This window comes from Coriobacteriia bacterium (genome assembly GCA_018368455.1).
Taxonomy (GTDB): Bacteria; Actinomycetota; Coriobacteriia; order Coriobacteriales; family UMGS124; genus JAGZEG01.
Genome location: JAGZEG010000009.1, coordinates 115,343 through 160,779 on the forward strand (window position 1 = coordinate 115,343; position 45,437 = coordinate 160,779).

At 65.2% G+C, this 45,437-nt stretch carries 38 protein-coding genes and 1 tRNA gene (1 of these 39 cut by a window edge); 33 read left to right on the forward strand and 6 right to left on the reverse strand.

What is annotated here, in order from left to right; all coding sequences use genetic code 11:
• From KHZ24_07270 to KHZ24_07300, 7 genes are all read left to right on the forward strand, one after another.
• Positions 1-451 carry the final stretch of an FtsQ-type POTRA domain-containing protein gene (locus tag KHZ24_07270; GenBank protein MBS5450995.1) on the forward strand. 623 nt of this gene lie to the left of the window's left edge, so the window shows 451 of its 1,074 coding nt (coding positions 624-1,074); the start codon falls outside the window, past its left edge; it ends in the stop codon at positions 449-451.
• A 247-nt stretch (positions 452-698) separates the two neighbouring features.
• Positions 699-1,823 (forward strand): cell division protein FtsZ, encoded by a 1,125-nt coding sequence (ftsZ, locus tag KHZ24_07275; GenBank protein MBS5450996.1) that lies wholly within the window; start codon positions 699-701, stop codon positions 1,821-1,823.
• A 67-nt stretch (positions 1,824-1,890) separates the two neighbouring features.
• A complete protein-coding gene (locus tag KHZ24_07280) occupies positions 1,891-2,724 on the forward strand; it encodes a laccase domain-containing protein (GenBank protein ID MBS5450997.1) in 834 nt (277 codons plus the stop codon).
• A 6-nt stretch (positions 2,725-2,730) separates the two neighbouring features.
• Complete coding sequence (locus tag KHZ24_07285; protein MBS5450998.1) at positions 2,731-3,474, forward strand: YggS family pyridoxal phosphate-dependent enzyme; 744 nt, start codon at positions 2,731-2,733, stop codon at positions 3,472-3,474.
• 42 nt (positions 3,475-3,516) lie between these two features.
• A complete protein-coding gene (gene sepF, locus KHZ24_07290; protein ID MBS5450999.1) occupies positions 3,517-4,860 on the forward strand; it encodes a cell division protein SepF in 1,344 nt (447 codons plus the stop codon).
• Between the two features lie 3 nt (positions 4,861-4,863).
• Entirely contained in the window at positions 4,864-5,124 is a 261-nt protein-coding gene (locus KHZ24_07295) for a YggT family protein (GenBank protein MBS5451000.1), read from the forward strand.
• A gap of 96 nt (positions 5,125-5,220) precedes the next feature.
• Positions 5,221-5,919, forward strand: a complete 699-nt coding sequence (locus KHZ24_07300) for a DivIVA domain-containing protein (protein ID MBS5451001.1) — start codon at positions 5,221-5,223, stop codon at positions 5,917-5,919.
• A 269-nt stretch (positions 5,920-6,188) separates the two neighbouring features.
• Here KHZ24_07300 and KHZ24_07305 read toward each other — a convergent pair whose 3' ends face one another.
• The 3 genes from KHZ24_07305 to KHZ24_07315 form a co-directional block, all read right to left on the reverse strand.
• A complete protein-coding gene (locus KHZ24_07305; GenBank protein MBS5451002.1) occupies positions 6,189-6,758 on the reverse strand; it encodes a manganese efflux pump in 570 nt (189 codons plus the stop codon).
• A 340-nt stretch (positions 6,759-7,098) separates the two neighbouring features.
• The gene (locus tag KHZ24_07310) at positions 7,099-8,928 is read right to left on the reverse strand and encodes a flavocytochrome c (GenBank protein ID MBS5451003.1); all 1,830 of its coding nucleotides are present in this window, start codon (positions 8,926-8,928) and stop codon (positions 7,099-7,101) included.
• Between the two features lie 352 nt (positions 8,929-9,280).
• Positions 9,281-10,864 (reverse strand): LuxR family transcriptional regulator, encoded by a 1,584-nt coding sequence (locus KHZ24_07315; protein ID MBS5451004.1) that lies wholly within the window; start codon positions 10,862-10,864, stop codon positions 9,281-9,283.
• A gap of 166 nt (positions 10,865-11,030) precedes the next feature.
• Between KHZ24_07315 and KHZ24_07320 the strand changes: the two genes are divergently transcribed.
• The 15 genes from KHZ24_07320 to KHZ24_07390 all read left to right on the forward strand — a co-directional run bounded on the left by KHZ24_07320 (position 11,031) and on the right by KHZ24_07390 (position 27,686).
• Positions 11,031-12,041 (forward strand): PLP-dependent transferase, encoded by a 1,011-nt coding sequence (locus KHZ24_07320; GenBank protein ID MBS5451005.1) that lies wholly within the window; start codon positions 11,031-11,033, stop codon positions 12,039-12,041.
• A gap of 725 nt (positions 12,042-12,766) precedes the next feature.
• The gene (locus KHZ24_07325; GenBank protein MBS5451006.1) at positions 12,767-13,651 is read left to right on the forward strand and encodes a very short patch repair endonuclease; all 885 of its coding nucleotides are present in this window, start codon (positions 12,767-12,769) and stop codon (positions 13,649-13,651) included.
• On the forward strand, positions 13,641-14,183 hold the full coding sequence (locus KHZ24_07330) for a DNA-deoxyinosine glycosylase (protein ID MBS5451007.1): 543 nt from the start codon (positions 13,641-13,643) through the stop codon (positions 14,181-14,183). Before KHZ24_07325 ends, KHZ24_07330 begins: the two co-directional genes overlap by 11 nt.
• A gap of 74 nt (positions 14,184-14,257) precedes the next feature.
• A complete protein-coding gene (locus tag KHZ24_07335; protein ID MBS5451008.1) occupies positions 14,258-16,075 on the forward strand; it encodes a hypothetical protein in 1,818 nt (605 codons plus the stop codon).
• 147 nt (positions 16,076-16,222) lie between these two features.
• Positions 16,223-17,275 carry a UDP-glucose 4-epimerase GalE gene (galE, locus tag KHZ24_07340; GenBank protein MBS5451009.1) on the forward strand — a complete coding sequence of 351 codons (1,053 nt, stop codon included), beginning with the start codon at positions 16,223-16,225 and terminating at the stop codon, positions 17,273-17,275.
• A gap of 239 nt (positions 17,276-17,514) precedes the next feature.
• Positions 17,515-17,799, forward strand: a complete 285-nt coding sequence (locus KHZ24_07345; GenBank protein ID MBS5451010.1) for a Veg family protein — start codon at positions 17,515-17,517, stop codon at positions 17,797-17,799.
• Between the two features lie 82 nt (positions 17,800-17,881).
• Complete coding sequence (locus tag KHZ24_07350) at positions 17,882-18,811, forward strand: 4-(cytidine 5'-diphospho)-2-C-methyl-D-erythritol kinase (GenBank protein ID MBS5451011.1); 930 nt, start codon at positions 17,882-17,884, stop codon at positions 18,809-18,811.
• 104 nt (positions 18,812-18,915) lie between these two features.
• Positions 18,916-18,992, forward strand: a tRNA-Pro gene (locus KHZ24_07355).
• Positions 18,993-19,249: 257 nt separating this feature from the next.
• Positions 19,250-19,582 carry a twin-arginine translocase TatA/TatE family subunit gene (tatA, locus tag KHZ24_07360; GenBank protein MBS5451012.1) on the forward strand — a complete coding sequence of 111 codons (333 nt, stop codon included), beginning with the start codon at positions 19,250-19,252 and terminating at the stop codon, positions 19,580-19,582.
• 399 nt (positions 19,583-19,981) lie between these two features.
• Positions 19,982-20,458 (forward strand): transcription elongation factor GreA, encoded by a 477-nt coding sequence (greA, locus tag KHZ24_07365; GenBank protein ID MBS5451013.1) that lies wholly within the window; start codon positions 19,982-19,984, stop codon positions 20,456-20,458.
• Positions 20,459-20,569: 111 nt separating this feature from the next.
• Positions 20,570-22,567, forward strand: coding sequence for a lysine--tRNA ligase (gene lysS, locus KHZ24_07370; protein ID MBS5451014.1), 1,998 nt, complete (start codon positions 20,570-20,572; stop codon positions 22,565-22,567).
• Between the two features lie 51 nt (positions 22,568-22,618).
• A complete protein-coding gene (locus tag KHZ24_07375) occupies positions 22,619-23,986 on the forward strand; it encodes a 4Fe-4S binding protein (GenBank protein MBS5451015.1) in 1,368 nt (455 codons plus the stop codon).
• 156 nt (positions 23,987-24,142) lie between these two features.
• Positions 24,143-25,672 (forward strand): FMN-binding protein, encoded by a 1,530-nt coding sequence (locus KHZ24_07380; GenBank protein ID MBS5451016.1) that lies wholly within the window; start codon positions 24,143-24,145, stop codon positions 25,670-25,672.
• Positions 25,673-25,875: 203 nt separating this feature from the next.
• Positions 25,876-26,943, forward strand: coding sequence for a redox-regulated ATPase YchF (gene ychF / locus KHZ24_07385; GenBank protein MBS5451017.1), 1,068 nt, complete (start codon positions 25,876-25,878; stop codon positions 26,941-26,943).
• Positions 26,944-27,113: 170 nt separating this feature from the next.
• Positions 27,114-27,686, forward strand: a complete 573-nt coding sequence (locus KHZ24_07390; protein MBS5451018.1) for a DUF308 domain-containing protein — start codon at positions 27,114-27,116, stop codon at positions 27,684-27,686.
• Between the two features lie 160 nt (positions 27,687-27,846).
• On the opposite strand, the gene rhaM is transcribed toward KHZ24_07390, so the two are convergent.
• Both rhaM and KHZ24_07400 read right to left on the reverse strand, forming a co-directional pair.
• Complete coding sequence (gene rhaM / locus KHZ24_07395; GenBank protein MBS5451019.1) at positions 27,847-28,197, reverse strand: L-rhamnose mutarotase; 351 nt, start codon at positions 28,195-28,197, stop codon at positions 27,847-27,849.
• Between the two features lie 24 nt (positions 28,198-28,221).
• Positions 28,222-29,688, reverse strand: coding sequence for an MFS transporter (locus tag KHZ24_07400; protein ID MBS5451020.1), 1,467 nt, complete (start codon positions 29,686-29,688; stop codon positions 28,222-28,224).
• 166 nt (positions 29,689-29,854) lie between these two features.
• Here KHZ24_07400 and pyk point away from each other — a divergent pair, with 166 nt between their 5' ends.
• The 5 genes from pyk to KHZ24_07425 all read left to right on the forward strand — a co-directional run bounded on the left by pyk (position 29,855) and on the right by KHZ24_07425 (position 36,509).
• Positions 29,855-31,294 (forward strand): pyruvate kinase, encoded by a 1,440-nt coding sequence (gene pyk / locus KHZ24_07405; protein MBS5451021.1) that lies wholly within the window; start codon positions 29,855-29,857, stop codon positions 31,292-31,294.
• Between the two features lie 84 nt (positions 31,295-31,378).
• Entirely contained in the window at positions 31,379-32,869 is a 1,491-nt protein-coding gene (locus KHZ24_07410; protein ID MBS5451022.1) for a rhamnulokinase, read from the forward strand.
• Entirely contained in the window at positions 32,866-34,146 is a 1,281-nt protein-coding gene (locus tag KHZ24_07415) for an L-rhamnose isomerase (GenBank protein ID MBS5451023.1), read from the forward strand. Before KHZ24_07410 ends, KHZ24_07415 begins: the two co-directional genes overlap by 4 nt.
• A gap of 153 nt (positions 34,147-34,299) precedes the next feature.
• On the forward strand, positions 34,300-35,157 hold the full coding sequence (rhaD, locus tag KHZ24_07420; GenBank protein ID MBS5451024.1) for a rhamnulose-1-phosphate aldolase: 858 nt from the start codon (positions 34,300-34,302) through the stop codon (positions 35,155-35,157).
• 332 nt (positions 35,158-35,489) lie between these two features.
• Entirely contained in the window at positions 35,490-36,509 is a 1,020-nt protein-coding gene (locus KHZ24_07425) for a hypothetical protein (GenBank protein MBS5451025.1), read from the forward strand.
• On the opposite strand, the gene KHZ24_07430 is transcribed toward KHZ24_07425, so the two are convergent.
• Positions 36,499-36,972, reverse strand: coding sequence for a GNAT family N-acetyltransferase (locus KHZ24_07430; protein MBS5451026.1), 474 nt, complete (start codon positions 36,970-36,972; stop codon positions 36,499-36,501). The genes KHZ24_07425 and KHZ24_07430 overlap by 11 nt on opposite strands.
• Positions 36,973-37,308: 336 nt before the next feature.
• Here KHZ24_07430 and KHZ24_07435 point away from each other — a divergent pair, with 336 nt between their 5' ends.
• The 6 genes from KHZ24_07435 to KHZ24_07460 form a co-directional block, all read left to right on the forward strand.
• The gene (locus KHZ24_07435) at positions 37,309-38,640 is read left to right on the forward strand and encodes an MATE family efflux transporter (protein ID MBS5451027.1); all 1,332 of its coding nucleotides are present in this window, start codon (positions 37,309-37,311) and stop codon (positions 38,638-38,640) included.
• Positions 38,641-38,755: 115 nt separating this feature from the next.
• Positions 38,756-40,357 (forward strand): glutamine-hydrolyzing GMP synthase, encoded by a 1,602-nt coding sequence (gene guaA / locus KHZ24_07440; GenBank protein ID MBS5451028.1) that lies wholly within the window; start codon positions 38,756-38,758, stop codon positions 40,355-40,357.
• 98 nt (positions 40,358-40,455) lie between these two features.
• A complete protein-coding gene (locus tag KHZ24_07445; protein MBS5451029.1) occupies positions 40,456-41,757 on the forward strand; it encodes an ATP-binding protein in 1,302 nt (433 codons plus the stop codon).
• A gap of 43 nt (positions 41,758-41,800) precedes the next feature.
• On the forward strand, positions 41,801-42,331 hold the full coding sequence (locus KHZ24_07450) for a hypothetical protein (protein MBS5451030.1): 531 nt from the start codon (positions 41,801-41,803) through the stop codon (positions 42,329-42,331).
• Positions 42,332-42,395: 64 nt separating this feature from the next.
• Positions 42,396-43,289, forward strand: coding sequence for a hypothetical protein (locus tag KHZ24_07455; protein MBS5451031.1), 894 nt, complete (start codon positions 42,396-42,398; stop codon positions 43,287-43,289).
• A gap of 1,674 nt (positions 43,290-44,963) precedes the next feature.
• Positions 44,964-45,437 (forward strand): hypothetical protein (locus tag KHZ24_07460; GenBank protein MBS5451032.1); only part of this gene is annotated, 474 nt, incomplete at its 3' end.

A 45,437-nucleotide genomic window follows, 5' to 3' on the forward strand; every position in this document is an offset into this window, starting at 1 on the left:
CCTGGAGGCGTGGTGGATCTCGTCTGACGGCCACTGGCTCGAGCCGTACGCCATGCAAGAGGCCACGGCGGACAACGGTGTCGCGTCCCCTTCCGACCAGGCACGCCAGGCGGCCAGCGCCGCCGGGCTCGTGTTCGTGGGCGACGTTGCGGCGACGGTCGTCCCCCAGGCGGGCACCGTCTGCGCGGACGCCGCCGTGCAAGGCGTGCTGTCGTACTGCACGACGTTCTCCGACGACATGCGCTCGCGCATCGCCTCGGCCACGGCGGCGAGCACCCAGAGCATCTCGTTCGTCCTGACGGACGGCGTCGAAGTCTCTGTGGGCGCGCCGGTGGACATCGAGTCGAAGGAACGCGTCATACTCCAGCTGCTGAGCGAGCACGCTGGTCAGGTCACGTACATCAACGTCCGTACGCCGGCGACGCCGTCCTGGCGCGGACTCGACGGGTAGGGCGGCCGATGTGCCTCGCGTGGCGGGGCGGTGAAGTCTCCCACAACATGGGGCCTGCACCTGCAGATTCGTTGACAAGTCTCATCTCGCTGTGCAACCATAAGGCGTTTAGCAGGACATATAACGTTGAAGTGAACGGTTAGATAAACGCCCCAGTCTCGACGGCTCCCTCAGGGTTTTCGCCGGGCGGCGGGAGGTCCGGGTGCCCGGCGGGCACGGTCAGCGGCAGCAACGGAGGTCACAGACGATGTACGACGTGCAGGGCGACGGCTCCAACTACATGGCAGTCATCAAGGTCGTAGGCGTGGGCGGCGGTGGCGGCAACGCCGTGAACCGCATGATCGAGGCCGGTGTCCAGGGCGTCGAGTTTGTCGCCATCAACACCGACGCGCAGGCGCTCATCGTCTCCGACGCCGACACGAAGGTGCACATCGGCACCGACCTCACGAAGGGCCTGGGCGCTGGCGCCAACCCCGAGGTGGGCCAGTCGGCCGCCGAGGAGAGCCGCGACCAGATCAAGGCCGCACTCGAGGGCGCTGACATGGTGTTCATTACGGCGGGCGAGGGCGGCGGCACCGGCACGGGCGCCGCGCCGGTCGTGGCCGACATCGCAAAGAACGACGTGGGCGCGCTGACGGTCGGCGTCGTCACGAAGCCGTTCGTGTTCGAGGGCGCCGTGCGCCGTCGCAACGCGCTCGAGGGCATCAAGCACCTCACGGAGAACGTCGACACGCTCATCACGATCCCCAACGATCGCCTGCTCGACGTCGCCGACAAGAAGCTGTCGTTCATGGACGCGTTCACGATGGCTGACGAGGTTCTGCGTCAGGGTATCCAGGGCATCACGGACCTCATCACGGTGCCTGGCCTCATCAACCTCGACTTCGCTGACGTTCGCACGATCATGAGCGACGCGGGCACGGCCATGATGGGCATCGGCGTTGGCACGGGCGACAACCGCGCCACGGACGCCGCCAACGAGGCCATCTCCTCGCGTCTGCTCGAGTCCTCGCTCGACGGCGCCGACCGCGTGCTGCTCTCCATCGCCGGCGGCCCCGACCTGGGCCTGCACGAGGTGTCCGACGCCGCGAGCATCGTTGCCAACGCCGTGTCGCCCGACGTCAACCTCATCTTCGGCACCGTCATCGACGAGAACCTGGGCGACACCGTGCGCATCACGGTCATCGCCACGGGCTTCGGCGACGCCTCGGACCAGTCGAAGCTCGACCTGGACGGCGCTGGCCAGCAGCGCCCGTTCGGCGGCTTCGGCGCGCCGCGCCAGGGCTCTGCCGCCGCTCAGCCGAGCCGTCCTGCCGCCCCGGCGAACGACTCGTTCGACATCCCGGACTTCCTGAAGCGCAGCAAGTTCTAAGCGCGCCAGGAGGGGCCGCTCCGCGCGGCATCGCACGACAAAAAAGGAGCTTCTCGTGTCCAAGGTCATTCCCCAGACACCGGAGCGCCTCGTGAACAACGGCGTGGCCCTGGTAACCGATCGCAGCGCGGCGGGTACTGGGGTCACGTTCTGTTTCTCGGAGCGCCTCGGCGGCGTGTCGCCCGTGCCGTACGCCTCTCTCAACATGGGTGGAAGCACGCAGGACGACCCTGCCAACGTGCGCGAAAACCGCAGGCGCCTGCTAGCTGCCCTGGGCGCAGAAGACCTGCTCGATGCCATCGTACGGCCGGGGCAGGTGCACGGCTGCGACGTGGCGCGCATCACCGACGCTGCCGCACCTGTGCCCGACTGGGTGCGCACGAGCTGCGATGCCGTCGTGTGCACGGTGCCGAACGTCGTGCCGCTGCTCGTGTTTGCCGACTGCGTACCCGTCGTGCTCGTGGCACCCGGGGGCTTCGCCGTGGCGCATTCCGGCTGGCGTGGCACGTACGGGGAGATAGCGCGCGTCGCGGCACGGGCTCTCGTCGAGGAGGCGCGTTGCGCTCCGGAGGACGTGGCGGCCTACATCGGGCCGCACATCTCTGCGGCGTCCTACGAGGTGTCCGAGGAGCTTGCCACCCAGTTCGCGGATCGTTTCGGCTCGGGCGTCATCCCGACGCCGCGCCACCTCGACCTCACGGCGTGCATCCGTGCGTCGCTGAGGGGCGTCGGCGTGCCGGAGGAGCGCGTTGTCGACTGCAACCTGGACACGTACACGCTTACGGACCGGTTCTTCTCACATCGCGCCGAGCACGGTCTGACCGGGCGGCACGGCGCGCTGGCGTTCATGCGTCCTGGCGTCGCCCATGCGACGGCGCCTGCGGACGGGGAGAGGAGATAGACGACGATGGCTTCCATACCTTACGACGAGTCCTACTGCGAGCAGCTGCGCGAGCGCCGCGCGTGGATCATGGAGCACGTGGCGCATGCCGCGGAGGAGGCGGGCCGCGACCCGAAGAGCGTCACCGTCATGGCCGTCAGCAAGACGGTCGACGTGCCCGAGGTTGCGGCCGCCCGCGCGGCGGGCTGGACGTGCTTCGGCGAGAACCGCCCGCAGGAGCTCGAGCGCAAGCTGGCCCTGCTCGCCGACGACCCGTCGTTTGCCGACGTTTCGTTCCACATGATCGGCAACCTCCAGACGAACAAGATCAACCACGTGCTCGCCTGCTCGCCTGTGCTCGTGCACTCCATCGCTTCGCCCGAGCTCGCCCGCGCCGTGTCGCAGCGCGCCGTCGCGCGCGGCATGCGCCAGCCCGTGCTGCTCGAGGTCAACGTCTCGGGGGAGCAGAGCAAATCTGGCATGTCCGTTGCCGAGGTGCGTGCGAGCTTCGACGAGCTCGCCGCGCTGCCGGGCATCGAGGTGCGCGGCTTCATGACCATGGCGCCGCGCTCGGAGCCGGCCGTGGCGCGCGCGACGTTTGCGGGACTGCGCGAGCTGCGCGACGAACTGTGCCTCACCTGCGAAAACGCTACGAAGCCCTCTGAGCTTTCAATGGGTATGAGCGAGGATTTCGAGGAGGCCGTCGCCCAGGGTGCTACCATTGTTCGACTGGGTCGCATCGCGTTCGACCCATCGTTTCCCGTGGACTGATGCCCCTGCGCACGTCGCAGCCATATACGCAAGGCAGGAGTAGTGAGTGACGTGGGCTTTCTCAATTCAGTGAAGTCGCACTTCAAGAACAGTGACGAAGCGGAGGAAGAGGAGTTCGAGCGCGCGTTTCGCGAGGGACGCTTCCCCGACGACGTCGATTTTGAGCCGCTGAGCAATACGGGCAATTTCGTGGCTACGGGCGTTCAGCCCGAGGAACCGACGCTGCCCGATTCCGACGAGGGACTCGAGCGCATGGGCATGGGCACGGAGGTACTCCCGCCGGCTGCTCCTGCGTCCCAGGGCCAGTCCCAGCAGCACCCGCAGCAGGTGCCGCCCGAGCTGCAAGGCGCGACGTGGGCCCCGCAGGGCTACGGACAGCCCCGCGCTCCGCAGGCGGCCCCTGTCCCTGTCGGGCAGGCCGTGCGCCCCGCGCCCGTTACCGCTGCTCGTCCGGGCCAGCCCGGCCGTCCAGCCGGCGCCCCCCAGGGTCGCCCGCGGCCTGCGGCACCGAACCAGGGGAGGGCCCCGCAGGGCACGGGAGCCGTGGCCCCATACCTCTCGCAGAATGCTCCTGCGGGTTCCGCTGCGCCGCGCCCCCTGTCGAGCGAGGGCGGCGTGCAGGTGTTCGAGCGCGAGGGCGGGCGCAGTACGCGCACGACGCCGCCGCGCACGGAGCCGTTTGCCGACCGCTTGCGCGCTCGCGTCGCCGCGGCCAACGTCTCCGGTGTCATCGACGACGGCCTCGGGCGCTCCCATGCTGCAGTTGACGGCCCGTCCGTCACGGGCTCGGGCAAGGTCGTGCGCCCGTCCGGCCCAGCCCAGCCCCGGCGCGACATCGACGTGCGCAACGACGACCTCGAGGCCGAGCTCGCCGCGCGCCGTCGCGAGCGCCGCGCGTCCGCCTCGGCGCCCGCACGCTCCGACGCCCCCGCCCCGCGTCGCACGAGCGACTCGGCACGCTCGGCGGCGCCTGCATCGCGACGCCCGGCATCCGAACCGCTACCGCCGCGCGAGCGCCCCTCGTCGACGCCTGCTGCCGAGCATCGCCCTGCGCCTCAGCCTCGCCCCGCAGCTCCCGAGAGCGACGCTGTCGAGCCGTTCAAGCTGCCCACGACGCCCATCGTGCTGCGTCCGCGCGTCTACGACGACGTGTCCCAGGTCGCGGCGGGCGTCATCTCGCACCACCAGCCCGTCGTGCTCGTGCTGCGCGGCTCGTCGGCCGAGGTGGCCCGCCGCATCATGGATTTCTCGTTCGGGCTGTGCTGTGGCACGGGCGCGCAGATGGAGCAGCTCGACGACCGGGTATACGCCGTCATGCCCCGCGGCACCACCATCGGGGATCCCGACATCGCCGCCCTGCGACGCCAGGGCGTACTGAGAGGTTAACGCATGCCCATGCTCCAGAACGCCCTGCTCACCGTCATCCAGTTCTACTCTGTGCTCATCCTGGTCTACTGCATCATGAGCTGGCTGCCGCGTGGCACGTCGGGCATCATAGAGGATATCCGCAGCGTGCTCGCGTCGCTGTGCGAGCCCTACCTCGGGCTTTTTCGCCGAATCGTCCCGACTATCGGCATGATCGACATCTCGCCGATTATCGCGATTCTTGTGCTGCAAGTGCTCAGCTCCGTCATAGTAGCTATACTTTAGCAACCGACGCGCACCGCTCGTGCGCGAGCCGCCTGCGCGGATGTGCCGGGCAGTTCGGTGTGAGCCAGGCCTACAATTCGAGGAAGGTTACGTACCATGCCCATTACGCCCGCAGACATTCAGCAGAAGACGTTCCCCGAGGCCCGTCGCGGCTACGACCCTGCGAAGGTCGACGAGTTCCTCGAGGAGATCTCGGGTGACATCGACGCGATGCTGCGCAAGATTGCCGACCTCAAGACGCGCCTGAACAACGCCGAGGCCAAGAACGCCGAGCTCGTCAACCAGCTCGACGCTGCGAAGGCCGCCGCCGCCAACGCGCAGTCCCAGGCTGCCGCTGCCGCTGCCGCCGTGCCCGCTCAGCCCATCCAGACGGGCAAGTCCAGCGCGTACGCCGCCACGGAGGAGCAGCTTTCTGCCGCCCTTATCGCCGCCCAGCAGACGGCCGAGCGCATCGTCAACGACGCCAAGAACAACGCCGAGCGCGTGCGCAGCGAGGCCGAGGGCCAGGCACGCAAGGTCATCCGCCAGGCGCTCGACGAGAAGCAGGCCGAGCTCGACGAGATCGAGCGCCTCAAGAAGTCGCGCGAGCAGTTCCGCGCCGACTACATGGCGCTCATCCAGAAGTTCATGGACGCTGCCCAGACGAACTTCCCGAGCGCGATGCTCTCTTCGGCGCCCTCTGGCTCCGAGGCCACGGCTGCTACGGTCATCCCGCGCAGCATGATGGCCGGCGGCCACGCCGCGACGCCCTACGGCGCCCAGATCGACGCCAGCTCCGTCGACGACCTCGACTAGGAGCTCGGCTCGCCCGCATACGCAACGCCAGGGGCGCCGCTTCCAAGAGGAGGCGGCGCCCCTTTTGCGTACGCTTGCGTTTGCAAGCGCCCCTACTCGTTTCCGGAAGTGCGAGCTAAACCATTTCTCTTTATTGCACGCTATGCGCATTAAGCGACGGAAAGACGCCTGATTGTTGCCGAATGAGCGCCGTCCTCCGCAAAAGAGACTTTCCTCAGCTCGCACTTCCGGAAATGCGAGCTGACGGCGAGCCGGCGCGGGCGCGCCCCCTAGGAGAACAGAGCCTTCAGGCCGATGCACACAAGCACGACGCCGCCGACGATCTGGGCGCGGTCGCCGAGCAGGCTGCCGAAGCGCTTGCCCACGAACAGCGCGACGACGCAGCAGGCGAACGTCGTGACAGCGATGACGGGGGAGGCCACGGCGATGTTGGCGCCGGCGGCCAGCAGGCTCACGCCGACGGCGAACGCGTCGATGGACGTGGCGATTGCCTGCATGAAGACGGTGGGCAGCGTCAGGCGCTTCTGGGCGATGGCGTCGTGATCCTCGTCTGAGCCGCCGCGGATGGCTTTGATGCCCTCGAATATCATGTTGCCGCCGATGAAGCCCAGGATGACGAACGAGATGATGCCGGCGAAGCGCTCGATGAAGCCTGCGGCAAACGTGCCGAGGAAGAAGCCGAGCAGCGGCATGGCGCCCTGGAACACGCCGAAGAACAGGGGCATCAGCATGAGCCGCGCCCGCGACTCGTGCTGGTAGACGAACGAGTTCGAGATGGTGACGGCAAACGCGTCCATGCTGAGCGCCAGTCCCAGCAACAGAATCTCGGCAATACCCACGGCGCATCCTCTCCTCAGCGCGGCGCCCCGACGGCGTCCGCAGTCCACAAAAAAGCGAGGCTCGATGCATAGCCCGCACGCGCCGACCAGGCACGCGCCTCGCTATGCATGAGTCTCGCTTCGTACGTCGCCGCCAGGTCCTACGGGCCGCACCGAGTGCGGCAAGAGGCCACTATGTTGACAGGCGATCGCGCTGGGTTGCGCGCAAGCTACTCCCCCATGCCATCCATTAGGGGGCAAGTATGCCACAGCACCCCGCAAGTTACCCAAGGTATCCTTGCGGGGTGCTGATACGAGCGAAAGCGTTTAGGGGCGGGGAGCCCCCGTTACGAGCCTTACCTTACGCCAGGGCGTTGGCAGCGGCGCTCTGGCCGGCGATGCGGCCGAAGACAATGATGTCCGTGAAGGAGTTGCCGCCCAGACGGTTGGCGCCCTGGACGCCGCCCGTGCACTCGCCAGCTGCGAAGAAGTTGGCGATCGGCGTGCCGTCCTCCTTCGTCACCTGAGCCTCGGTGTTGATGGCCAGGCCGCCCATCGTGTAGTGAATCGTGGGGATGCGCTTGGAGGCATAGAACGGGCCGTCCTCGACCTTGTCGCCGAGCAGCTGTTTGCCGGGGTCGACCATCGTGTCCTGGCCAGCGTCGATGACGGCGTTGTAGCCGTCGATCGTCTCGACGAGCGTCGCGGGGTCAACCTCGATCTGGCTGGCGAGGTCCTCGATGGAGTCAGCCTGGAAGCTGTGGCCCGTCGCCACGAGGTCGGCGATCTGGTCGAGACGGTCCTCGGTGATGTCCGTCGAGTCGACGATGAGCCACATCTCGTCGTTCGTCTGCTCGAGGATGGCGTTGGCGATCTCGTCGCGGCGGCCGTCCTCAGCGGTGAAGCGCTTGGCCTCGTCGTTGACCATGACGTAGTCCTCGACGCCGAGCCAGTTGCCGACGAACGTGGCCACGCCGCCGTTCTGCGGGTCGCCGAGCGGGTGGATCTGGACGAGCTCCATGTTCTTGAGGCCAGCGCCGATGGCCTGGGCCATGGGGATGGCGTCGCCCGTGGCGCTGATGTTGCACGAGGAGGGCATCGTCTCGGTCACGCGCTTGTCGTACTCCATGGCGAGCTGCGGGTTGCGGGCATAGCCACCCGTCGTCATGACGACGGACTTCGCCGTGATCGTGATGGGGTTGCCGCTGGAGACGCGGCTGCCGGTGACGCCCGTCACGTTGCCGTCGGCGTCGGTCGTCAGAGCCTCGACCTTGGCGTCGGTGTAGTACTTGGCGCCGAGACGCGTGGCGTTGTCAAGCAGGCAGCTGACGTAGTAAGCGCCGCCCTGCTGGCCGTTCTTCTGGACCTTGACGGAGTGGCCGCGCTGCCACTTGCCGCCGATGGCCGTGAACACCTCGTCGTTGAAGACCAGGCCGTGGGCCTCCATCCAGTGGATGCCGTCGAGGGCGTTGTCGGCGAGGACGCGGACGAGCTCGGGATCGGCCGTCTCGTCGCCGCCCTCAAACGTGTCCGTGTAGAACTTGTCGGCGGAGTCCTCGATGCCCATGGGCTCCTGACGCTCGGGGTCGGGCGAGTTGAACGTGCCCTCGCCGCAGTTCGTGTTGCCGCCGTAGATGTCCATCTTGTCGAGCATGATGACGGAGGCACCGGCCTCGGCTGCGCTCACGGCAGCGGCCAGGCCCGCGCCGCCCATGCCGACGATGAGGACGTCGCACTCCTCCTCGATGGCGGGAGCGGGCTCAAGGCCGGTCTCGGCCTCGGAGAGGGCCTTCACGTCGGCGCCGGCCTGCGTGTAGATGTCCTCGAGGGCGCTCTTGAACGCGAAGGACGTCAGCGTGGCGCCGGTGATGGAGTCGAGGTTGAGGCACTGCGACTCGATTGCGCGCTGGGTGAGCAGCTCGATGGCGGCGTCGCCGATGTTCTTGGACTCGTCGCTCGTCGTCGTGATCGTGACGAGCTTGCCGCCCTTGAACGTGGCCGTCATGTCGACAGCGCCGTTGCGGCCCGTCGCGGACGCCTCGTACGTGCCGTCGGCGATGCTGGAGGCGCTGTCAGCGGCCGCGGACTCGGTGGCGCGGGCCACGGAGGCACCGGCGAAGGCGGTGGCCAGGCCGAGGGCGGCGGCACCGGCGACGAACTGACGACGGGAGGCGTTGATGGTGTCGAGCATGCGAGAGCTCCTTTCGTGGGTGCCCCGCGGTGTGCGGGTGCATCTCCTCGTGGGCCTGCGGCGTGCGCCGCGCTGGGCGGCGTGTGCCGCACGTGGCCTTGAACGACTCCCACTATGCCGCGGGCCGCTGAGAGCCGCACTCGCACGAACAATGCGAAAACCGCAGGTCAGAGCATCACACCCTTCGTGCTATTGAGGGTGCGGGGTGCTCCGGAACGGGGCAGAGCGCACGAGAAAATGCCGCGTTTCGGGCGGTATTTCGAGCCTCGCCCCACCCCGCGACGGGTCGTTTGGACGGCTTTTCTGCAAGGCGCGAGACGCCAGATTTTTGCGTGCCGGGAGAAAAAGTTTTTTACCCGCGCTCCTCGGCGTGCGCGAGCACGAGGTCGAGCAGCTCCTGCTTCGAGTGGACGTCCAGCTTGCTGTAGAGGTGGCGCGAGTGGCTGCGTACCGTGTTCTCGGAGATGGAGAGCGTCTCGGCGATGTAGCCCTTGCTGCGCCCCATGCAGATGAGGTACATGACCTCCGTCTCGCGCTCCGTCAGCTCGCTCTGCGCCCCGATGGCGTCGCAGGCGGTGCGCACGGCGTCGCCCATGGACGGGGGGATCGGCGGCTCGTCGAGGTCGCCGAACACGCGCTTCTGGGAGAAGTCGCGCTCACCCAGCAGAAAGACGGTTGCCAGCGCGAGCAGGTACACGATGAGCCCGACGTACTCTTCGCCCGAGCCGAGGTCGTTGAGCAGCCCGCCGACGAGCTGGCCGATCGGGAACGACAGGCAGTAGGCCGTCCAGCCCCCGCCGAATATGACAAGCGGGTTGAGCGTGCTGTGGTGTGCTACATCGGCGAGCATGGCCCACAGGAGCATGACGAGCAACGTCTGCCCCACGGCCACGGCGACGAGCGCCCAGCCCGACAGCATGGGCCCCACGATGGGCAGCGCCATGACGCCGGCGCCCGTAAACAGCAGGACGGCTCGCCACATGCCGGAGAAGTGCAGGCCGTGTCGCGTGCTGCCCAGCGCATACCACAGGACGGCGGCCGCAGCGGCGACCTCGAGCCCGTGGTGGACGAGGGACAGCAGCCACTGCGGCGTGTAGGCGGCCTCGACGCGCATGGACTGCATGATGCCGATAACGACGCCATACGCCGCGATACCGCACAGCGTGCGCAGCAGGGGCCGCAGGTCGCGAAGGCTCGCGTACGACGTGGCGGGGTTGTCCGTCGAGGGCTCGGCGCAGGCGGGCGCGTGGGCCGTCGCGACGCGCAGCAGGGCGGGGGAGGCCAGGCACAGCGCGACGCACGCGACGGTGCCCGCCACGGTTCCGAGCAGGTCGAGCGGGAACTTGACGATGCTACCGAACAGCATGGCGCCGAACACGCACAGGATGATGGTCTGCGTGTCGAGCCTGCCGTAGAAGAACGCCCACTGCAGGTACATCCAGGCCATGCCGACGCCACAGAGCGCCCCTCCGAGCCCCACCTGCATGCCGACGGGCAGGGGGAGCGGCACACACATCAGCACGGTGGCGGCCGCCATGAAGACGGCGAGCGGCCAGTCGAGCCTGCGGCACAGCGACTCGGTGAGACGCGGGCCCCAGGCGAGGGCAAGCCCGGCGATGACGAGGGCGACGAGCGAGAGCGCGCCGTAGAGCCACACGCCCGAGTTCTGGCCAGGGAAGCTCGCGCTGGCGATGTGCGCGGCGTTCCAGATCCAGACGTGGCCGGTGAGGATGCCGAAGGCTGCGGGGCTGACCGAGCGGAGCCGGGCGAGGGTGGCGCGGAGCTCGTCCGCGACGCTGACGCCTGAGCGTCGGGTGCTTGCCGGGGGGTCGACGGGAGCGGGCGAGAAGGGAGTGGACGGCTGCATGGTGCCTCCGGTGGGGATGGCGAGCGTGGTGGCGTGGGGGCGAGAGGCGTGCTCGGGCGGTGCGAGCATCTGCGCGATCGTGCGATGCCGGCGCCTGGCGAGGCTGGCGTGACGGCCTCCCTTTGCCGATGATGCCGCTAGTATAGATGCCTGAACTTACGAGATGTCCGAACATGTGGCGGTGCGGATGACGTCGGCAAACGGCGCGCCGCCAACGAGCCCGGAAGGCGGTTCCATGAGCAAGCTTAACGTGGGGGCCCTGCGTCCCGAGAACCACTTCGACACCATAGCGTGCGGGGCGGGCGTCGGTTTTGCCCCGCTGCCAGACGAGGGCGAGGCCGGGGTACCGATCGCCACTTCCGAGTGCGGCGAGGCGGCTCGGAGCGACGCGCGAGGCCTCGAGGAGATAATCGCCGCCCTCTGCGGGGGGAGGGCCTGCCACATCGACGGCGCCGAGGTTGCTCGCCGTCTTGTCGGCGCGTCGGAGGATGGAAGCACGGGCGTCGTTGTGGCGCGGCCGCTCGAGCTCGGCGCCGACGGCCGCCTGCGCGCGACACCGCTGCGCCAGCTCGCGAAGGAACGGCGCGCCGAACCGGGCGGCGCGGATGCCGTGCTGATCGCTGACGACGCGCTCGTGAACCCCTGGCTGTGCCGTCCCCTGCAGATGGGCTTCGACGTGGCGGTCGAGGACCTGCGCCCCTGGCTGGGCCTGGACGCCTGCGCCCTTGTGGGGCGGACGGACGAGATGCTCGCCCGCGCGTGCGATCGCGCGGGCGTGGCGGTCGGGGACGCACCAGAGCGTGGAGGTGACACGAGGCTCGCCGTCGCGCGCGAGCGGCTGGCGACGCTATCGCTCGCTACGCAGCGCCGCTGCGACGCGGCCCTGACGGCCGCGCACTTCCTCGTTGTGCACCCTGACGTCGCGTGGGTGTCCTACCCCGGCTTGCCCGACGATACGGCTAACGACGCGGCCCGGCGCGTGCTCGAGCACGGCTTTGGCTTGCACGTGTCGTTTGGGCTCGCCGAGGGCCTGGACGCCAGCACCGTTCTGCGCGCCGCCCGACGCGCGGGCATGCTGGCGTGTCTCGAGGGGGTGGAGCGGCCCCTCCTGACGCATCGCAGCCAGCTCAGTGCCGTGTCGCGCGCGGGCTCGGTCGACGTCCTCGTTCTGCGCGCTGGTCTGGAGACGCCGCTCGACATCGTGCAGATGCTGGAGGGGGCGCTTGGGGCGGTGCGAGCGCGGTAGGGTCGCGGACTCGGGGCCGTGCGCGTTGTCGGTAGCTTAGGGACCCCGGGGCGATTCCGGGCGTCTCCCCCTCGCGGCTCCGCTATGCTAAGGGACACGATATCAGCCGCGGCCTGCGTCCCGTGCGGGCGCCTGCCGCGTGGAAGGAGCGCCTCAGATGAAGTCTTCCTCGGCCACCTTGTCCCGTCGCCCCCTCGGCTTCGTCCGTCGGGCCATGCTTGCGCTCGCGGTTGCCTGCCTTGCGTGTGTTGCCTCGCTTGCGCTTGCCGGCTGTGGCTCGCAGCAGAGCGCCGAGGATGCCGAGCAGGCCATTCGCGGTGGCATCGACGCCGACATGAAGACGCTGTCCTCGCTTGACTCCTCCACGGCGGGCCAGCTGTTCTCCTCCGAGTTCACCTCGCAGCTCACTGGCGCTGGCATCGATCCCGCCACTGTGTACGGTCCGCTGTTCTCGAGTCTGTCGTACACCATAGACGGCGTCGACGTCGACATGGACGCGCGCACGGCCGTCGCTCACCTCACGATCACGAACAAAGATCTGGGCACGGCGCTCGTCAACTATCAGAACGCGCTGACAGACACGCTTGCCAGCTCCGAGGGGCGCGCTACGCTGACGTCGATGGACGGCGACGACAACGCGTTTCTTGCGTATCTGACGACCGAGCTGCAAAACGCCCTGAACGATCCCGCTCTCGGCACGGTGACGAGCAGCGTTGACGTCACGTATGAGCTGCGCGACAACTCGTGGGTGGCCGCCGACCTTGGCGAGCTGCAGAAGGCCCTGCTCGGCGGTCTTGACACGCTGTCGGCGACCTCGGCCTCCTCGACGCCCGACAGCGCTGCGGCGGCGCCTGACACCGGTGCCTCTGCCGGCGACGCGGCGCCTGCCGACGCGGCTGCCGACGAGCCCGTGCAGGCCGCCTAGGCACCGCCTGCTAATCGAGGCTTCCGTGCTAGGAGAGACGCCCCTCGCTGGCGGGCCCGATCCGCCTGCCGGTGAGGTACCCGGCGACGTCCGCGTTCCGCCTGCCCCGCCGTCCGCCTCTGAGGCGACGCGCCACGTCATGCAGGCCAACAAGAGCAAGAACACCAAGCCTGAGCTGCTTGTTCGCGCCGGCCTGCGCACGCGCGGCCTCACGGGCTATCGCATCCAGTACAAGCGCGCCTGTGGTCGTCCCGACGTGGCGTTTCCGGGGCGGCGCGTCGCCATATTCGTGCACGGGTGCTTCTGGCACCGCTGCCCGTACTGCAACCCGAGCAACCCCAAGATCAACGTCGACTTCTGGCAGGCGAAGTTTGCGCGCAACCGCCAGCGCGATGAGCGCAACACGCGCGAGCTCGTCGAGCGGGGGTGGACGGTGCTCGTCGTGTGGGAGTGCCGCCTCAAGAAGAAGCGGGCGCGACGCACGCTGGCGGAGATCGCCTACGAGGTGCGCCTGTCCCGGCCTGTCGTGCATGCGTGCGACCGGCGTCCCGGCCGCATCGCCGTCATGGGCCGGGGGCAGAGCCGCTACGCGTCGCTGCTGCGTCACATCCGCGTGATGTCTCGGCTGAGCCCGCTGCCGGCTAAGCGCCCGGGCAGGGGGAGGCGCTCTCGCCATGGCAGATAAGCGAGCCGCGGCAGAGGGGCCTGCGCAGGGCCTGCACGTCGTGACGCACGCCATCGACCCCGTCGTGGCGCCTGGCGCGCGCGTGCTCATCCTGGGGACGATGCCCTCGCCAGCCTCCCGCGACGCCGGCTTCTACTACGGGCACCCGCGCAACCGCTTCTGGCCGGTGGTGGCGCGCGTGTTCGACGAGGCGAGCGTCCCTCTGACGACGGAGGGACGCCGCGAGCTCATCCTGCGCCACCGGCTCGCGCTGTGGGACGTGCTCGCGCGCTGCGAGATCCGCGGGGCCTCCGACGCCTCCATAGCCGATCCCGTGCCCAACGACCTCGTCGGACGCGTCCTGAGTCGCGCCCCGATCCGCGCCGTGTTCACGACAGGCGCCACGGCCCACCGGCTGTACCACCGCCTGTGCGAGCCGGCCACGGGCATCCCGGCCGTGTGCCTCCCTTCGACAAGCCCAGCCAACGCCGCGTGGCATCTGGACGCGCTCGTTGAGGCGTACCGGCCTATTCGCGTGGCGACGGGGCTCTGAGGTGACGGACGTGGCTCCCTTGCGGAATCGGTGAAGCTCGGTAGGACATCGCAGGCGCGGCACGGGCTCTGGGCATGATGGTGTGCATGCCAGGACGCGACGGGGGAGGACAGGTGGGCGAGGGCGACCCGACATACGGAGCCACGCGCATGCCTGCCCCTGCGACGGTCGCCAGCGCCTCCCGCCGGCCATCCGCGCTTGCCTTTCTCGCCGCGGGCGCGTTTCTCGTGGCCGTGCTGCTCGTCCTCGGCCTGCTGGCGTTTGTCAACGACGGAGCCTCCTACGGGGCGGATCCCTCCTCCACGTCTGCGAACTTCCCGCTGCCCTCGGTCGTGAGCGTTGCCCTCGGGGCCCTCGTCGCGCTCGCCCTGGGCTGCGCCTGCGTCTGCGCGCGCCATGCTCGCCGACGTGCCCCGCTGTCCAAGCGCGACGTTCGTGCGGTGATGCTCGCCCTGACGGCGCTGGTGTTCGCCGCCCAGCTCGTGCTCGTGCGCAGCCTCTACGCCGTTCCCGGCTGGGACGCGGGCACGATCCTGGAGTACGCGCGCTGGAAGGCGTCGGGCCTGCCCGCCGACGCCTTCTATGGCAGCGACGTCAACGAGTGGGTCGTCGGGTATCTGGACATCTATCCCAACAACGCGCTGCTCACGTTCGTGCTCGCCGGGTGCTACCGGCTCGGGGCGCTGCTCGGCACGGACGGCCTGTACGTCGCCTGCCTGCTTGGAGCGCTCTGCGTGAGCGTCGGCGGGTTGCTGACGTGCCTGCTCGTCGCGCGTCTCACCGGCTCTCATGCGGTGGCGTTCGTCTCGTTTGCCCTCTACACGCTGTTGTTTTCGCTGTCTCCCTGGATCAGCGTGCCCTATTCGGACACATATGCTGCTCTGTTTGTCGCGCTCGTGCTCTGGCTGGGCGGGCGGCTGCTTGCGACGACGGGCCCCGACGTCCCTTTGGAACGCGGGGCGAGCATCTTTGCGCGGCACGGAGCGCTTTGGCTTGCGGTGGGCGCCGCGGCCCTGCTCGGCTACCTCATCAAGCCTACGGTGCTCATCGTCTGCATGGCGCTCGCGCTCGTCTCGCTCGTACGGGTCGCGCGCCTGGCAGCGCCTGCGCGCTTTAGGCTGGGGCTTGCGGGTGCGGGCGCGATCGGTCTCGTCCTGGCAGCGGGCCTCGTGCTCGGTGTCGTGGCACCCTCCGTGCGCGCCGCCATGGGGGCGGGCGACGAGGTGGGCGCGGCACTGGGCATGAGCCACTTCCTCATGATGGGGCAAAACGGCGAGACGACGGGCAGCTTCTTGCAGTCCGACGTCGACTTCTCCCGCTCCGTCGCCGACCCCGCTGAGCGCTCGTCCATGGAGCGGGCGGCCGCTGTCGAGCGTGTCGCGAGCCGCAGCCTCGCCGAGAACGTCGCGTTCTACGCGAGCAAACTGCTCTACAGCTTTGGCGACGGCACGTTCCTGTGGGCGGGCGAGGCGGGTGACGGGTTCTTCCAGGCGATCCTGCCGCAATGGGGCCCGCTCGGCTCCGCCCTGCGCTCCCTGTTCTACCGCGATGCGTGGCAGGCGGGTGCGGATCGCGGCTCGTTTCAGACGCTCGCCCAGATCGCCTGGTGCGCCGTGCTCGTTCTGGCGGCGCTCGGCGGGCTCTCCGAGGCGCGGGCGGCGCGGAGGCAGCGCGGCGGGGTTTCTCGTCGAGGGACTGTCCACCCGCTTGTGCTTGCCGCGATGCTTGCCGTGCTCGGCCTGATGCTCTACCTGCTCATCTTCGAGTGTCGGGCGCGCTACCTCTACTGCTTCGGCCCGGCCGTGACGTTGTGCGCCTCTGCCGGCCTCGCCGCTCTGGAGCGCCGCGTGGGGGCGCTGGCCATGCCCGCAGGCTCGCGGACTCCCGTGTAAGGCTCTCGTCAGGGAAGGCCGCCGACGCGTGGCGATCCGATGGCGGCGACCCGTTTGCGCTACCATAGGAGAGACGTCCCGAACGACCACGCTGCATCCTCGCCGTTTCGAGCGGGTGCATCCAGACCACCCCAGATGGGAGACACCATGGCATGTGACACCTGCTCCAAGGGCTGCATTCTCGTCACAGGCGGCGCCGGCTTCATCGGCAGCCATACGTGCGTCGAGCTGCTCAACGCCGGCTACGAGGTCGTTGTCGTCGACGACCTCTCCAACGCCAGCGAGGTGGCGCTCAAGCGCGTCGAGCGCATCACGGGCAAGAAGGTTCGCGCCTTCTACCAGGGCGACGTCAATGACGGGGCCCTCCTTGACCGCATATTCGAGGAGCACCCCATCACGGCCGTTATCCACTTCGCCGCGTTCAAGGCAGTGGGCGAGTCCGTGCACAAGCCCATCGAGTACTACATGAACAACCTCGGCGGCACGCTGCAGGTCGCCCGCGCCATGCGCGACCACGGCGTCCGCAACATCGTGTTCTCGTCGTCGGCCACGGTGTACGGCCAGCCCGACGTCGTGCCCGTGACGGAGGAGTCGCCGCTCAAGCCGGCCACGAATCCTTACGGTCGCACGAAGACGATGAACGAGCAGATGCTGCGCGACCTCTTCACGGCCGACGACAGCTGGAACGTCATGCTGCTGCGCTACTTCAACCCGATCGGCGCGCACGAGAGTGGCCTCATCGGCGAGGACCCCAAGGGTATCCCGAACAACCTCGTGCCCTACGTGGCGCAGGTGGCGGCCGGCAAGCTCGACCACATCAACGTGTTCGGCGACGACTATCCCACGCCGGACGGCACGGGCGTGCGCGACTACATCCACGTCGTCGACCTGGCGCGTGGCCACGTGAGTGCGCTCGACTACATGGCGGGTAAGACGGGCGTCCACGTGTTCAACCTGGGCACGGGCCACGGCTACAGCGTGCTTGACGTCATCCACGCCTTCGAGCGCGCCTGCGGCAAGCAGCTGCCCTACGAGATCAAGCCCCGCCGCGACGGCGACATCGCCGAGACGTACTGCGACGCGAGCAAGGCGGAGCGCCTCATGGGCTGGAAGGCACTCTACGACATCGACCGCATGTGCGAGGACTCCTGGCGCTGGCAGTCGTCCAACCCCAATGGCTACGTCGGCGCGACTGAGTAGCTCGTCTTAAATAGCAATGCCAGAGGGCGGCGGTTCCGGGCGAGGTCCGGGCCGTCGCCCTTTTTCATGGGCGTCGCGCGTTTCGCTGGCAGTGAATACGGCGGGCGAGCCTCATCAGATCTTCGCATTATTTTGGTAGAGTCAATAAATTGCGTCGTTTGAACGATACGGAAATATGTGACTGCGCATCGACGGCCATCGGATGACGAGGCTGTCTGCCCGGTGTCAGGAGGTTTGTGATGGACGAAGAAGAGCCGACAAACAAGGTGGAGGCGATTCACGAGAAGCTCGCCGCCATGGCGGGGGCACGAGTCAGGGTGCGCGCTAACATGGGTCGCTCGCGCGTCGTCGAGCGCGACGGCACGGTGCTGCAGACGCACGACTCGCTGTTCATCCTCGAGGTCGACGAGCGCCGTGGGCGCAAGGCGCGCCAGTCCTACCAGTATGTCGACGTGCTGACGGGGGCGGTCATCCTGTCCGACCCCAAGACGGGCAACCTGCTGTTCGAGCCTGAGGAGAACTAGGCCAAGGGCGCATCGCACACACAGAGGGACGGTAAGGGGGCGCCGCGAGCGCCCCTCTTGCGTTTGCGGAGGGATGAGTGCCATGACGGTTCAGCTGAGCGCGAGTCCACAGGGCCGAAAGGCGCATACTCTGGCGCCGGCCAAGATCAACTTGCTGTTGGGGGTGTCCTCGGAGCGTGACGGGCGCGGCTACCATCGCGTGACGACGATCATGTGCCCGCTCGACCTGTCGGACGTCGTGTGCGTCGAGGAGCTGACGCACCAGGCGCAGGGGGAGGAGCCTCGTATCGAGCTGATGTGCGTGCCCGACCCAGTGGGCGACCCTCGCGCCAACCTGGCGTATCGCGCGGCTGACGCGCTGACGAGGGCCCTGGGTCGCGCATCCCTCCTGCACATCGCCATCGAGAAGCGCATCCCCTCGCAGGCCGGCCTGGGGGGCGGTTCCTCTGACGCTGCGGCGACGCTGCGATGTCTCGCCGCGCTGTGGGGGCTGGACGCAACCGACCCGGTCGTCGTCGACGTGGCGCGAGATCTTGGCGCCGACGTCCCGTTCTTCCTCTATGGTGGCACGTGCCTGATGGGCGACCTCGGCGACGCGTTCATCGAGCGCTTGGCGCTGCCCCGGCTCCCCATCGTGCTGGTAAAGCCCCCTGTCGGCGTCTCGACGCCGGCCGCTTATCGCGCGTTTGACGAGTTCGGCACGCCCGTGCCCACGGCGGATGACCTGCTGTCGTTGCTCCGCCCCCGCTCGGATGCCGATGTCTCCGCAAGCTCTATCGCCGCCGCATGCGCCAACAACCTGCAGCCGGCCGCCTGCACCGTAGAGCCGCTCGTCGCAGGGACGCTCGCCTGGCTCGACGAGCAGCCCGAGGGCCTCGCTCAGCCCCTGCTGTGCGGCAGCGGGGCTTGCTGCGCCCTGTTCGTGCCCGATGCCTCTGCCGCTTGCAAGGTGGCTGAGCGCGCCTCAGCTCGGGGGCTGTGGGCCTGCGCTACGGAGACGCTGCCCTCGTAGGATGGCGCCGTTCGTGAATTTCCCGCGATCGTCTCGGAACTTTTCGAGAATCTCGTCCAAACCATTTGCATTCGGCAGGGGACTCGTCTAGTATTCTCCCTCGCCGGGTCGTGGCTCAGCTTGGTAGAGCGCTGCGTTCGGGACGCAGAAGTCGTGGGTTCAAATCCCGCCGACCCGACCAGTTTTGGTCGCACATGTGGGTCGCCGCAAGGCGGCCCACATTTTTGCGTTAACGGGGCGTTTTTCGATGAGGATAGGCTGTTTACCAGTGCGAACGCTCTCGTGAGCTCGCCATGAAACTCTTCCCTTCCGCCTCGAAAAAGTCTTGAAAGCGTGTGTATACGGAACAGAGGGCGGGGTACTATACTACCGTCCCGGAAACCGGCGGGCTGCCTATTGTCGACCCCTCGTCCGCCGAAGATATTGGAGGATTCTCACATGGGTATCATCGGTGGCATTGGCGTTCCTGAGCTCCTGATCATTCTGGTCGTCGTCCTGCTGATCTTCGGCCCGAAGAACCTGCCGAAGCTCGGCGCTTCGCTCGGCAAGACGGTCAAGAACATCCGCAAGGGCATGAGCGACGAGGACGACAACAAGAAGATCGACGAGGTCGAGGTTGTCGACGCCGAGGATGCCGACGTTGAGGACGAGGACGCCGACGTCGAGGAGGAGGAAGAGGCCCCCAAGAAGAAGGCCGCTCCCCGCAAGCGCACGACGAGCACGACGGCCCGCCGCGCGAAGAAGGCCGACGAGGACGCTGACGCCGAGTAGGCTCGCTCCTCAAAGCACGGATCACTGAGCGCGGCGCACGCCCCCTGCAATCGGGCGTGCGCCGCGATTGTAACGTGACCGTCCCGATGCACTCCGTGTCGGCATGACGGGCACGACAGCTATGGCTCGACCGGGGCGCCCGTTGTATGGGGCGCCCTCATCTGTATAGCCACACTACGCTGTGGCGGGCCCCTTGGCGTCGAGCACAGCAAGGGGTTCACTCAACCGCATTTCGCACATCGTTCACATCGGGGTCCCGCGCTCGCCGTCGTGGCGTGACGCGCGGGCCGTGCCATGGCGGCGCCACGCCACCGCTGGGCAGCGTGCGGACGCATGCGAAACGCATCTCGCGCGTATAGAGGAAATCTGCCGCGCATGAACCGAACGGGGGATTTTTCGATGGAGACCAAGGGTATTGTTCTGACCGCAGAGGGCAAGCAGAAGCTCGAGGACGAGCTCAAGTGGCGCGAGGGCGAGGAGCGCGAGCGCATCACCGAGGCGATCAAGGTCGCGCGTGACTTCGGCGACCTGTCCGAGAACTCTGAGTACGACGACGCCAAGGACGACCAGGCGGCAAACGAGTCGCGCATCAGCGTGCTGAAGCAGCAGCTTGCCAACTGCACGGTCGTCGAGGCGCCCCGCCGCAGCGGCGTCATCACGTTCGGCCACACGGTCACCGTCACGGACGCCCACAACCGCGAGCGCACGTTCACGCTCGTCGGCACCGCCGAGGCCGACCCGAAGGAGGGCAAGATCTCCAACGAGTCGCCCATGGGCAAGGCGCTGTTCGGCCACCGTAAGGGCGAGGAGGTCTCGTTCCTCTCGCCGTCGGGCAAGACGCTCAAGTACACGATCGTCGACGTCGACACGAAGTAACGAGAAAGCACGGCACGCACGGCCCCGCCCCGGCACCGCGCCGAGGCGGGGCATCCGTCTACGGGCCCACACCGGCGAGACCCGTTCGAGCACAAGAGGAAGGCTGCACCCATGGCGCAGGACGAGAGCACGCGCACCGACGAAGTGCCCGCGACGACTGACGAGCGAGCGCTGCGCCTGGCGAAGCGCCAGGCCATCATCGACGCGGGCGGCGAGCCCTATCCCGAGCACAGCGACGTCACGGACCACGTGAGTGGCCTGCAGGCGCGTTACGCTGAGCTTGAGGCGGGCACGGACACGGCCGATGTCGTGACCGTTGCCGGACGCATCCGCGCAAAGCGCGGCCAGGGCAAGGTCGCCTTCGTCGTCATCCAGGACGCCACGGGCTCGCTGCAGCTGTTCTGCCGCATCGACGACCTGGGCGAGCAGGGCATGGCGTACGTCGCCGACCTCGACCTGGGCGACATCGTGCAGGCGACGGGCGTCGTCATGCGCACGCGCCGCGGCGAGCTGTCCGTGGCGCCCACGGGCGTGAAGCTGCTCTCCAAGGGCATCCGCCCACTGCCCGAGAAGTTCCACGGCCTCTCGGACAAGGAGACGCGCTACCGCCAGCGCTACGTTGACCTCATCGTCAACGACGACGTGCGCGCGACGTTCCGCAAGCGCTCGGCCATCGTGTCGGCCTTCCGCCGCTACATGGAGGCCGACGGCTACATGGAGGTCGAGACGCCCATCCTGCAGACCATCCAGGGCGGCGCGACGGCCAAGCCGTTCATCACTCACTTCAACGCGCTCAACCAGGCGTGCTACCTGCGCATCGCCACGGAGCTGCACCTGAAGCGCCTGCTTGTCGGCGGCTTCGAGCGCGTGTTCGAGCTGGGACGCATCTTCCGCAACGAGGGCATGGACCTGACGCACAACCCCGAGTTCACCACGATGGAGGCCTACTGCGCCTACAGCGACCTCGAGGGCATGAAGGAGCTGGCCGAGGGCGTCATCAAGGCCGCCAACGCCGTCGTCAACGACAGTGAGAAGATCGAGTACCAGGGCCAGACGATCGACCTGTCCGGCACGTGGCCGTCTATCCCCATGACGAAGGTCGTGTCGAACGCTCTGAGCGAGGACGTCGACCTCGACACGCCGGTCGAGCGCCTGCGCGAGCTGTGTGCCGCCAACGGCATCGAGACGAAGCCCGAGTGGGGCGCCGGCAAGCTCATCGCCGAGCTCTACGACGAGATCGGCGAGCCGACGCTCGTCAATCCGACGTTCGTGTGCGACTACCCCGTCGAGGTCTCGCCGCTGGCCAAGCGCTACGAGAGCGACCCGCGCCTGACGCACCGCTTCGAGCTCGTCATTGCAGGCCACGAGTACGCCAACGCGTTCTCTGAGCTCAACGACCCCGTCGACCAGGCTGCGCGCTTCCGTGCCGAGATCGCTGAGCGCGACTCGGGTGACGACGAGGCCATGCAGTACGACGCCGACTACGTGCGCGCTCTGGAGTACGGTATGCCGCCGGCTGGTGGCATCGGCATCGGCATCGACCGCGTCGTCATGCTGCTGACGAACGAGCCGTCCATCCGCGATGTGCTGCTGTTCCCGCACATGCGCCCCGAGAAGGGCGCCCCGACCGTCTCCGTTCCTTCTGCTGAGCCCACGGCCGACGCCGAGGCCGCCCCGGCACCCGCTGCCAGCTCGTATGCGCCCAACAAGGTGCCGACGGTCGACCTGGCCAACGTCAGGGTCGAGCCGCTGTTCGAGGACTTCGTCGACTTCGAGACGTTCAGCAAGTCCGACTTCCGCGCCGTCAAGGTCAAGGCGTGCGAGGCCGTGAAGAAGTCCAAGAAGCTGCTGCGCTTCACGCTCGATGACGGCTCGGGCACGGACCGCACGATCCTGTCGGGCATCCACGCGTACTACGAGCCCGAGGATCTCGTGGGCAAGACGCTCGTCGCCATCACGAACCTGCCGCCCCGCGCCATGATGGGCATCGAGTCGTGCGGCATGATCCTCAGCGCCGTACATGCTGAGGGCGAGGGCGACGAGGCATCTGAGCGTCTGAACGTGCTCATGCTTGACGACGCCATCCCGGCGGGCGCCAAGCTCTACTAAGGCCCGTCCGGGCGCCCGGCTGCGCACCGAGGAGAGGGGAGAGGGCCAGCGATGGCGGACTTTCTTGACGATCTGATCGGCCTGCAGAAGGAGTTCAAGGCCATCACCGACGACATCGAGACCGAGACGGCCGACCTGCGCGGCGTTTCGGTCGACAAAAAGGCGGCGGAGCTGTGGAGCCCGGGCGACTACAAGGTCGTGCCCAAGGCAAACGTCTCCATGTGCGTGCGCTGCCTCGAGCCTGAAGCGAGCTGCGACCTGTGCGAGCAGGTGTGCCCGACGAACGCCATCGAGTTCACTGACGACGGCGACGTCGACATCACGTCGGACTGCCGCAAGTGCGGCCTGTGCGTCGCGGCGTGCCCGACGGACGCCCTGACGTCGACGCTGTACAGCCCGCGCATCGCCTACGACAAGATCTGCAAGGCGGCCGAGGCCAACGAGATGGTCTACGTCACGTGCACGCGTTCGCTCAAGCACGCGCCGGCGGACGGCATGGTCGTGCTGCCGTGCGTCGGCGCCATCTCGGCCGAGACGTGGTACGCCATCCTGTGCGAGTACGGCAATGTCGGCGTCTACCTGCCGCCGCACATCTGCGACAAGTGCCGCACGACGGGCGGCGAGGACTTCTACACCGAGCAGATCGGCTGCGGCGAGTCGTGGTCGGGCGAGACGGTCGACCTGGAGACGAAGGAAAAGAACCTCGTGCTCGAGGTCGACCACAAGATCGAGCGCAAGCAGTTCGTCAGCAGCACGGCCAAGTCGCTCGGCATGACGGCGGCGAGCGTGACGCCGCTCACGGCCAAGCTCGCGCGCGCCGGCCAAAAGATCGCCGCGCACTCCAAGCAGATCACGAACCTGCAGAAGGCGCTCGACCGCATGTGCGGAGGCGCGAACTCCGAGGAGAAGGCGCGCGTGCTCGTGCCGCGCCGCCAGCTTCTGCTCGTGGCGCTGGCCGACCACCCCGACACGGCGGAAAACATCCTGTTCGACCTGCCGCAGATGACCGACGCGTGCACGGGCTGCGGCACGTGCGCCGAGCTCTGCCCGACACGCGCCATCGACATCAAGGACGGCAAGGCGACGGTCGTGTCGAGCCACTGCGTGACGTGCAGCTTGTGCGCCGACGTCTGCCCCGAGGAGGGCGCCGTCGAGTTCGTTGAGGTCGACGCCCGCAGGCTCATCGTCGACGACCCCGAGACGCGCAAGAAGGTGGCCGACAAGGAGCGCGAGGCCAAGCAGCGCGAGGAGGCCCGCCAGAAGACGAAGGAGTACGGCAAGAAGGCGCTGGACTTCCTGGAGGGGCAGGCCGACATCATCGAGGAGGAAGAGCGAGAGGAAGCGCAGCGCAAGGCGGAGCACGCGGCAAAGCCCAAGGCGAAGGCGAGCGCGCACGAGGCGGACGGCGAGAAGGCATAACCCGGGGTGGCCGGTAGGTTTACCACGGGACATCTGCACTTTTGCCGCTGGGGAACATTCCGTTGTTGTGTGCGAGAGCTGATAGTATTATGTACGTAGCGCGTGTATGTACGAGGTGGGCGCATGCGTGCCTGCCGGGTTAAGGAGGAGTGGGAAATGTCAGACGAGGAGAAGGTGAACGCCCCAGTCACCGGTTCCCCCGAGGCGCCGGCCGCCGGCGGCACCGTGGTCAGGAAGGCCAAGCATTGGCCTGTCGTGATCTCGGCCATCGCTGTTGTGGCCATCGCCGTGCTGGTTGCATTCTTGCACTGGCATGAGGAGCCGACGTTCTGCAACGCGTTCTGCCACCAGCCCATGGATCGCTATGTCGAGGGCTACTACAGCCAGGACATGTCCATGGAGGCGGCTGTCCACGAGCAGAACGGCGTGACGTGCCTGGGTTGCCACTGGACGCAGGCCAAGATGATGGACCTGGTCAACGAGGTTGTCGTGTGGGCCACCGATGGCTTCACCGACCCGCTGCACGATGAGACGGGCATCGCCAACGACGAGTTCTGCGGCAAGTGCCATGACGGCGTGACGGCTCCTACGAAGGAGTCCGCGACGGCCGACATGCCCTACGATCCGCACAACATCCCGGCTGACGTCGCCATGCACCAGACGGCCGGCGCTGACGGCGGTGCGATCATCTGCTCCGACTGCCACAAGGCCCACAAGGCGTCCACGATGATGTGCGCCGAGTGCCACGCTGACTACTTCAACGCCGAGAACGGCACCATTCCTGAGGGTTGGGCTGTCCCTGAGGACGCCAAGGCTCAGGTTTCGGAGAAGTACGGCATCTTTGATCCGCACAACTACCCGACCGACGTCGCCATGCACCAGACGGCTGGCGCCGACGGCGGTCCCATTGCGTGCGCCGACTGCCACAAGCCTGCGGGCGAGCAGTCTGTCATGATCTGCGCTCAGTGCCACGCCGACTCGTTCACGACCGAGAACGGCCTCGTGCCCGAGGGTTGGGTTGTGCCTGAGGGTGCCATCGACGTTCTGAGCATGGCTGCCGCTGCGGCTGCCGAGCCCGAGGAGGACAGCTCCGCTGCGTCCGCTGACGTGAGCGCTGTCGCCGACGGCACGTACACCGGCGAGGCCCAGGGCATGGAGTCCACCATCAAGGTCTCGGTGACCGTTGCCGGCGGCAAGATCACCGAGCTCACGGCCGAGGGCCAGGAGACCGAGGGCATCGGCTCCAAGGCGCTCGACGAGCTGCCCGGCGCCATCGTGGCCGCCGGCACGACGGATGGCGTCGACGGCATTGCCGGCGCGACCGTCACCTCCAAGGCCATCTTCGACGCGACGAACGCCGCACTGGGTGGCGGCTCCTCTGACGACGCGGCCGCCTCTGACGGCGCCGTGGACGTGAGCGCTATCGCCGATGGCACGTACGAGGGCACGGGCAAGGGCATCGGCGGCGACGTTCCCGTGAGCGTCACCGTTGCCGGCGGCAAGATCACCGAGGTCACCGTTGGTGACAACGCCGAGACGCAGGGCATCGGCACGAACGCCATCGAGCAGCTGCCCGAGGCCATCGTTGCTGCCAACGGCACCGCTGGCGTTGACGTCGTGTCCGGCGCGACCGTGACGTCGAAGGCCATCTTCGACGCCGTGGACGCCGCTCTGGCGAGCGCGTAAGCACACGAGGCAAACGCGCCCCGCATGCGCTAGCGAGGCGAAAGAGATCTACCGGGGTCGTCCGAGAGGACGGCCCCTTTTTGTTGGTGCAGGGCAGCGACCGTCTGCTGCCCCGAGCGCGTTTGCGCTACACTGGTTCGCAAGCGATGGCCTTACCGTAGGATCAGGCCGTCTCAACCTCACCTTCAACGTCAAGGAGCGTCATGTCCCTCTCCATCGGCATCGTCGGCCTGCCCAACGTCGGCAAGTCAACTCTGTTCACGGCTCTCACAAAGCAGGGCGGTCTTGCGGCGAACTACCCGTTCGCCACGATCGACCCCAACGTCGGCATCGTCGACGTGCCTGACCCCCGTCTCCAGAAGCTGGCCGACATCGTGCACCCAGGGCGCATCGTTCCGGCGACGGTCGAGTTCGTTGACATCGCAGGCCTCGTGAAGGGCGCGAGCGAGGGAGAGGGGCTCGGAAACCAGTTCCTCGCCAACATTCGTGAAGCCGACGCTATCTGCGAGGTTGTTCGATACTTCTCCGACCCTGACGTCGTGCACGTGGCGGGCAAGGTCGACCCAGCGAGCGACGTCGACACGATCGGCACCGAGCTCATCCTGGCTGACATGGGCACGATCGAGCGCGCGCTGCCGAAGGCCGAGAAAGAGGCGCACCGCGGCGACAAGCTCAGCGTGACGAAGCTCGCCACGATGAAGCGCCTCTCCGCATGGTTTGATGAGGGCAAGCCCGCTCGCCTCATGGACATGACTGATGACGAGAAGGCGAGTGTTCACGACCTGTTTCTGCTGACGATGAAGCCGATCCTCTACGTCGCCAACGTCGACGAGGACGGTCTGACGGCTGACCTCGCTCCTATTGATGGCGTGAAGCCGCTGCCCATCTGTGCCCAGGTCGAGGCGGAGCTCTCTGAGCTGTCCGACGAGGAGGCCGCCGAGTACCTCGAGAGCCTCGGGCTTGAGGAGAGCGGCCTGGCCCACCTGGCGCGCGCGGCCTATCAGCTGCTTGGCCTGCAGTCGTTCTTCACGGCCGGCGAGATGGAGGTCAAGGCGTGGACGGTGCGCATCGGCGCGACGGCGCCTCAGGCGGCCGGCGTCATCCACTCCGACTTCGAGCGCGGTTTCATCAAGGCGGAGACGATCTCGTATGAGGACTACGTCGCGCTCGGTGGCGAGGCGGGAGCCAGGGCTGCGGGCAGGCTGCGCATGGAGGGCAAGGACTACGTGGTGGCTGACGGCGACGTCATGCACTTCCGCTTCAACGTGTAACGCAGGGATGCTCTGGGCTCGAAGCGGCTGAAATTCATACGCGAAGGCCTGGATTGTCCGGGTATTCTTACTCCACAAATGGGTACAAATAGGTCAGGGACAGCGACGGGGCTACCGCCGCAGTTCCTGACCGTTTTTTATACAGGCACCCTGCGAGGAGGATGATCGCCATGACGACCACCGAAGCCTACATCATCGAGCCAGAACGAAAGTCAAAGCACTACAAGTGGTGGTTTGTGGCGCTGGGGGCTGTCATCACGCTGTTGGGCGTCGCCTGCCTCATCTGGCCGGCCCCCGCGCTCATGGCGGTGGCGATTACGGCGGGTATCGGCTTTCTTGCAGCGGGCGTCAGCGCCATCGCGGCGTTCTTTGACATGGGAGGTTTCGCCCCGCTCAGCGGATGGTCGCTGCTCAACGGCATCATTGACGTACTGCTCGGCGTCATGTTCCTTGTCGAGCCCATGGTTGGCGGCATCACGGTTGCATGGATGGTGGGCATCTTCGTCGTGGTCGCCGGCGTCATGGACGGTGTGGCGAGCTGGCGCATGCGCGGCATCACCGGAAATGGCATGTGCGCCCTGGGTATCGTGGGCGCCGTGCTGACCGTCATCTTTGGCATCCTCATGATGGCTATGCCGGCGCTCTTCATCATCTACCTCGGGTGCATGCTCGTCATGCGCGGCATCATAATCGTGGTGGCCGCCTTCCAGATCTCCGCGTTCGTCAAGCGCCTCAAGTCCTAGGCGTTCTCCGCTTGACGGGCATCGCGACGTCCCCGGCTGGGCGATGAACGGGGTGGTGGCGCAATGCAAGGGACTCAATAACAATAGGGCCGGCTCGCCTGTGTTGGACAGGCGAGCCGGCCCTGCTCGTGTGGAACAAGATGGCTAGCTGGCGCGAGCGCTAGTCGAGGTGAAAGGCGCAGTGCAGATCGGTGGAGACGGGGCTCTCGTCCGGGTTGGTCTCCATGACGGATGCCATGAAGTGCCACCAGCGCTTGCACACCTCGGTCTGAGCGCTTGTGTCGTAGTGTGCCGGGTCCTTGACCTCGATGTAGCCAAAGAGTGTGTCGGAGTCAGGGTCGATGAAGATCGAGTAGTTGCGTGCGCCGTACTCGTGGAGCATGTCGGCCATCTCGGGCCACAGCTCGTTGTGGCGCCGCTCGTACTCCTCCTTGAAGCCGGGGAAGAGCTTCATCTTGAAGCCCTCGATCACGTATCCATCCGCTGTGCGACGTGGATTCTCCTCAGCCATCAGCTTCCTTCTCTCTTGTCGGGCCTACAGGTTGGAGCCGTAGCGCTCACGGGTGATCTCGTCGAGCGTGCGGCCCTGCGTCTTCGGGCATCCGACGACGCCGACGATCAGCGAGATCGCGAGGAAACCGCACATGATGACGGCAATGGTCGTAAAGCCCGCGTTGGTCGAGACGTCGATGATGCCGACAGCCACGATGGACCAGATGCCGAGCACGCCGCGCACGAGGAAAAACATGATGCCCTGAACGCCGCCGCGATACTGCGTCGGGAAGAGCTCGGTCGACCACAGCGCGTAGAAGCACTGGGCGGAGAAGCCAGCGGAGACGCCCCAGAGGATGACGTAGGCCCACAGAACCCAACCGAGGCTCTCGTTGGCGCCGTTCGGGTCGAACTGCGTGCCGAAGTACGCCATGACGGCCCAGGAAAGCAACGCGAGCAGGGCGGAGACGCCAAACAGCACGCGGTGGGAAATCTTGTCGCCGAGCTTGGAGAAGATGACGAGCGAGCACACGGCGCACAGGACCCACTGCGCCGTCGAGAGCAGCGAGATCGTCGTGTCGTTCAGGTTGCCGGCCGCCTTGTAAAGGTAGGGCATGAACTGGCCGTTGCTGCCGGCCACGAGGTTCCACGTGAGGTAGACGCACACGAGGAACAGGATCGTCTTGACGTTGACGCTGTTCTTGAGGGCGCGGGCCATCATGGAGCCAAAGCCCTCATGGCTGGACTCTTGGGCGCGCTTCTCGGCCCAGTCCTGCGACTCCTTGAGCTTGCGCTGCAGGTTCCATGCGATAAGCGCGATGACGAAGAGCACGGCCATGATGATGCGCGAAGCGAGCAGGCCGTCAAACGGGCCGTACGTCCCCGCTGCGAGCAGTGTCTTGCCGTCGGCGCCGAACGCCGGGAACACGAAGGAGAGCACGAGCGATAGCGCGAAGATGGCCGCGGGGCCCATGGACCAGGCGAACTGCGAGATGCCGATGTTGGCGGCGCGCTGCGTGGACTGCGAGGTCTCGGAGATGTAGCTCCACGAGGCGGGCACGCCGGCGCCGACGGACAGGCCGGAGATGACGATGCCGAGCACGACCATGGGCAGGTTGACGGCACACATCATGAGCAGTACGCCGAGTGCGTAGACGAGCAGGTTGAACTTGTAGATGATCGTTCGCCCGTAACGGTCGGTCAGAAAGCCTCCGACAAGGGCGCCGATGGCGGCGCCGAACGCGTTGGCGCCGATGGCACCGAGAATGGACGTCCACAGCGAGCCAAAGCCAAACGCGACGGCCCACGCGCTCAGGCAGACGCTAGAACCTACGATGCAGCCGGAGTCCAGGAAGTTCGTCAATGACACGGCGATGGTGCTCTTCCTACTCTCCCTTGCCGATGGATCGGATGACACGGCAGCTCCCCTCTCGGGATGATGAATAGGGCGTGCGGCCAGGCCGTCGTGCTTCAGGGCGACACTTTCCGGGCGTTTGCAAGCGCGTGGCATGACCGCTGCGCACAATAACGCCTGGCGACCGTTCACAGGGAAAATCATAGAGAAGCGGACTGAATGTGTACGCAAGCGGTTGACAACGTCGTACTATGGGGCTGCGGGGCGCGAGCTATCTGGTTCGCGACACCGCGTCGGTTCCGAACCTCGACCAAGGGGAGCCATGGCACGAAGGACGAAGATCGTCTGTACCCTGGGCAGCGCTAGTGACAGCGAACGCGTGCTGGAGGGGATGGTCGCAGCCGGCATGGACGTGGCTCGCGTAAACCTCTCGTATGGGTGCCGCGAAGAGGTGCGCGCCCGAGTCGAGCGTCTCAAGCGCGTGCGCACGCGGCTCAAGTCACACGTCGCGCTCATGTTCGACACAAAGGGGCCCGAGGTACGCACCGGCGCGCTTGCCGACAACCGGCCCGTGCGCCTCGTGGCTGGCATGCGCTTCACGCTGACGCCGCGTGCGGTGCAGGGCACCGCCCGCATCGTCTCGCAAACCTACCCGGATCTGGCGCGCCACGTGGGGCCCGGCACGATCATCCTTCTGGACAGTGGCCGTATCGAGCTCGCCGTTGACGAGGTGGCGGGCGACGACGTCGTCTGCACGGTGCAGACGACGGGCGAGCTTGGCCCGCACAAGGCGCTCAACGTGCCCGGGACGCCGCTCGACCTGCCGGCCATCACCGACGCCGATCGCGACGACATCCTTTACGGTATCGAGGCCGGCATCGATTATCTGGCCCTGTCGTTCGTGCGCGACGCCGCGTGCGTTGAGACGGCCCGGGCGTTTCTGGCGGAGCATGGCGATGCTGGCATCAAGATCATCGCGAAGATCGAGGATGCCGAGGGTGTCGAGAACCTCGACGAGATCGTGGCGGCTGCCGACGGCGTGATGATCGCACGCGGTGATCTGGGCCTCGAGGTGCCTTTCGAGCGGGTGCCCGGCATCCAGCACCGCGTCGTGGCGGCGTGCAACCGGCGGTACAAGCCGGTCATCGTGGCGACGCAGATTCTCGACTCCATGGTACGCAACCCCAGCCCGACGCGCGCGGAGGTCTCCGACGTGGCAAGCGCCATCGCGGATGGGGCAGACGCGCTGCTGCTCTCGGTGGGCACGGCGGCCGGCAAGTACCCCGTCGAGACCGTTCGCGCCCTGGACAAGGTTGCCTGCGCTGCCGAGGACGGGCTTGACGAAAGCACGCACCTCGACGACCACGCGCGCAACGCGGCAGAGGGCGTCGTGAGCTCGGTTGCCATCGCCGCAGCCCAGACGGCGGAGCGCGTGGGGGCGCGCTGCATCGTGACGCCGACGATGGAGGGCAAGACCGCGCGCATGGTGTCGAGCTTCCGCTCGGCGCTGCCGGTCTATGCGGTGACGCCGCGCGAGGAGACGGCGCGCCGCCTCATGCTGTACTGGGGCGTCACGCCGCTGATCGGCGACGTCGAGGGCCCGGCCGACAAGGTCATTGCGAACGCGCGCCAGGTGCTCGTCGACGCGGGCTTGCTCGCGGTGGGCGACGTCGCGGTGTTCACGGCGGGCGACCGTGCCACGAGTCCCGTCGTTGGCTCTTCGACAATGACGAACATGATGTATGTCGTGCAGGTGAAGTAGCGAACTGGCGGATCGGGACGGCGCTTCCCGCTTGTGCGGGGCGCCCGACGTCGTGCCCGGCCGCGGGGATCGAAGGATACGGACATGCCAACCTACCATCTCGCCATCGACATCGGTGCCTCAAGCGGGCGCGCCATCCTGGGCTGGCTCGCTTCTGACGGCCGCCTTGAGCTGCGGGAGGTTCACCGCTTCGACAACGCGCAGTGCCGCGTGGACGGTCATGACTGCTGGGACGTCGATATGCTGCTCGAGGGCATCCTCGACGGCCTGGCACGCTGCCACGAGTGTGGGTGCGAGCCGGCGACGATGGGCATCGACACATGGGGCGTCGACTTCGTGTTGCTCGACGCCGACGGGCGGCCGACGACCGACGCCGTGGCCTACCGCGATGCGCGCACGCACGGCATTTACGCGCAAGCAGACGCCCTGCTCGACCCGACGCTTCACTATCGGCTGACCGGCATCCAGCGCCAGCCGTTCAACACGGTCTATCAACTGTTGGCGTTGGCGGGGGAGCACCCGGAGCAGGTCGAGGCCGCCACGCGCTTCCTCATGATGCCGGAGTACCTGAACTACCTGCTCACGGGTGTGATGGCCAACGAGTACACCAACGCGACGACGACGGGGATGCTCAACGCGCGTACGAAGGACTGGGAGTCCGGCGTGCTCGAGGCGTTTGGCATTCCTGCGGGCATGTTTGAGCGACCGGTGATGCCTGGCGCGACGATCGGGGGCCTGCTGCCGCGCTGGCGCGAGCGCGTGGGCTTTGATGCGCAGGTTATGCTGCCGGCTACGCACGACACCGGGTCGGGCTACCTCGCGATTCCAGCGACCGACGCCGACGCCGTCTACATCAGCAGCGGCACGTGGAGCCTGCTGGGCGTTGAGAACGAGGGGCCGATCACGAGCGACGCGGCGCGCCTCCAGAACTTCACGAACGAGGGCGGCTTCCAATATCGCTTCCGCTTCCTGAAGAACATCATGGGGCTGTGGATGATCCAGTCCATCCGTCGCGAGCTCAACGGCGTGGACTACGTGGCCGGCAAGGGCGGCGATCACGCGCGCGCTCGGGAAATGGCGGCCGCGATGGCGCCCGACGGCTCTGCCCACGAGTTCAGCTTCCCCGAGCTGGCGGAGCTTGCTCGCGGCTGTGAGAGCTTCACTTCCATCGTCAACGTCAACGACGATGCCTTCCTCGCGCCCGACTCCATGGTCGACGCCGTGTGCACGATGTGTCGGGAGACGGGCCAGGCCGAGCCTCAGAGCGTCGGCGAGGTCATGCAGTGCGTCTACCGTAGCCTTGTGCGCTGCTACGCCGAGGCCATCGAGGACCTGTCGTTTCTCACGGGGCGTCGCTACACGTCCATCAACATCGTGGGCGGCGGCTGTCAGGACACCTATCTCAACGAGCTCACGGCCCGGGCCACGGGCCTGCCGGTATATGCGGGCCCCGTCGAGGGCACAGCCCTTGGTAACCTCATGGTGCAGATGATCGCTGCCGGCGAGTTCGCCGATCTGGCCGCTGCCCGTGATGCGATACGCACGTCATTCGAGATTAAGGAGATCAGAGCATGAGCGATTGCGGGTGCGCCGTCAGCAAGGCCTACGAGCTGGCGAAGGAGGCCTATGCGGCCTACGGCATCGACACGGACGCCGTCATGGACAAGCTCGCCGACAAGGCCATCTCCATCCAGTGCTGGCAGGGCGACGACGTCATGGGCTTCGACCAGAAGGACAACGCGGCGTCGGGCGGCATCCTCACGACGGGCAACTACCCGGGTCGCGCGCGCACGTTCGAGGAGCTGACGGCCGACTTCGAGAAGGCTGCGAGCCTCATCCCGGGCAAGAAGCGCATCAACCTGCACGCCTCCTACGCGGTGTTCACACCCGAGAACCCCTGGGTTGACCGCGACCAGCTCGAGTACAAGCACTTCGCGCCGTGGGTGGAGTGGGCCAAGGAGAAGGGTTTTGGCATCGACTTCAACCCGACGCTGTTCAGCCACCCCAAGATGAACCACGACTGCTCCGTGTCGTCGCCGGACAAGGAGACGCGCGACTTTTGGATCCGCCACTGCGTCGCGTGCCGCAAGATCGCCGAGCGCATCGGCGAGGAGCTCGACGACATGGTGCTCAACAACTTCTGGATCCCCGACGGCCTCAAGGACGTGCCGGCCGACCGCTACGGCATGCGCGAGCGGCTGCGCGAGTCGCTTGATGAGATCTACTCGTTCGAGACGCCGCACGTCATCGACTCCGTCGAGCAGAAGGTGTTCGGCATCGGCCTCGAGGGCTTCACGACGGGCAACAACGAGTTCTACATCTCCTACGCGGCCAAGAAGGGCGGCAACCACGTCGTGCTCATCGACGCCGGGCACTTCAACCCGACGGAGAGCATCGCCGACAAGCTGCCGAGCCTGCTGCAGTTCTTCCCCTACGTGCCGCTGCATGTCACGCGCCCGATGCACTGGGACTCCGACCACGTGGTGCTGTTCGACGACAACATCCGCGACATCGCCAGCGAGGTCGTGCGCTGCCCGGGCGGCTTCGAGAAGATCATCATCGGACTCGACTTCTTCGACGCATCGATCAACCGCATCGGGGCGTGGGCCACAGGCACGCGCGCCATGGAGAAGAGCCTGCTGTTCGAGATGCTGCAGCCGTGGGACCGACTCAAGGAGCTGCAGGACACGTACCAGTTCTCCGAGAAGATGATGGTGACCGAGCAGTTCAAGAGCATGCCGTTCGGCGCGGTGTGGGACTACTACTGCCGCCGCGAGAACGTGCCGCTCGACGGCGAGCTCTGGGCGCCGGTCAAGGCCTACGAGGACGAGGTGCTGAGCGCGCGAGCGTAAAGCGCGCAGATCGCTACTAAGATCGCTACAAAGGAGCGTGCTGAGGTGGGCAAGAAGGACAAGGACAAGAAGGCCAAGAAGCAGGAGTGCTGCTGCGACGGCCACGACCACGACGAAGACGCCTGCGACTGCGGCTGCGAGGACGAGGATGGCCTGACGCCCGAGCAGCTAGCGACGTGGGAGCTGCTCGACGCCGTGCCCGCGCTGGACGGCTTCGTGCGGCTGTGCGACGACGGCTGGCAGCAGGGCTGGCACGAGCGCAACGGCGGCAACCTGACGTATCGCATGAAGCCCGAGGAGATCGAGGCCGCGCGCCCGTACCTGGACGCCGAGCCGCGCCCGTGGGTGCAGATCGGCGTGTGCGAGCCCGAGCTGGGCGGCGCGTACTTCATGACGACGGGATCGGGCAAGTTCATGCGCAACGTCGCGACGAACACGGCCGACTCCATGGGCATCGTCGAGATCAACGAGGCTGGCGACGCCTACCGTATCGTCTGGGGCCTCACGAACGGTGGCCGTCCCACCAGCGAGTTCCCGACGCACTTCATGAACCACGCCGTGCGCATGCGGGCAACTGACGGCGCCGCGCGCGTCATCTATCACGCGCACACGCCGGCGCTCATTGCGCTGACGTTTGTGCTGCCGCTCGAGGACCGTGCCTTTTCGCGCGTGCTGTGGAAGTCGATGACCGAGTGCCCCGTCATCTTCCCGGAGGGCGTGGGCGTCGTGCCGTGGATGGTGCCCGGCGGTACCGAGATCGCCAAGGCCACGAGCGCCAAGATGGAGAAGTACGCCGCGGTGGTGTGGGCCCAGCACGGCCTGTTCTGCTCGGGCAGCGACTTCGACCAGACGTTTGGCCTGATGCACACGATTGAGAAGTCGGCGGCTATTTATCGCGATGCGCGCATCATGAACGGTGGCAGTGACATCTTCTGCCAGACGATCACCGACGAGGGCCTGCGCGAGGTCGGCAAGGCCTTCGGCGTCCAGCTCCGCGAGGAGTTCCTGTAAGAGAAGCCTCCGCTGCGCCCGGGGCGCCCGCCCCCGCCCCGGGCGCCCTGGGTTGCGTGCGCCTCCCGGGTCGCGCACTTCCGGAAGTGCGAGCTGAACTGTCTCTCTTTTTGAGGGGTTCCGCAGCTAACTCTATCAAAACTGCAGGTGGGCGAGTTTTGCCAGCCTAATTTCACCCACAAAGACACTCGGTTCAGCTCGCACTTCCGAAAGTGTGCGGCGCACCCGGGGCGCGTCCGGGGCCCGGGCGAGTGTGAGGCGGCTGACCGGGTGGTCTTGTGGACGCGCCTGCTAGCGGGTCTGGCGCGGGCGGCTGATGCTAGGCTGGCGTCATGGATGACGTCTTCTTGGGATACGGGTCTGCTCTTGAGCTCTGGGACGCGCCGGTGATGGATGTTGCGTCCCGGCGGCCTGCCGCGTGCGCAAACGACGAGCTTGCCGGGGTGTACGCGCATGCTATCGCTCCCATGACGTCTCGCTCGAATCGCGAGTTCATGCGATCGACGCTGACCACGCGGGAGTTTGATCTTTTGACGCCCCCTGTTCACATCCTGGTTCCGAAGTGTGACGCCCGAAGGCGTTCCACCCTGTTCTCGGCCCACTTGTGGAAATCTGCTCTGCCCGAGCCTGCCTTTGCCTGCATGTGTCCGGGAACGTATGCGAGCACGCCGCCTTTCCTTTTCCTCCAGTTTGCGACCGAGCTCTCACTTGCCCGTCTGTCGCTGCTGGGATGCCGCCTGTGCGGGACGTATGTCAAAGACGAGCGGTCCGCAACCGGCCTGAGGAGGCGCGACGCACTCACGTCGACGCGCGAGATGACGCGGAGCATCGGGAGACTGCGCGGCCCGCGGGGAATCAAGCGGGCGAGAGAGGCGTTGGGAATCGTCCTCGACGGGGCAGCGTCACCAATGGAGGCGGTCGTGGCGCTGCTTTTGTCGATGCCGGCCGAGGCCGGGGGCTATGGGCTGCCGCAGCCGAGCCTGAACTATCGGATTGACCCGCCGCCTGGGTTAAAGAGGCGGTCCGCGCAGGCCTTTTTCGTGTGCGACTTCTACTGGCCTGAATGCCGTGTTGCCGTTGAGTACGACAGCGACTCGTTTCACACCGGATCGGAGCGAATCGCGCATGACTCCGAGCGACGCAACGCGCTGGCGTATCTGGGGATCACGGTCATGACGATAACACGGCGACAGGTGATGAGCCTCCCCGCGATGGATCGGGCTGCGGCCCAGCTGGGGCGTCTGTTGAGAGCGCCCGATTCCTCTAATTCCCCTGAGACGGCCGATCTATATCGTCGGCGTTTGGCCTTGCGTGCCGAGCTGATGCCTTCCAGGGCAGCCTCTATAGCGTGAGCCGCATCTGGTGCCACGAGACGCCGCCGTGCTCGGAGGAGGAGACGCCCTCGTCTGCGAACCCGAAGCGCGCGTAGTAGGGGAGCAGCCGTTCCTTGCAGGTGAGGACGAGCCCGGCGCGCCCCTGCTCGCGTGCGTCGGCGATGGCACGCTCCAACAGCAGGCCGGCAAAGCCGCGACGCCGGAACTCCGGGGCGGTCGCGACGCCGAATATCATCTGCCAGGCGCCGAGCGGGTCGTGCATCGTAGCGTCGTCGTACATCGCGTCGAGCAGGTCGGGCTGCTCCGTGACGAGGCCGTTGACGATGCTGGCGAGGACAGGTCCCTCGGGCGTCGCCACCTCAAGCAGCCAGAAGTGATCGGGATAGGCCGCGAGCCGACGCTCGAACGAGGCGCGCGAGCAGGCCTCGGCGGGCGGAAAGCTCGCTGCTTCGACAGCTGCGATGGCGTCGAGATCGGCCATCGCAGCATGGCGAATCTCGATGGATGGCTGGCGACCCTGCGCTCCGTGCATGGGGAGCTCCTTTCGCCGAGAGGTGTCGTGCTCCTTGCGTAAGCCGTGGCGTATCTCTTGCGGGCTCAATGCTATTCTCGCACGCGTGAGTATAAAGACGGCGCAAAGATGCCTGGTCGTAAAGTCGATGTGCGGCGGGGTTTGGTCCGGCAGCTTGCGGCGTGTGTCGTGCGAGGGTGCGCAGGGAGAGGGGATGCCGAAGTGGCGCTTACGGCTTGAAGGAAGCGGAGGGGCGGAAGCGAGAGGGCTGCGCTCGACATCCTGACGGGACCGCTGTGGAAGAAGATGCTGCTGTTCGTGTTGCCCATCATGGGCGGCAACGTGTTCCAGCAGCTCTACTACTACGTGGACGCCGCCGTCGTGGGCCATGCGGTGGGCTCGGTGGCCCTGGGCGCCGTCGACTCAACGCAGCCGCTGCTCAGCCTGTTCATCGACTTCTTCGTCGGCCTGGCGACGGGCGCCACAATCATCGTCAGCCAGTTTTGGGGCGCGCACGACGAGCGTCGCGTGAGCGAGGCCGTCCATACTGCCATCGCGTTCGCTATGGTGGCGGGGCTGCTCATCACGCTCGTGGGCCTGCCGCTGGCCGAGCCCCTGCTCCACCTCATGAAGACGCCGGCTGAGAGCTTTGGCTATGCGCTGACGTTCATCCGCATCCAGCTCATCGGCGTCGCGTTCATGATGGTGTACAACATGGGAGCGGGCATCCTGCGCTCAATTGGCGACTCGCGGCGGCCGTTCTACTTCCTTGTGGTGACGTCGGCGGTGAACATCGTGCTCGAGCTGCTGTTCGTCGTCGTGTTGGGCTGGGGCGTCGCCGGTGCCGCGTGGGCGACCGTGCTCTCCATCGCGCTGTCGGCGGCGCTCGTGCTTATCGTGCTGTGCCGCTCGCGGGAGGCGTATCGCCTCGAGTTGCGGCGCATCGGGCTCTCGGGGCCTATGTTGCGCAAGGTCGTGGGTATCGGCCTGCCGACGGGCATCCAGATGAGCACGTTCTCCGTCAGCAACATGGTCATCCAGACGGGCATCAACGCCTGCGGGGCGCACGTCGTCTCGGCGTTCTCGGTGTGCGGCAAGTGCAATATGGTGCTGTGGCTTGTCCTCGACGCGTTCGCGCTGTCGGCGACGACGTTCATGGGGCAGTGCTATGGCGCGGGCGACATACGGCGGGCGAAGCGCAGCGCGTGGATGGCGCTCGGGCTGTGCTATGCGTGTGCTGTCCCACTCGGCGTGCTCATCATCGTGCTGGCGCCGCAGATCTCGGCCATCTTCACGAGCGATACGAGCCTGCTGCCCGACACGCTGACGTACATCTGGCTCGTCATCCCGGGGTACTTCTTCTTCATCACGGCGCAGGTGCTCATGGGTGCGGTGCGCGGCACGGGCGAGACGCTCAAGCCGATGCTCATCGTGCTGCTGGGCGTGTGCGTGCTGCGCGTCGTGTGGCTGTACACGGCGGCCGTTGTGTGGCCGGGCCCCGTGACGGTCGTGGCGGCCTATCCGGTGTCGTGGGTCGTGACGGCGGCTGTGAGCCTGGCGTACTACCTGCGCGGAGGGTGGCGCAGGAGGCTGGAGCTCGTGGAGGAGCGTGCCAAGGGGCGCGCGCGAGGCGAGTAGGGGGTCGGCGGCGCGCGACTTTTTTGCAGCGTGCATGCCAACCCGCGCGGGCGGTTCTGCGCGTCGTAGAATTAGGCGACTGCTTTTGCCACCGTCCAGGGAGGGTTCTCGCCACATGGCAACCAACGTCACCGACCAGCTCGTCGTCGTGCTCGACTTCGGCGCCCAGTACGGACAACTCATCGCCCGCCGCGTGCGCGACCTGCACGTGTACTCCGAGATCATGCCGTGCGACACGCCGGCGTGGGAGATCGCCGAGAAGGGCGCGAAGGCCATCATTCTTTCGGGTGGTCCGGCCAGCGTCTATGCCGAGGACGCGCCCGAGATCGACCCGGACGTGTTCACGCTGGGTATCCCGATCCTGGGCTTCTGCTACGGGCACCAGATTATGGCCAAGACGCTGGGCGGCATGGTGTCGCATGCCGAGGTGGGCGAGTACGGCGGCGTTGAGCTGCACCGCAAGGGCGAGTCGCTGCTGCTTGACGGCACGCCTCAGGAGCAGACCGTCTGGATGAGCCACCGAGACTCGGTGACGATGGTGCCGATGGGCTTCAAGATCACGGCGTCGACCGAGGTATGCCCCGTGGCGGCGATGGAGAACCAGGGCAGCGACCTGTACGCGACGCAGTTCCATCCCGAGGTGCGCCACAGCGCGTACGGCAACCATATTCTGGCGAACTTCCTGTTCAAGATCTGCGGGTTTAAGCCGACGTGGAACATGGACGATCTCGTGGAGCAGAAGGTCAACGAGATCCGCGAGAAGGTTGGCGAGGATCGCGTCATTCTGGCGCTGTCGGGTGGCGTGGACTCGTCCGTGGTGGCGGCGCTGTGCTCGAGGGCGATCGGCAGGCAGCTGACCTGCGTGTTCGTGAACCACGGGCTGCTGCGCAAGGACGAGCCGGAGCAGGTGGAGGAGGTCTTCACCAAGCAGTTCGACGTCGACTTCGTGCACGTGCATGCCGAGGAGCGGTATGCCAAGCTGCTCGAGGGTGTGACGGAGCCCGAGGAGAAGCGCCGGATCATCGGCACGCAGTTCTGGAAGGAGTTCTTCGCCGTTGCCCAGCAGCTCGAAGAGGGCGGCAAGCCGGTGAAGTACCTGGCACAGGGGACGATCTACCCTGACATCATCGAGAGCGGCGCGCGCAAGACGGGTGGCAAGGCGAGCACGATCAAGAGCCACCACAACCTGATTCCGTTCCCGGATGGCGTGTCGTTCGATCTGATCGAGCCGCTCGACCACTTTTTCAAGGACGAGGTGCGTGCGCTGGGCACGGCGCTGGGGCTGCCGGATCACATCGTGTACCGTCAGCCGTTCCCGGGCCCGGGCCTGGCGATCCGCATCATCGGGTCGGTGACGCCGGAGAAGCTCGAGATCCTGAAGAACGCCGATGCGATCGTGCGCGAGGAGCTCGATGCGTACAACGCGAAGCTGTTCGAGGAGACGGGCGAGCGAAACTCCGAGCACTCGTGCTGGCAGTACTTCGCGGTGCTGCCCGACATCCGCAGCGTCGGCGTCATGGGCGACGAGCGCACGTACGCGCGGCCGATCATTCTGCGCGCCGTGGAGAGCTCCGACGCGATGACCGCCGACTGGGCGAAGCTGCCCTACGACGTGCTGGCGAGGATCTCCGGCAGGATCGTGGCCGAGGTGCCCGGCGTCAACCGCGTGGCGTACGACATAACGAGCAAGCCCCCGGCAACGATTGAGTGGGAATAGTAACTAGAGCCTGATTTTCTCCAATTTTTGCTATTTTACGGCCTTATTTTCGCCATTTTTAACGAAAATAAGGCCGTATCCATTCTTTGGGGGCTCCTTTGGATCGATTCCTCATGAGCAAGCTTGTTGATTGGAAGAACAAGCCGCGCCGCAAGCCGCTTATTCTGAACGGTGCGCGTCAGGTTGGCAAAACGTGGCTGCTCAAGGAGTTTGGCAAAGCACAGTTTGAAAACGTTGCCTATATCAATTTGGATGGTAACCTCAGAATGCAGGAGCAGTTTGAGCTGGGGTATGACATTTCTCGCATTATTTCTGCCATCCAATTCGAGACGAGTGAAGTCGTATCCGAAGGCAGCACCCTTATTATTCTTGACGAGATCCAAGCGTGCCCGAAAGCACTCACTAGCCTCAAGTATTTTTACGAGGAGGCGCCGGGATATGCTGTTGCTGCTGCGGGATCACTTTTGGGCATAACGGTGCATGAAGGTAGCGGTTATCCCGTAGGAAAGGTTGATACGCTGGATCTGTATCCCCTTCATTTCCGGGAGTTTCTTGTCGCGACGGGAAATGGGTCACTTTGCGACCTTCTCGACTCTGGAGACGCTGACCTTATAAATGGTTTTTCGAGTAAGTTCGTCCCACTTCTTCGTCAGTATTATTACGTGGGCGGTATGCCCGAAGTAGTGAGTTCTTTTCTTGGTCGAGGCCTTCTCGAGGATGCGAGAGACGTACAGCTTGAGATCCTAAGAGGCTACGAGCGCGATATCTCGAAGCATCTGGGCAGGACTGAAACGGAGTATGCGCTTGCGGCATGGAGGTCGATTCCGTCTCACCTGGGCCGAGAGAACAAGAAGTTTGTTTTTAGCCACATTGCACAAGGGGCGCGTGCGAGAAACTATCAGGCGGGCATTACGTGGCTAACACAGGCCGGTATTACGACACTTGTCCGGAGGATTTCGAAGCCCGGTATTCCCCTATGCCCCTATGCTGACGATACGGCGTTCAAGCTCTTTTTGGTTGATGTTGGCCTGCTTGGAGCTATGGCACAGATAGATAAGGAAACCGTTATCGGAGGAAATGACATCTTCGAGGAATTTAAGGGATCTCTTACTGAGCAGTATGTTTGTCAGCAGCTTGTCTCTGACTGCGGGCTCGCACCATACTACTGGTCGGCGGAAAACTCCTCGGGCGAGATTGACTTTCTGGTACAGAAAGCGAATTGCGTCTACGCGATCGAGGTAAAGGCTGAGGAGAACTTACGGGCTAGAAGTCTTCGGTCGTTTAAAGATGCTCATCCGGAGATAAAGTCCGTGCGGTTCAGTCTCTCTGGCTATCGTGAACAGGACTGGATGAGAAATGTCTCTCTGTATGCAGTGTCGAATACGAAGCTGTGGGGCTAGGCGTGCGACGACGCGGTCGGATTAAAGGGATTGGGGGAGCAAAATGATTCCTTCGAAATTTGCGCAAGGGGCGTGGGGAAAGAGTTGGGAAGAGGCATGTAAGACAGATGCAGTCCAAGGGACGGCGGGGCTCGGTGAAGAGGGTGTCACTCTCGACATTCCCTGCGGAAAGTTGCTCGGCTTACCGAACGTTGTTGTAAATGGCGCCAGGGAATCTTCCACTGCGGATTTTCTATACGGGTTTTCTCAAGATGGATACGCCCTGGTACTTGGAAATGCCGTATACAGTGGCGGAGAGACGCACTATCCAGGAATGATGCATCAGGTTATCCGCGCAGACTACTTGATGGCGGCAAAGGGCTGCAGTGAGTTTGACCCATCTGCTCAGATTAAAAAGATGGATATAGAACTCAGAAACTTGGCAGATTGGTACGGAAAGTCAGCATATTGTATGATTTATGAGGCTGACGACCAGAAGAATATATGCTTTAAGTCGCTCGAGTATCGAAGAGACGACGATGAACCTTGCATACTGCTAAATAACGATCAATGCACCGTTACATTGTTTATTTAGTAGGTATGCCTTTCCGGGGCTGAATAACAACGAGATGACTTTTAGACATCGATGCGGTCTTAGCGTGCATTTTTTGGCCGGTAAATCTCTTGAAGAAGCTCGCAGTTTTGCCGTTGGCCTTTCGAAGTTTTTTAGCCTGTGCATGGGATTTCATGCTTCGATTCAAACGTTGAAGTTCTATTTTGACGGTAACGGCACGTCCGTTCAATATTACGCTCCATTGCTGGATTCTCCTGCACCATCTAAAAATACCATATGCTCAATGCCGTTTCCCTATCGCGCGCTTGAGGCCAAAATTTGTATTTATCTTAACAGATGGTTTAACCACTGCAATGAAATGGGAGACGAAAAGGACTACGGGCTCATCAAGCGGGCTGGCAATATGATTATTTCGGTTCTTGCCTATGGCTGGAAGATGCCGGTTGAATTGCAGTGCGTATCTGTTTCTCAGGCGCTTGAGGCGATTTCAAAATACAAAACTGATTTGAAGCTGTGGCCAAAAGTGGAGCATAAGCGTATCCAAAAAGAGCTTATGGAACGTATGAAGGGAATACCTGAGGAATATTCTGAATGGATTCAGTCTCGAATAAGTCAAAATTCAAAAGGTGCGAAACGCTTGATGAATGAACTTATGGATAGGCAACGTGATGTCGTCGAATGGCTTGTGCCTAACACCGATCAATTTGTTCATGAGCAGCAGACGGCCCGAAATACGTATTCGCATGGATCCCCAGCCGGGGTAGTCGATCCACCTAATTTGTACTGGCTAACAATAGGGGCGGCGTTGGTTGGCTATGCCATACTGTGGCACTTGCTCGGCATGGAATCTGGCGAAATTCAAACCGAACTTGAACGCTCGCGTTTTAAATCAAAGGCTGTTGAATGGCTGCAACAGCGGTATTGCGAGAGAGACGTGGCAGATGTTTCTAGGTGTGTGGAGCCTGATGTTAGGCAGTGAATAACTGAGCATTCTTAGGGATCCATACCCGTATCAGATCCTTTCGGCTGTTCTTGCAATCGCCAGGGTGGCTCTTGGCAACCCGATCGTTCGGGTATAAGATATCTGCCAGACGGACGCCTTCACTCAAGCAAGCAGGCGTGCCCGTTTCTGCTTAGACCCGATGGCCTCGCTACAGGCTACCGGGTCTTCTTCTTGTTCGGGAAGTGCTTCCCGTGAGCAGTCAGAGCAGATGAGCGGTTTCGGCGGTACTCCAAGAACGCGAGTACCGCTCCCACAACGTCACACAGGGTCGATATGACCGAGAGTAACTGTGACATCGGCGTCACCCCCTTTCGATAGAGAAGGGGCACGCCCGCCAAATCCGTCTGGCATTGGAGGCAATTATACGGAGTCTGTCTGACGTCCGCCTTCCGTCTGCGGACACCTTGGCATCCCCAAGTCATCTGAAGCTATCGGGATTCGCGGGAACTCGTGGGTATTTCCTGGGAAGGGACTCTTGGCGTCCGCTGCACACTGACCTATAATATCTGCCAGGCAGACGCCTAGACACAAGCTAGCAGGCGTGCCCGTTCTACTTCAGACCCGATGGCCTCTTCCCAGGCTACCGGGTCTTCTTTTGTCGCGGGAAGTGCTTCCCGCTCGTAGGCGGAGCAGATGGCTGGCTCCGGCGGTACTCCAGAAGAGCGAGCACCGCCCCGACAACGTCGCACAGGGCCGAGACGGCCGAGAGTAGCAGCGACATTGGCATCACCCCCTTTCGCGGGAGAGGGGGCACGCCTACCAAATCCGCCTGGCATTGCAGACAATTATACGCGGTGGCAGGGCACAATTCTCCTCATTCGTAGACTACCTGAGGATTTCTACTGTACGCTCGCCTACGTGTATTGGGCTAAGATCGAGTAGGGCGTTGCCGAAACTCCTCGAGGATGATGTCCATACCCAAGCACGGGTTTGCGTGCTGCGCCAGGCAGACGCAGCGGCTTCAAAGCTGGCGCGAAGAAGGCCGAGGGTGCACGCCTGGCTCAGTGAGGTGGCGCACGCGGGAAAGTCCCATCAAGAGAAAAGGCGAGGGCTGGGTTAGCGCCACATGTGATGAGAACAGCAGCTTCCGGGATGGCATGATGAGCAGCGAGATGAGTGGGCGCAAAGCCGAACGACAGGAGCGTGATCCGCAGATGTCAGAAACAGGCGTGCGAGTAAGGCTCATACATTGTGAAATGAGGAAATCGACAAACCACCAGGCAGATGGCAGCGCACGTAGGGATGAGTATTCAACATGTTGTCATCAACGCCGATCTGAATGTCATAATTGACACGTGGGCTAACCATGTTGAACGACTCCTTAAAGTTGACCCTAAGGGGACGCGGGGACTATCATTAATGAGCATTTGTAGAAAGCGAATCTCCGCTAGGATTCGCGCTCGTTAATGAGGAGTGGCTATGCCGAAGTTCAATGTACGTCGAGCGGTGGTGAGCGCTGGTCTGGCTGGTGCCCTGGCATTCAGCGGGACTGCGGTCGCTTTCGCAACCGAGGAGGTGCAGGAGCCCCAGCCCGATCAGCAGAGCGAGCGTGCGGCGGCTACCTCTACTCCATATCTGACCTTCTATGACGTAACAAATGGTTCATCTGGAGTAAATGTTCCGGGTACGACGTGGGATCAAAAGGTCGATGTGGTTGAAGGCAAGACGACCTTCGGTGAAGTTGCTCCCAGCGTTCCTACCGAGGGCTGGAAGATCATTGGCTATCAGGTGCAGACTGCAACGGGCATACTGACTACAAACGAAAACCAGCCGAAGGAGGAGCCGGCTGCTGCCGCCAACGTCAAGTTCATCATGACGAACCCCGACACGGATCAGATCGTCTATGAGAAGACGATCGAGACGACCGAGGGCTCGAAGATTGCTCTGACGGATCTCGAGGGTCTGGGCGAAGTCGACGGCTACTCGCTTGACAGCTGGATGGATCAGGACGGCAATACGTACGAGGCAAGCCTCGGTGACTTCCTTGCCCCGGCTGGCGACACCACCATGTACGCTCAACTGACCAAGAACGACACGCCCGACCCGATCCAGAAGGCCACCGTCAAGTTCATGGTGACCGACCCGGAGACCGACGAGATCCTCTTCGACCAGTCGGTCGACACG

Excerpts from the sequence above, each read along its gene's own strand:
- KHZ24_07310 (MBS5451003.1), bottom strand. The coding sequence starts at position 8,928 with ATGCTCGACACCATCAACGCCTCCCGTCGTCAGTTCGTCGCCGGTGCC.
- KHZ24_07320 (MBS5451005.1), top strand. The coding sequence starts at position 11,031 with ATGAGCAAGCTTAACGTGGGGGCCCTGCGTCCCGAGAACCACTTCGAC.
- KHZ24_07300 (MBS5451001.1), top strand. The coding sequence starts at position 5,221 with ATGCCCATTACGCCCGCAGACATTCAGCAGAAGACGTTCCCCGAGGCC.
- KHZ24_07330 (MBS5451007.1), top strand. The coding sequence starts at position 13,641 with ATGGCAGATAAGCGAGCCGCGGCAGAGGGGCCTGCGCAGGGCCTGCAC.
- KHZ24_07400 (MBS5451020.1), bottom strand. The coding sequence starts at position 29,688 with ATGCCACGCGCTTGCAAACGCCCGGAAAGTGTCGCCCTGAAGCACGAC.
- KHZ24_07390 (MBS5451018.1), top strand. The coding sequence starts at position 27,114 with ATGACGACCACCGAAGCCTACATCATCGAGCCAGAACGAAAGTCAAAG.
- KHZ24_07415 (MBS5451023.1), top strand. The coding sequence starts at position 32,866 with ATGAGCGATTGCGGGTGCGCCGTCAGCAAGGCCTACGAGCTGGCGAAG.
- pyk (MBS5451021.1), top strand. The coding sequence starts at position 29,855 with ATGGCACGAAGGACGAAGATCGTCTGTACCCTGGGCAGCGCTAGTGAC.
- KHZ24_07375 (MBS5451015.1), top strand. The coding sequence starts at position 22,619 with ATGGCGGACTTTCTTGACGATCTGATCGGCCTGCAGAAGGAGTTCAAG.
- KHZ24_07410 (MBS5451022.1), top strand. The coding sequence starts at position 31,379 with ATGCCAACCTACCATCTCGCCATCGACATCGGTGCCTCAAGCGGGCGC.
- KHZ24_07315 (MBS5451004.1), bottom strand. The coding sequence starts at position 10,864 with ATGCTCGCACCGCCCGAGCACGCCTCTCGCCCCCACGCCACCACGCTC.
- tatA (MBS5451012.1), top strand. The coding sequence starts at position 19,250 with ATGGGTATCATCGGTGGCATTGGCGTTCCTGAGCTCCTGATCATTCTG.
- KHZ24_07435 (MBS5451027.1), top strand. The coding sequence starts at position 37,309 with ATGCTGCTGTTCGTGTTGCCCATCATGGGCGGCAACGTGTTCCAGCAG.
- KHZ24_07285 (MBS5450998.1), top strand. The coding sequence starts at position 2,731 with ATGGCTTCCATACCTTACGACGAGTCCTACTGCGAGCAGCTGCGCGAG.
- KHZ24_07295 (MBS5451000.1), top strand. The coding sequence starts at position 4,864 with ATGCCCATGCTCCAGAACGCCCTGCTCACCGTCATCCAGTTCTACTCT.
- KHZ24_07450 (MBS5451030.1), top strand. The coding sequence starts at position 41,801 with ATGATTCCTTCGAAATTTGCGCAAGGGGCGTGGGGAAAGAGTTGGGAA.
- KHZ24_07325 (MBS5451006.1), top strand. The coding sequence starts at position 12,767 with ATGAGCTGCGCGACAACTCGTGGGTGGCCGCCGACCTTGGCGAGCTGC.
- ychF (MBS5451017.1), top strand. The coding sequence starts at position 25,876 with ATGTCCCTCTCCATCGGCATCGTCGGCCTGCCCAACGTCGGCAAGTCA.
- ftsZ (MBS5450996.1), top strand. The coding sequence starts at position 699 with ATGTACGACGTGCAGGGCGACGGCTCCAACTACATGGCAGTCATCAAG.
- guaA (MBS5451028.1), top strand. The coding sequence starts at position 38,756 with ATGGCAACCAACGTCACCGACCAGCTCGTCGTCGTGCTCGACTTCGGC.
- greA (MBS5451013.1), top strand. The coding sequence starts at position 19,982 with ATGGAGACCAAGGGTATTGTTCTGACCGCAGAGGGCAAGCAGAAGCTC.
- lysS (MBS5451014.1), top strand. The coding sequence starts at position 20,570 with ATGGCGCAGGACGAGAGCACGCGCACCGACGAAGTGCCCGCGACGACT.
- rhaM (MBS5451019.1), bottom strand. The coding sequence starts at position 28,197 with ATGGCTGAGGAGAATCCACGTCGCACAGCGGATGGATACGTGATCGAG.
- KHZ24_07425 (MBS5451025.1), top strand. The coding sequence starts at position 35,490 with ATGGATGACGTCTTCTTGGGATACGGGTCTGCTCTTGAGCTCTGGGAC.
- KHZ24_07350 (MBS5451011.1), top strand. The coding sequence starts at position 17,882 with ATGACGGTTCAGCTGAGCGCGAGTCCACAGGGCCGAAAGGCGCATACT.
- KHZ24_07345 (MBS5451010.1), top strand. The coding sequence starts at position 17,515 with ATGGACGAAGAAGAGCCGACAAACAAGGTGGAGGCGATTCACGAGAAG.
- KHZ24_07335 (MBS5451008.1), top strand. The coding sequence starts at position 14,258 with ATGATGGTGTGCATGCCAGGACGCGACGGGGGAGGACAGGTGGGCGAG.
- KHZ24_07430 (MBS5451026.1), bottom strand. The coding sequence starts at position 36,972 with ATGGCCGATCTCGACGCCATCGCAGCTGTCGAAGCAGCGAGCTTTCCG.
- galE (MBS5451009.1), top strand. The coding sequence starts at position 16,223 with ATGGCATGTGACACCTGCTCCAAGGGCTGCATTCTCGTCACAGGCGGC.
- KHZ24_07380 (MBS5451016.1), top strand. The coding sequence starts at position 24,143 with ATGTCAGACGAGGAGAAGGTGAACGCCCCAGTCACCGGTTCCCCCGAG.